General features: G+C 69.8%; 55 protein-coding genes (1 of these 55 running past the window's edge). 28 read left to right on the top strand and 27 right to left on the bottom strand.

Annotated features, from left to right (window positions below):
* Positions 1-83: 83 nt before the first annotated feature.
* The 3 genes from N5095_RS18650 to N5095_RS18660 form a co-directional block, all read right to left on the bottom strand.
* Complete coding sequence (locus N5095_RS18650; protein ID WP_267624680.1) at positions 84-1,703, bottom strand: GMC family oxidoreductase; 1,620 nt, start codon at positions 1,701-1,703, stop codon at positions 84-86.
* The gene (locus tag N5095_RS18655) at positions 1,696-2,289 is read right to left on the bottom strand and encodes a gluconate 2-dehydrogenase subunit 3 family protein (protein ID WP_267624681.1); all 594 of its coding nucleotides are present in this window, start codon (positions 2,287-2,289) and stop codon (positions 1,696-1,698) included. The genes N5095_RS18650 and N5095_RS18655 overlap by 8 nt, the downstream gene beginning before the upstream one ends.
* A gap of 231 nt (positions 2,290-2,520) precedes the next feature.
* Positions 2,521-2,844 (bottom strand): hypothetical protein, encoded by a 324-nt coding sequence (locus N5095_RS18660; protein ID WP_267624682.1) that lies wholly within the window; start codon positions 2,842-2,844, stop codon positions 2,521-2,523.
* A 122-nt stretch (positions 2,845-2,966) separates the two neighbouring features.
* Here N5095_RS18660 and N5095_RS18665 point away from each other — a divergent pair, with 122 nt between their 5' ends.
* The 3 genes from N5095_RS18665 to N5095_RS18675 all read left to right on the top strand — a co-directional run bounded on the left by N5095_RS18665 (position 2,967) and on the right by N5095_RS18675 (position 5,029).
* Complete coding sequence (locus N5095_RS18665; RefSeq protein ID WP_267624683.1) at positions 2,967-3,698, top strand: fumarylacetoacetate hydrolase family protein; 732 nt, start codon at positions 2,967-2,969, stop codon at positions 3,696-3,698.
* 103 nt (positions 3,699-3,801) lie between these two features.
* The gene (locus N5095_RS18670) at positions 3,802-4,521 is read left to right on the top strand and encodes a metal-dependent hydrolase (RefSeq protein ID WP_267624684.1); all 720 of its coding nucleotides are present in this window, start codon (positions 3,802-3,804) and stop codon (positions 4,519-4,521) included.
* Positions 4,522-4,636: 115 nt separating this feature from the next.
* Positions 4,637-5,029, top strand: a complete 393-nt coding sequence (locus N5095_RS18675; protein ID WP_267624685.1) for an OsmC family protein — start codon at positions 4,637-4,639, stop codon at positions 5,027-5,029.
* A gap of 86 nt (positions 5,030-5,115) precedes the next feature.
* On the opposite strand, the gene N5095_RS18680 is transcribed toward N5095_RS18675, so the two are convergent.
* Entirely contained in the window at positions 5,116-5,250 is a 135-nt protein-coding gene (locus N5095_RS18680) for a hypothetical protein (protein WP_267624686.1), read from the bottom strand.
* 124 nt (positions 5,251-5,374) lie between these two features.
* Between N5095_RS18680 and N5095_RS18685 the strand changes: the two genes are divergently transcribed.
* Positions 5,375-6,229: an alpha/beta fold hydrolase gene (locus N5095_RS18685; protein WP_267624687.1), complete on the top strand. Its 855-nt coding sequence runs from the start codon at positions 5,375-5,377 to the stop codon at positions 6,227-6,229.
* A gap of 255 nt (positions 6,230-6,484) precedes the next feature.
* On the opposite strand, the gene N5095_RS18690 is transcribed toward N5095_RS18685, so the two are convergent.
* The 7 genes from N5095_RS18690 to N5095_RS18720 form a co-directional block, all read right to left on the bottom strand.
* Positions 6,485-7,084 carry a DJ-1/PfpI family protein gene (locus tag N5095_RS18690; RefSeq protein WP_267624688.1) on the bottom strand — a complete coding sequence of 200 codons (600 nt, stop codon included), beginning with the start codon at positions 7,082-7,084 and terminating at the stop codon, positions 6,485-6,487.
* A 76-nt stretch (positions 7,085-7,160) separates the two neighbouring features.
* On the bottom strand, positions 7,161-8,096 hold the full coding sequence (locus N5095_RS18695) for an alkaline phosphatase family protein (RefSeq protein WP_267624689.1): 936 nt from the start codon (positions 8,094-8,096) through the stop codon (positions 7,161-7,163).
* The gene (locus N5095_RS18700; RefSeq protein WP_267624690.1) at positions 8,093-9,001 is read right to left on the bottom strand and encodes an alkaline phosphatase family protein; all 909 of its coding nucleotides are present in this window, start codon (positions 8,999-9,001) and stop codon (positions 8,093-8,095) included. The genes N5095_RS18695 and N5095_RS18700 overlap by 4 nt, the downstream gene beginning before the upstream one ends.
* Positions 8,998-10,101: a sulfatase-like hydrolase/transferase gene (locus tag N5095_RS18705; RefSeq protein WP_267624691.1), complete on the bottom strand. Its 1,104-nt coding sequence runs from the start codon at positions 10,099-10,101 to the stop codon at positions 8,998-9,000. Before N5095_RS18705 ends, N5095_RS18700 begins: the two co-directional genes overlap by 4 nt.
* A 13-nt stretch (positions 10,102-10,114) precedes the next feature.
* Positions 10,115-11,530, bottom strand: a complete 1,416-nt coding sequence (locus N5095_RS18710; protein ID WP_267624692.1) for a sulfatase-like hydrolase/transferase — start codon at positions 11,528-11,530, stop codon at positions 10,115-10,117.
* Between the two features lie 88 nt (positions 11,531-11,618).
* Complete coding sequence (locus N5095_RS18715; protein ID WP_267624693.1) at positions 11,619-12,842, bottom strand: glycosyltransferase; 1,224 nt, start codon at positions 12,840-12,842, stop codon at positions 11,619-11,621.
* Between the two features lie 60 nt (positions 12,843-12,902).
* Complete coding sequence (locus N5095_RS18720; RefSeq protein ID WP_267624694.1) at positions 12,903-14,048, bottom strand: glycosyltransferase; 1,146 nt, start codon at positions 14,046-14,048, stop codon at positions 12,903-12,905.
* A 184-nt stretch (positions 14,049-14,232) separates the two neighbouring features.
* Between N5095_RS18720 and aglJ the strand changes: the two genes are divergently transcribed.
* On the top strand, positions 14,233-15,348 hold the full coding sequence (gene aglJ / locus N5095_RS18725) for an S-layer glycoprotein N-glycosyltransferase AglJ (protein ID WP_267624695.1): 1,116 nt from the start codon (positions 14,233-14,235) through the stop codon (positions 15,346-15,348).
* A gap of 103 nt (positions 15,349-15,451) precedes the next feature.
* Here the strand turns inward: aglJ and moaC are convergent, their stop codons facing one another.
* Together moaC and uvsE are read right to left on the bottom strand one after the other, a co-directional pair.
* Positions 15,452-15,967, bottom strand: coding sequence for a cyclic pyranopterin monophosphate synthase MoaC (gene moaC / locus N5095_RS18730; protein ID WP_267624696.1), 516 nt, complete (start codon positions 15,965-15,967; stop codon positions 15,452-15,454).
* Positions 15,968-15,993: 26 nt separating this feature from the next.
* A complete protein-coding gene (gene uvsE / locus N5095_RS18735; protein ID WP_267624697.1) occupies positions 15,994-16,932 on the bottom strand; it encodes a UV DNA damage repair endonuclease UvsE in 939 nt (312 codons plus the stop codon).
* 103 nt (positions 16,933-17,035) lie between these two features.
* On the opposite strand from uvsE, the gene N5095_RS18740 reads away from it, so the two are divergent.
* On the top strand, positions 17,036-17,968 hold the full coding sequence (locus N5095_RS18740) for a hypothetical protein (RefSeq protein ID WP_267624698.1): 933 nt from the start codon (positions 17,036-17,038) through the stop codon (positions 17,966-17,968).
* 32 nt (positions 17,969-18,000) lie between these two features.
* Here the strand turns inward: N5095_RS18740 and N5095_RS18745 are convergent, their stop codons facing one another.
* Positions 18,001-19,455 (bottom strand): NAD(P)H-hydrate dehydratase, encoded by a 1,455-nt coding sequence (locus N5095_RS18745; RefSeq protein WP_267624699.1) that lies wholly within the window; start codon positions 19,453-19,455, stop codon positions 18,001-18,003.
* Between the two features lie 223 nt (positions 19,456-19,678).
* Here N5095_RS18745 and N5095_RS18750 point away from each other — a divergent pair, with 223 nt between their 5' ends.
* The 10 genes from N5095_RS18750 to N5095_RS18795 all read left to right on the top strand — a co-directional run bounded on the left by N5095_RS18750 (position 19,679) and on the right by N5095_RS18795 (position 30,382).
* Complete coding sequence (locus N5095_RS18750) at positions 19,679-20,125, top strand: DUF6653 family protein (protein ID WP_267624700.1); 447 nt, start codon at positions 19,679-19,681, stop codon at positions 20,123-20,125.
* A gap of 132 nt (positions 20,126-20,257) precedes the next feature.
* On the top strand, positions 20,258-21,616 hold the full coding sequence (locus tag N5095_RS18755; RefSeq protein WP_390203721.1) for a hemolysin family protein: 1,359 nt from the start codon (positions 20,258-20,260) through the stop codon (positions 21,614-21,616).
* 102 nt (positions 21,617-21,718) lie between these two features.
* The gene (locus tag N5095_RS18760) at positions 21,719-22,906 is read left to right on the top strand and encodes an MFS transporter (RefSeq protein ID WP_267624701.1); all 1,188 of its coding nucleotides are present in this window, start codon (positions 21,719-21,721) and stop codon (positions 22,904-22,906) included.
* A gap of 86 nt (positions 22,907-22,992) precedes the next feature.
* On the top strand, positions 22,993-23,643 hold the full coding sequence (locus N5095_RS18765; RefSeq protein ID WP_267624702.1) for an ArsR/SmtB family transcription factor: 651 nt from the start codon (positions 22,993-22,995) through the stop codon (positions 23,641-23,643).
* A gap of 42 nt (positions 23,644-23,685) precedes the next feature.
* On the top strand, positions 23,686-25,338 hold the full coding sequence (locus N5095_RS18770) for a S8 family serine peptidase (protein ID WP_267624703.1): 1,653 nt from the start codon (positions 23,686-23,688) through the stop codon (positions 25,336-25,338).
* A 165-nt stretch (positions 25,339-25,503) separates the two neighbouring features.
* The gene (locus N5095_RS18775) at positions 25,504-26,001 is read left to right on the top strand and encodes an Lrp/AsnC family transcriptional regulator (protein ID WP_267624704.1); all 498 of its coding nucleotides are present in this window, start codon (positions 25,504-25,506) and stop codon (positions 25,999-26,001) included.
* 147 nt (positions 26,002-26,148) lie between these two features.
* Positions 26,149-26,928 carry a HalOD1 output domain-containing protein gene (locus N5095_RS18780; RefSeq protein ID WP_267624705.1) on the top strand — a complete coding sequence of 260 codons (780 nt, stop codon included), beginning with the start codon at positions 26,149-26,151 and terminating at the stop codon, positions 26,926-26,928.
* 52 nt (positions 26,929-26,980) lie between these two features.
* Positions 26,981-27,172 (top strand): hypothetical protein, encoded by a 192-nt coding sequence (locus N5095_RS18785; RefSeq protein ID WP_267624706.1) that lies wholly within the window; start codon positions 26,981-26,983, stop codon positions 27,170-27,172.
* Between the two features lie 179 nt (positions 27,173-27,351).
* A complete protein-coding gene (locus N5095_RS18790) occupies positions 27,352-27,885 on the top strand; it encodes a hypothetical protein (RefSeq protein WP_267624707.1) in 534 nt (177 codons plus the stop codon).
* A 61-nt stretch (positions 27,886-27,946) separates the two neighbouring features.
* Positions 27,947-30,382: an ATP-dependent DNA helicase gene (locus tag N5095_RS18795; protein ID WP_267624708.1), complete on the top strand. Its 2,436-nt coding sequence runs from the start codon at positions 27,947-27,949 to the stop codon at positions 30,380-30,382.
* A 32-nt stretch (positions 30,383-30,414) separates the two neighbouring features.
* Here the strand turns inward: N5095_RS18795 and N5095_RS18800 are convergent, their stop codons facing one another.
* Positions 30,415-31,212 carry a thermonuclease family protein gene (locus N5095_RS18800; protein WP_267624709.1) on the bottom strand — a complete coding sequence of 266 codons (798 nt, stop codon included), beginning with the start codon at positions 31,210-31,212 and terminating at the stop codon, positions 30,415-30,417.
* On the opposite strand from N5095_RS18800, the gene N5095_RS22415 reads away from it, so the two are divergent.
* The gene (locus N5095_RS22415; RefSeq protein WP_267624710.1) at positions 31,193-31,489 is read left to right on the top strand and encodes a hypothetical protein; all 297 of its coding nucleotides are present in this window, start codon (positions 31,193-31,195) and stop codon (positions 31,487-31,489) included. The two genes, N5095_RS18800 and N5095_RS22415, sit on opposite strands and share 20 nt — an antisense overlap.
* A 193-nt stretch (positions 31,490-31,682) precedes the next feature.
* On the opposite strand, the gene rocF is transcribed toward N5095_RS22415, so the two are convergent.
* Entirely contained in the window at positions 31,683-32,594 is a 912-nt protein-coding gene (gene rocF / locus N5095_RS18810; protein WP_267624711.1) for an arginase, read from the bottom strand.
* A gap of 165 nt (positions 32,595-32,759) precedes the next feature.
* Between rocF and N5095_RS18815 the strand changes: the two genes are divergently transcribed.
* A complete protein-coding gene (locus tag N5095_RS18815; RefSeq protein ID WP_267624712.1) occupies positions 32,760-34,136 on the top strand; it encodes a TIGR00341 family protein in 1,377 nt (458 codons plus the stop codon).
* On the opposite strand, the gene N5095_RS18820 is transcribed toward N5095_RS18815, so the two are convergent.
* Complete coding sequence (locus N5095_RS18820) at positions 34,127-35,044, bottom strand: NAD-dependent epimerase/dehydratase family protein (protein WP_267624713.1); 918 nt, start codon at positions 35,042-35,044, stop codon at positions 34,127-34,129. The genes N5095_RS18815 and N5095_RS18820 overlap by 10 nt on opposite strands.
* Before the next feature lie 153 nt (positions 35,045-35,197).
* On the opposite strand from N5095_RS18820, the gene N5095_RS18825 reads away from it, so the two are divergent.
* The 3 genes from N5095_RS18825 (at position 35,198) to N5095_RS18835 (ending at position 39,242) form a co-directional block, all read left to right on the top strand.
* Positions 35,198-35,731 (top strand): Rrf2 family transcriptional regulator, encoded by a 534-nt coding sequence (locus tag N5095_RS18825; protein ID WP_267624714.1) that lies wholly within the window; start codon positions 35,198-35,200, stop codon positions 35,729-35,731.
* 155 nt (positions 35,732-35,886) lie between these two features.
* A complete protein-coding gene (locus N5095_RS18830; protein ID WP_267624715.1) occupies positions 35,887-37,437 on the top strand; it encodes a flippase activity-associated protein Agl23 in 1,551 nt (516 codons plus the stop codon).
* A 164-nt stretch (positions 37,438-37,601) separates the two neighbouring features.
* On the top strand, positions 37,602-39,242 hold the full coding sequence (locus N5095_RS18835) for a PGF-pre-PGF domain-containing protein (RefSeq protein WP_267624716.1): 1,641 nt from the start codon (positions 37,602-37,604) through the stop codon (positions 39,240-39,242).
* A gap of 286 nt (positions 39,243-39,528) precedes the next feature.
* On the opposite strand, the gene N5095_RS18840 is transcribed toward N5095_RS18835, so the two are convergent.
* Both N5095_RS18840 and N5095_RS18845 read right to left on the bottom strand, forming a co-directional pair.
* Entirely contained in the window at positions 39,529-41,256 is a 1,728-nt protein-coding gene (locus N5095_RS18840; protein ID WP_267624717.1) for a sensor histidine kinase, read from the bottom strand.
* A gap of 76 nt (positions 41,257-41,332) precedes the next feature.
* Positions 41,333-42,514 (bottom strand): NAD(P)/FAD-dependent oxidoreductase, encoded by a 1,182-nt coding sequence (locus N5095_RS18845; RefSeq protein ID WP_267624718.1) that lies wholly within the window; start codon positions 42,512-42,514, stop codon positions 41,333-41,335.
* Between the two features lie 148 nt (positions 42,515-42,662).
* Here N5095_RS18845 and N5095_RS18850 point away from each other — a divergent pair, with 148 nt between their 5' ends.
* Complete coding sequence (locus N5095_RS18850; RefSeq protein ID WP_267624719.1) at positions 42,663-43,955, top strand: DUF8130 domain-containing protein; 1,293 nt, start codon at positions 42,663-42,665, stop codon at positions 43,953-43,955.
* A gap of 16 nt (positions 43,956-43,971) precedes the next feature.
* Here the strand turns inward: N5095_RS18850 and N5095_RS18855 are convergent, their stop codons facing one another.
* Positions 43,972-44,814, bottom strand: coding sequence for a nucleoside phosphorylase (locus tag N5095_RS18855; RefSeq protein WP_267624720.1), 843 nt, complete (start codon positions 44,812-44,814; stop codon positions 43,972-43,974).
* Positions 44,815-45,024: 210 nt separating this feature from the next.
* Between N5095_RS18855 and N5095_RS18860 the strand changes: the two genes are divergently transcribed.
* Positions 45,025-46,902 carry an L-aspartate oxidase gene (locus N5095_RS18860; protein WP_267624721.1) on the top strand — a complete coding sequence of 626 codons (1,878 nt, stop codon included), beginning with the start codon at positions 45,025-45,027 and terminating at the stop codon, positions 46,900-46,902.
* Positions 46,903-46,926: 24 nt separating this feature from the next.
* Here the strand turns inward: N5095_RS18860 and cdd are convergent, their stop codons facing one another.
* On the bottom strand, positions 46,927-47,349 hold the full coding sequence (gene cdd, locus N5095_RS18865; RefSeq protein WP_267624722.1) for a cytidine deaminase: 423 nt from the start codon (positions 47,347-47,349) through the stop codon (positions 46,927-46,929).
* A gap of 114 nt (positions 47,350-47,463) precedes the next feature.
* Here cdd and N5095_RS18870 point away from each other — a divergent pair, with 114 nt between their 5' ends.
* Both N5095_RS18870 and N5095_RS18875 read left to right on the top strand, forming a co-directional pair.
* A complete protein-coding gene (locus tag N5095_RS18870; RefSeq protein ID WP_267624723.1) occupies positions 47,464-47,790 on the top strand; it encodes a hypothetical protein in 327 nt (108 codons plus the stop codon).
* 57 nt (positions 47,791-47,847) lie between these two features.
* Positions 47,848-48,084, top strand: a complete 237-nt coding sequence (locus tag N5095_RS18875) for a DUF8142 family protein (protein ID WP_267624724.1) — start codon at positions 47,848-47,850, stop codon at positions 48,082-48,084.
* Positions 48,085-48,109: 25 nt separating this feature from the next.
* Here N5095_RS18875 and N5095_RS18880 read toward each other — a convergent pair whose 3' ends face one another.
* Together N5095_RS18880 and N5095_RS18885 are read right to left on the bottom strand one after the other, a co-directional pair.
* The gene (locus tag N5095_RS18880) at positions 48,110-48,715 is read right to left on the bottom strand and encodes a GNAT family N-acetyltransferase (RefSeq protein WP_267624725.1); all 606 of its coding nucleotides are present in this window, start codon (positions 48,713-48,715) and stop codon (positions 48,110-48,112) included.
* An 84-nt stretch (positions 48,716-48,799) separates the two neighbouring features.
* Positions 48,800-49,396: a hypothetical protein gene (locus N5095_RS18885; protein WP_267624727.1), complete on the bottom strand. Its 597-nt coding sequence runs from the start codon at positions 49,394-49,396 to the stop codon at positions 48,800-48,802.
* 123 nt (positions 49,397-49,519) lie between these two features.
* Between N5095_RS18885 and N5095_RS18890 the strand changes: the two genes are divergently transcribed.
* Both N5095_RS18890 and N5095_RS18895 read left to right on the top strand, forming a co-directional pair.
* Positions 49,520-49,855, top strand: coding sequence for a DUF5789 family protein (locus N5095_RS18890; protein WP_267624728.1), 336 nt, complete (start codon positions 49,520-49,522; stop codon positions 49,853-49,855).
* Positions 49,856-49,975: 120 nt separating this feature from the next.
* Complete coding sequence (locus tag N5095_RS18895) at positions 49,976-51,982, top strand: AMP-binding protein (RefSeq protein ID WP_267624729.1); 2,007 nt, start codon at positions 49,976-49,978, stop codon at positions 51,980-51,982.
* A gap of 35 nt (positions 51,983-52,017) precedes the next feature.
* On the opposite strand, the gene N5095_RS18900 is transcribed toward N5095_RS18895, so the two are convergent.
* The 4 genes from N5095_RS18900 to N5095_RS18915 all read right to left on the bottom strand — a co-directional run bounded on the left by N5095_RS18900 (position 52,018) and on the right by N5095_RS18915 (position 54,458).
* Positions 52,018-52,584, bottom strand: a complete 567-nt coding sequence (locus tag N5095_RS18900) for a GNAT family N-acetyltransferase (RefSeq protein ID WP_267624730.1) — start codon at positions 52,582-52,584, stop codon at positions 52,018-52,020.
* Positions 52,585-52,641: 57 nt separating this feature from the next.
* On the bottom strand, positions 52,642-53,256 hold the full coding sequence (locus N5095_RS18905) for a GNAT family N-acetyltransferase (RefSeq protein ID WP_267624731.1): 615 nt from the start codon (positions 53,254-53,256) through the stop codon (positions 52,642-52,644).
* A 96-nt stretch (positions 53,257-53,352) separates the two neighbouring features.
* Positions 53,353-54,084 (bottom strand): acyl-CoA synthetase family protein, encoded by a 732-nt coding sequence (locus N5095_RS18910; protein WP_267624732.1) that lies wholly within the window; start codon positions 54,082-54,084, stop codon positions 53,353-53,355.
* A gap of 53 nt (positions 54,085-54,137) precedes the next feature.
* Complete coding sequence (locus N5095_RS18915; RefSeq protein WP_267624733.1) at positions 54,138-54,458, bottom strand: cupin domain-containing protein; 321 nt, start codon at positions 54,456-54,458, stop codon at positions 54,138-54,140.
* Positions 54,459-54,544: 86 nt separating this feature from the next.
* Between N5095_RS18915 and N5095_RS18920 the strand changes: the two genes are divergently transcribed.
* Positions 54,545-55,418: the 5' portion of a DUF2332 domain-containing protein gene (locus N5095_RS18920; RefSeq protein ID WP_267624734.1), read on the top strand. Its footprint extends 224 nt past the window's final position; 874 of the gene's 1,098 nt are visible here — the first part of the coding sequence; it begins with the start codon at positions 54,545-54,547; the stop codon falls past the right edge of the window.

A 55,418-nucleotide genomic window follows, 5' to 3' on the forward strand; every position in this document is an offset into this window, starting at 1 on the left:
CCTGAAACCGCTGAAAACTGGCTCCAAGCGTTCGCTGCCTGGTTCAATTCTCCAAACTAAACACGACCGTGTGGGAAGCCCCCTCACTCGGACAGCTCGGCGTCGAGTGCGTCCGCGGCCCGGAGCGACAGCGCTCCGATGGTCAGTGTCGGATTCATCGCGCCGCCGGTCGGAAAGACGCCGCTGCCGACGAGCCAGCAGTTCTCGAGGTCGTGGCTCCGACAGTCGGGGTCGACGACGCTCGCGGACGGGTCCGTCCCCATCCGCGTCGTCCCCATGTGGTGGAACGCCGGGCCGGTGTTCCCGGGGCCGACCGCCCACTCCACGTCGACGCCGAGTTCCTCCAGAACCGCGCGCTGGACCTCGTTGGCGCGTTCGAGCGCCTGCTTCGTCCGGTCGCCGACCGACCAGTGCACTTCGGGGACTGGATTGCCGTGGTCGTCCGTCGTCGACCTGTCGAGGCCGACGTAGTTCTCCTCGCGGGGGAGCTGTTCGACCAGCGCGCCCATGGCGATGTGAGTGCCGTAGGCGTCCTTCAGCCGGCCGAGTAGCTCGTCGCCCCAGGTGTCGGCCCGGACAGCCTCCATCACCGGGGAGGGGCCGGCGTAGTTGAGGAACTCCATTTTCATCCCCTCGACGGGGGTCTCGTCGTCGTAGAACTGGTGGGTCTCGCTGGTGTTGAAGCCGACGTGTTTCTGACGGGTCGGGGCGTCGTAGCGCCCGCCCATCCCGGCGTAGCAGTGGTCCATGAAGAACCGACCCACGAGACCGGAGGAGTTGGCGAGGCCGTCGGGGTACTGTGGCGACTCGGAGAGCAACAACAGTCGAGGCGTCTCCACCCCGCCGGCGGCGACGACGAACTGCTCGGCACGCTGTCGGTGCTCCGTTCCGTCCGGCGTGGCGTAGACCGCGGCCTCGACGCGCTCGCCCGAGTCGTCGTGTTCGAGACGCTGGACCGGCGCGCGGTCGACGACGCGGGCGCCCGCCGCCTCCGCCTTCCCGACGTGAGACTCGGCGGTGTACTTCGCACCGGAGGGACAGACGGGCTTGCAGGTGCCATACCCCACGCAGGGCGAGCGACCGTCGTACGGCTCGGAGTTGCGGGCGTTCGGTACGGAGTGCATGTCGATTCCCAGCCGCTCGCAGGCCTCGGCGAAGATGGAGTCCGAGTGTGACGGCGGGAACGCCGGGAGCGGGTGGGGCTCCTCCCGCGGCGGCGCGTACGGGTTGTCCGAAGCGCCGGCGACGCCGAAGGCGCGCTCGGCCGCGGCGTAGTAGGGGCGGAGGTCGTCGTAGTCGATGGGCCAGTCGACGCCGACGCCGTGCCGCGACTGCATCTCGAAGTCGCGCTCGTGCAGCCGCATCACCATCCCCTGCCAGTGGAGACTGGTGCCGCCGACCCCCTTCACGCGGGCGGCGTTCAGCGGGTACGCCTGCTCACCCGTCGAGGCGAAGGCGTCGCGCTCGCCGCCCATCCCCCAGACGCTCCCCGTCCCCCGGATGTGGCGCTCCATGCGCTCCTCGCGGTCGTCCATCGAGAAGCGCGGGCCGGCTTCGAGCACCACCACGTCGCGGCCCCGGTCGGCGAGCCGGTGAGCGAGCAGCGCACCCGCCGGGCCGCTCCCGACGACACACACGTCTGCGTCCGGGGACGGCGTCCGGTCGACGCCGGCGGCTCCGGCGGTCCCGCTCTCGCTACCCATTCTCTCCCGACTCCGACATCGTCGCCTGCCGGTAGCTCGCCGTCCCGCCCGGGTGGCCGACCGGATTCTCGATGCCGACCAACTTCCCGCCCGTCGGCGAGGCGTAGAGGGCGAACAGCAGCTCTTCCACCACGTAGTGTCGGACCCGGTCGGTGAGCGTTCCGTCCGGGTCACCCTCGGCGCCGTCGACGCCGAGATTCCGCAACAGCCGGTCCCGGACGACCGGGTCGAGCGCGGCGAACCCGTCGCCGTGCCAGTCTCGGGCCGTGGCGTCGAGCGCCGCGGCGGTCTGCACCAGCCCGGTTCGGTAGACCTCGCGGTCCTCGACTCGGCCCACGACGTACGCCTCGACGAACTCCCGGTGACCCGTCACCGACGAGGGGAAGACGACCTCCGCGGCGGCCGTCATCGTCGCGAGCGTCCCCTCGTCGGGGCGGACGGCCACGGCGTCGTCCGTATCACCCCCCGCACTTCCGTCGCTCTCCTCACTGTGCTCCAGTCGGTCGGCCGTCGGTGCCGTACACCCCGCTGTCGACCCACCCAACGCGGCGAGCGCCGCGAGCGCATCCCGCCGAGTCAGCTCCATGGCCACGAATTAGGCCGACCTAAACTTAGGCGTTGTCGTTCGGTTTGCGGACGATTCGGGCGAGGGGACGGAATTCGGGGGTTTCGGGGTTCCTACCGGGGTCGGCCGACCGGTTCCGACGACGAACGGCTGTACGCGGTGACGTGGCGCGAGGGTGCGCCGTGGCCCCTCGGCGTGGTGGTCGCCGACAGCGGGGCCGTACTCTCGGGCCCCGGCGACGCCGTCCCCCGGTCAGGGGTTGTGGTCGGTGACCTCGATGATTTCTGCACCCTCGACGAACTCCTGTTCGCCGTCGATGACTATCTGAACCGTCACACCGGGCAGGTCGCGGGGCTCCTCCACGTCGGTCGGGACCGACAGGGAAGAGACGTTCTCGAAACTCCGGCTGCGTCGCTGGACGACCCGGTCGCCGAACGAGACCCGCTCCCACTCGCCCTCGGGACCGAGTTCGTCCTTGTCGAAGTACTCTTCGGTGTTCTGGGTGGTCTCGTCCTCGCCGTCGCGGACGGTCTCCTTGGCGTCGGTATCGCGGTACTGGTGTAGGTACACGAGCATGGGTGTTCGGCTACGGCGTGTCGGTTGGTAACGGTTGTTGCCGACGAGGTGGGAAAGCGGACGACGCGCTACCCCTCGCCGCATCGCCAAGAGCTAAGGCCGCCGCATCGGACCGTGTACACGTGTACCACGTTCGATTCCGCGACCCGGCAGGAGCCGTCCGACGAGGGGAGTGGACCGACGGGACCGTTCGATTCGCTGGGGTCGAGTACGGCCTCGACGAGGTCGACGTCCTCGCACCCGTCGAACCGTCGAAGATAGTCTGCATCGGGCGCAACTACGCCGACCACGCGGCCGAGCACGGCGCCGACGTGCCCGACCGTCCGATGCTGTTCCTCAAGGGGCCGAACACGGTCGCGAGCCACGGCGACACCGTCACACTACCGGCCGGGAAGGAGCAACTGGACTGGGAGGCGGAACTGGGAGTCGTCATCGGCGAGCAGTGCAAGGACGTCGACGCCGACGACGCGATGGACGTCGTCGCGGGGTTCACCTGCGTCAACGACCTCTCGAACCGCGACGACCAGCGCGAGGAGCAGAACTGGGTGCGCGGGAAGGCGTTCGACGGCGCCGCCCCGATGGGGCCGGTCGTCGCCGACCCGGAACACGTCCCCTCGGACGCCGCGGTCCGGCTCCGGGTGAACGGCGAGACGAAACAGGACGGCTCCCGCGACCAGATGGTGTTCGGCGTCGAGGAGCTCATCGCCGAGATTACGACCTACCTGACGCTCGAACCCGGCGACGTCATCGCGACGGGCACTCCGGAGGGCGTCGGCGGCCTCGCCGACGGCGACCGCGTCGAGGTCGACGTCGAGGGGATTCCGACGCTCGAACACGAGGTCCGGATTCCGTAGCGTCGAACGCGAGGTCCGGACTCGGTCGTGCCGTCACCGACTCCCGGTGGCGACTTCCCGGAGGCCAAGCTTCAGGTGTGTGACGCCTGTACTGGCGGGCGCAATGGAACTCACCTGGCACGGCCACTCGACCTGGCACGTCACCGTCGGCGACACCGACCTCCTCATCGACCCGTTCTTCGACAACCCGAAGACGTCGCTCTCGGCCGACGACGTGGACGACCCCGACTACCTCCTGCTCACCCACGGTCACGCCGACCACATCGGCGACGCGGGGGAGTTCGACGCCACGGTCGTCGCGACCCCCGAGGTCGCCTCCTTCGTCGAGGACGAGATGGGCCTCGACGAGGCGGTCGGCGGGATGGGGATGAACCTCGGCGGCACCGTCGAGTGCGGCGACGCCTACGTCACGATGCACCGCGCCGACCACACCAACGGCGCCAACACCGACTACGAGTACGACCTCGGCGCGCCCGCCGGCTTCGTCATCTCCGATACGAAGCCCACGCAGGCCTCCGACGAGGAGTCGACGACGTTCTACCACGCCGGCGACACCGGCCTGATGACGGAGATGCGCGAGGTAATCGGCCCGTACCTCGAACCGGACGCCGCCGCGCTCCCCATCGGCGACCACTTCACGATGGGGCCGTGGCAGGCCGCCATCGCCGTCGACTGGCTGAACGTCGACCACGCGTTCCCGATGCACTACGACACGTTCCCGCCCATCGAGCAGGACCCGCAGGACTTCGCGAAGGAGGTCGACGCCGCGGGCGCCGGCGCCGAGGTCCACGTCCTCGACGGCGACGAGACGTTCGAACTCTGAACCGGACCGGGCCTCCGGGGGGCTACCCGGCACTCACCCGCCGCTTTCGACGACGGCAACGCCGTGGGCGGTAACAACGTTTAGGGCGCCAGCCGCCTTTGCAGCCGAACGCACTATGAGCGACATCGAGACGTCCACCGTCAGCGAGGAAGGGTACGCGAGCACCAGCCAGGTCGGCGACTTCGAACTGACCATCGACGCGACGAACGAGGAGGGGCCGACGCCCCAGCAGGTCCTCGTCGCGGACTACGCCGCCTGCTACCTGCCGGCGTTCCGCGTCGCGGCCAACAAGTCCGGCGTCGACGACCTCGGCAAGGTCCAGATCGACGCCGACGCCGACATGGACGACAACGACGACGTGCAGGCCATCCGCTTCACCATCCACACCGAGACCGAAATCGACGACGGGGACGAACTCGTCTCGAAGGCCGACGACATCTGCCACGTCCACGACTCGCTGCGCAGCGAGCTTCACGCCGAAGTCGACGTCAACGGCGGCGCGTTCTGAGAAGGGACCGCTCCGACGCCGGAGCCGGCACGCGACCGACCCCGATTTTCTTCGTCAGCCACGACCCACGACGGCCCCGAGCGGCGCTACTCGGGTCGGCGGTACCGACGGTACGTCATCGCCGTCCCGTTCATGATGACGACGTCCCGCTCCTCGGGGTCGTAGCTCGGCACCGCGGCGCGCTCGTCGCGGAAGACGTACTGCGTGTCACGTTCTTCCATACCACAGCTTGCGGTGGAGGGTACATAAAAGCCTCAGTCAGACACATGATACTATTGCGTACTGTCCCGGCGTCTGTCCACTCGACCGGCTGACCTTATCCTCTCGGCGAGCGTCGATACGCCCATGGCGACCGTGCGGACGAACGGAGTCGAGACGTACTACGAACGACGCGGCGAGGGGCCGCCGGTCGTGTTCGTCCACGGCGCGGTCGTCGACCACCATCAGTGGGAGCCGCAGGCCGAGGCCCTCGCCGACGAGTACACCACCTACGTCTACGACGTTCGGGGTCACGGGCGAACCGGCGGCTCCGACGAGGACAGCTACTCTATCGACCTGTTCGCGGCCGACCTCGACGCGTTCTGCACCGCGCTCGACATCGAGCGACCGGTCCTCTGTGGCACCTCGATGGGTGGGTGCATCGCGCAGGTGTACGCCGCCCGCCACCCCGACCGAGTGGCCGGCCTCGTCCTCGCCGACACCTTCACCCCGACGCTTCACGACTGGCGCGAGCGGGTGATGCGGTCGCTTGCGCTCCGGGCGACCGTCTATCCGGTCCGACTCCTCGGTTACGAGCGCACCGAGCGGTGGATGGTCCGGGCGTACGAACGCGTCTCGAAGGGGTCCAGCGGGGACTACGAGCAGGTCGAACGCATCCGGGAGCGGGGACCGAAGATGTCGACCGACGAGTTCGCCAAGGTGGTCCGAGCCGTCGGCCGGTTCCACGAGACGCGACTCGACCTCTCGGCGATTTCGGCGCCGACACTGGTGCTGTACGGCGAGAACGAACCCGGCGTCGCTCGACGCCACGTCAGGGCGTTCAGGGCGGCCATCGCGGACGTGACGGTCCGGGTGGTTCCCGGCGGCGGTCACGCCTCCAACATGGACGCCCCCGAGTTCGTCACCCGGGAACTCCGGACGTTCCTCGACCGGGTCGTGGCGGGAGATGCCGTCGACGCCGCGGGTAGCGGAAGCACGTAATCGTCCACACCGCCGCATCAGCGATTCGCGGGCGGACGGACTCGCCCGCGTCGTTGCGCTTCGAGGCTACATCTCCGCGTCAGCGGTTCGCGGGCAGACGGACTCGCCCGCGTCGTCGCGCTTCGAGGCTACATCTCCGCGGCGGCGCGTCGCGGCGCCCGAAGGCGCCGCGTGCGCGGTCGCTCCGGGCTAGTCGTCTCCCACACCACCGCGTCAGCGAGACGAGCACGCCTGAACGCGTGCTCGTCGTGGCGCTCAGTCGTCGCCGACCGCCACCTCTGGCTCCCCGTGCTCGACGGTCGTCCCGAGCACGTCGAGGAACGCCGAAATCCACTCGGCGTTGTCGCTCCAGTCGCGGGCGGTGACGAGGTTGCGGTCGGTGGTGACACCGTCGACCCACGAACAGCCGGCGGCCTCGACCTCGGCGCGGACCGCCGGATACGAACTCATCTCGTACCCCTCCAGCACGTCGGCCGCGGCCAGAATCTGTGGGCCGTGGCAGGTCGTCGCCACCGGCTTCTCGGCCTTGAAGAAGTGCCGAACCACGTCGAGCACCTCGTCGTAGGTGCGGAGGTACTCGGGGGCGCGCCCGCCGGGGACGACGAGGCCGTCGTAGTCGGCGGGGTCGACCTCGTCGAAGGTGGCGTTCAGCGTGAAGTCGTGGCCGCGCTCCTCGAGGTAGGTCTGGTCGCCGCGGAAGTCGTGGACCGCGGTCTTCACCGAGTCGCCCTCGGACTTCTCGGGACAGACGGCGTGGACCTCGTGACCCACCGCCTGTAGGGCCTGGAACGGAACCATAATCTCCGCGTCCTCGCCGAAGTCGCCGACGACCATCAGAAGCTTCTTTCCGGGCATAGCGGGTGAGAGGTGTTCCTGTCGCGTCGTAAACGTTTTTCAGGTAAATAGAACGGTCGTCCGCGACCGGGTCCCCTCAGAGGTAGCCGAGCGCGGAGAGCTTGTCCTCGACACCCTCCTCGGTCCCGCCGCGCTCGGGGCGCTCCAGTTCGGGCTCGTACTCGCCGTCGTCCCTCGCGCTAGTCTCGTACCACGGCACGTTCCTGAGGACCGGAATCGGCACCTTCGGGTGGCCGTAGACCCCCCACTCCCCCGCCGCGTTGCCGTGGTCGGCGGTGATGACGACCCGGTCGGCGTCGAGGCTCCGGAGGAGCAGTGCCACGTCGTCGAGCACGTACTCGAGGTTTCGGGCGTAACTTCGCCAGACGCGCTCGAAACTGAGCTCCCCCCGTCGGAGCTTCTCCCACGGGTCCTCCCATCCCTTCCCCTCTCCGAGCGTCTCTGCGTTCATCCCGCCGGTCAGCGGGTCCGGGACGGACGGGAAGTGTGGCTGCATGTAGTGGACTATCATCCGGTCGGGACCGAACTCGCGGTGGGTCGCGACGGCGCGGTCGGTGAGCGCCCGTGCCGGAATCGTCCCCCGTTCGTCGTCCCACCCGTACCGCCACACCTCGTCGAGCACGTGCAGGTCCGCCTCGCTCAACACGCGCTGGCTGAACGGGTTGCCGGTGACGTACGCCGTCTCACGCGCCGCCTCGCGGTGGTCCTCGTCGAAGGTTCGGGACAGCCACTCGATGGAGGAACTCCCCACCGAGACGAGTTCACCCGGCCGGTCGAGGAACGGGTAGCCACCGAGGGCCGCGACCTGCCGCAGCAGGTCGACCCGGCAGGCGTCCAGGACGAGCAGCACGTCCCACTCCCTGTCGAAGACGTTCTCCCCGCCGGGGTAGAACGGACTCAGGCGACGGAACCCGCCCAGGTACAGTTCGTACGCGCTCTCCCGACTCGCCGCGGCGACGCCCTCCTCGCGGAACCGCGTTCGCGTCTCGTCGACCCAGTCTCGGAGCGTCATTCGACGTACCCCAGGTCTCGCAGCTGTTCCATCGGCATCTCGACCCGGTCGTCCTCGTCGGGAGCGACGCCGCGGACGTGGCGGTCGACCCAGTCGGCCACGTCGTACACGTCGTCCGGGACGTCCTCGGTCGTCGCGCTGGCGTACGCCCGCCACGAGTGGCTCCCGGGTTTCTCGCCGGCGTCCGCGTCGAAAAACGCCGTCCGCATCCCGTGGTCCGAGAGGAGCAACAGGTCGTCGTCGGGGCCCAGTGCGGCCGCGACCTCGTCGACGAAACCGCCGACGCGCTCGTACACCTCGCGCAGTGCCGCCTCGTCGTCGGCATAGGCGTGGCCCGCGGCGTCGAGCGTGTGGACGTGGACGCCGGCGACGCTCACCTCGTGGTGCAGCATCTCCCGGGCCCAGCCGAACTGCTCGGCACAGAGACCGAGCAGGTCGCGCTCGAACTCGCGGCGGGAGATGTCCTTCGAGACGGCGACCATCAGGTCCCACGCTCGCTGGAGGTCCGCACCGTCGCCGACGCCCGGCCAGTTGCGCACGACGCCGCCCTCGCGGTCGAACACCGTCTTCCGGTCGGTGCGACCGACGCGTTCGCGTTCGCCGGTCGCTCTGCCGACGAGGTCTCCGAGTTGTCCGCGGCGGTTCTCGGGGAGCTTCGCCGAGAACTTCGAGGCGAACTCGAGGAGGGGGTTGTCCCACTCGCTCGTCCCCGACCCGGTGACGCCGTGTTCTTCCGGGTCGAGACCCGTGGCGACCGTGGCCCACACCTCCGGCGTGAACGGCTGGTCGCGGGCGTGAGCGAACGTCTGCACCTCGGTCGACGACGCCAACCGGAACGAGTCGAGGTCGAAGTGCTCGACCAGCCCCGCGTCGAGTGCGTCGAGTGCCAGAATCACCAGCGTCATGCGTACCCGAGGTCCTCCAGGTCCTCCATCAGTGCGTCGTCGAGGTCGACGCGTCCCGGCTCGAACCGCTCGTACTCGCGTTCGAGCGAGGGGTCCTCGGCCGACTCGTCGCTCCACAGCGTCCGCGTCCCCTCGGAGTTGACGATGTGATCGGCGTTGACGGCGGCCTTCTCGTCGCCGTACGTGGCGAACGCCACGTCCCGGTCGAGGGTGCCTTGGCCGTGTTCCTCCCCGCGGAGGACCGTCGGGACGTCGACGAGGGAGACCACGTCGCCGAGGTCGGGCGCGTTCCGCGTGCCGAAGGGGACGTTCAGGAGCTCCTCACGCATCACCCCCGGATGCCCCCACAGGTCGTCCTCGCCGAGCAGTTCGCCGTGGTCGGCACAGAACACGACACGTGCGTCGTCCGGGACGAACTCCCACAGCGGGGCGAGCTTCTCGTCGAGTTCCTCGACCTCGCGACGGTACAGCTCCCGGGTGAGCTCCTTCTCCGCCTCCGTCCCGCCGCCGCCGACGACGCGGCGGCTGACGGCCTGTGCCTCGGCGCGGCTCACGGGCGAGTCGTCCGGGTCGTAGGGGTGGTGTGGCTCCATCAGGTGGAGCCAGCCGAACCAGTCGTCCTCGTCCTCGACGTGCGTTCGGAACTCCTCGACGACGGCCTCGGCGCGTCGGAAGGATTTCGGCACCGAGCCGAACCGGGACTGGAGCTGCTGGTACTGGTTCCACCCCCACACGGCGGCCTTGTACGGGAGGGTCCCCTGCGTGAGGAAAATCGCCCCTTTGTCCTTCAGGGACTCGCCGCCGCCCTTCGGCGAGTGGAAGCGGTCGAACCCCTCGTCGTAGCCGTACTCGGCCGAGAGGAGGTGGTTCGTCGTGATGCCGACGGCCGGGCGGTCCATGTGGTTCGCGAGCGACGACCCCGGGTGGAGACCGGTGCCGTCGGGGTACTCCCCGCCGATGGTCGCCGGGAAGCTGCCCATCGTGGCGGTGCAAGCCGAGAACGCGCGGTCGTGGGTGGTGTCGAGGTACGACTCCGTCCTCGGCATGTGTTTCAGGTAATCGTATCGGAGCGAGTCGATGGTGACGAGTAGTCGTTTCATGCGTAGTCCAGTGTTACAGGTAACCGAGTTCCTTCAGGCGCTGCTGTGCGGCGTCGTCGATGTCGTCCGACGAGTCCCCGTCGCGCCCCGCCGTGAGGAGCGCGACCCAGTCGTCGAAGTCGACGCCCCACACGTCCGCCGGGGCGTCCTCGTCGACCGCCGCCTGCCAGGACGGGCCGTTCCCAACGTCCCAGACCCGCACGTCGCCGAGCGAGTCCCGGACGTACTTGCGGCGCTCGTGGCCGTCGTACACCGCGTGCTGGGCACGACGCCAGTAGTCCGCACGCTCGTCCGGAACGGACGCGGTGCTCGGGCCGGCAATCTCGGCCTCCGCGTGGTCGCGCGTGAACCCCGCGAGGGTGTCGCCGTCGCGGACGGCCTCGACGATTCCGCGCAGGTCGGCGTGGCTCGCGAGCCCCGGGACGGTCACGTCGTCGGCCTCGCGGGGGTCGATGACGTCGAAGGGGACGTGGAGCAGCGCCTCGGAGAGGCTCGACGTGTGGTGAATCATCCCCTCGTCGGCGGCGAAGCCGAGGTTCTCGCCGTGGTCGGCGGTGACGACGAACACCGTGTCGCGGCTCGTCTCGCGCTGAATCTCGTGGACCATCCCCGCGACGAGCCGGTCGAGGTACTCGACGCCCGCGCCGTACAGTTCGCGGATGGCGCGAACCTCCGACTCGTACCCCTCGCCGCCGGCCGCGATGACGTCCCAGACGTCGAAGTCGTGGTCGGTGAACGTCTTCGGCACCGAGTACAGCGAGTCGTCGAGGCCGCGGAAGGGGAGATGGGGGGAGTGTGCCTCCATCAGGTTCGCGAAGGCGAACACCGGCCGGTCCCGGTCGTCGGCGAGTTCGCGCTGTAACTCGCGGGCGATGGACTGGCCGCCGAAGTCGAGGGGTTTCGCGACCGGCAGCTTCTGGAACAGGTCGTCGGCTTTGAGCACCGCCCCGTTCAGCAGCGACTTCCAGGGGTTCTCGTGGGCCATCGCCTTCCGGAGGAACTCGCGGTGGGCCGCCAACCCGTCCTTCTCGGTACCGTCGATGTGCTCCTGGACGTCCATCCCCTCCGGGAACCACTTCGACCGGGAGATGGCGGTGAACGAGTCGAACAGCGTGTCGAAGCCGAACACCGGGCCCGCGTACACGTTCGCGGAGACGCCGACCCGCCGGTAGTCGGGGATGGCGTCGAACCAGGTCTCCGACTCGGGGACGGCCATCCGACGGTTCCACGAGTGGACGCCGTGCTCGCGGGGGAGTTCGCCGGTGAACATCGACGCGTGGCTCGGGACGCTCCACGAGGAGAGCGCACGCATCCCCTCGAACCGGGCCGTGGCGAGCGAGCGGAGTCGGTCCGCGTACTCGTCGTAGTAGTCCTTCCGCACCGTGTCCAGACAGAGGAGTACGATGTTCGGCGACGGCATGCTCGTCATACGCTCACCCCAGGTGTCGTCGGCCGGTCGCATAACGGTTCCCCACCCGTTCGACCGTCACACTCGCCGCATCGCGAGGTAACGCGGGTCACCCGCTCGGCTCCGGCGACGACGCGGGAGCGTCGGTCGCGGTCGCGGCCTCGTCTGTCGCGTCGTCCGCGGTGACCTCCCGAACGACCCGCCGCAACCCCGCCGCGAAGTGCTCGTAGGCGTACGGCTCGGCGCGCGCCTGGATGGCGTCGGCGTCGAAGTCCGCGGCGTCGAAGTCGCGGACCGTAGCGCGGACCGACTCGACGGTCGGGTCGAACAACAGTCCGGTGACCCCCTCCTCCACCTGGTAGCGCGTGAACCCCTCGTCCACGCCGAGAAGCGGCTTCCCGGCCGTCAGCGCCTCGGCGCCGACGAGGCCGAAGTCCTCCTGTTTCGGCGCGTAGACGACCGCCGTCGCGTTGGCGACCAGCGACTCGATGTCGTCGACGAAGCCGCGAATCTCGACGTTGTCGGCGGCGGCGGCGAGGCGCTCCAGTTTCTCGCGCTGCTCGCCGTCGCCGGCGACGACGAGTCGCTCGTCCAGCCCGGCGAACGCCTCCACGAGCAGGTCGATGCGCTTCTCGGGGGCGAGTCGCGACCACGTGACGAAGTAGCCGTCGTCGCCCTCGTTCCGCCAGTCGCCGGATATCGGCGGGTAGACGACCGTCGCGTCCTCGTCGTAGTAGCGACGGATGCGCGCGGCGATGAGTTCGCTGTTGGCGACGAACCGGTCGACGTAGTCGTTCGCCTCCTTGTCGAGGGCGCGCCACGCCTTCGCGTAGGCCCGGAGCGCGAAGCCGAGACCGGGGTAGTCGAGCCCGCCGATGCGGTCCCGGTAGAGGTCGTACAGCCAGCGCGGAGGGCTGTGTGGGTAGTGGACGACCTTCTGGTCCACCTCGGGGACGTACGACTTCGAGAGCGGGGCGCTCTCGAATATCACGTCGTAGTCGGACAGCGCCGGGTGGGCGTCGGTCATGTCGAGCGCGACGTTGAGCGTCTCGAGCGGGTTCATCCCCTCGTTCTTCCACTCGAGGAGCGCGCTCGTCGGCCCGGTGACGTACTTCGACTGCCGGATGGGGATGACGCGCACGTCGGACGGGATGTCGGTCCCGCGGGCGACGTACATCGTGTAGATGGGCGCGTCGAGGACGCGTGCGGCCTCGATGGCGAACTTCTCGCCGCCGCCGATTCCGGGGAACCGGTCGTGGAGGATGGCGATCGAGGTGGAGGACAGCGGCGGGTCGTCGCCCTCCGTCGACACGTCGGCGGGTTCGTCGGGCATTAGCGAGCCGTGTGCCCCCTGTACAAAAAAGCGTCCCGAAGTCGCCGACCGAACTGTCGGCTACTTGTACGCTTCTCGGAGCTCCTCGTCGACCTCCCAGATGGGGCCGCCCTCGCCGCGGAGGAGCTTCACGCTGGCCCAGAACAGCGACACCTGCGTGTCGAAGAGGGCGTACGCGGGCTGGAGGCTCCCGAGTCGGTCGCGCGAACCCAGCGCGACGAACCCGCCGAGGCCGAGGAGGAACGCCAGTCCGAGCGGCGGGAACGTCGTCAGGAAGCCGACCGTGAGCGAGCCGAGACCGAGCGCGAGCAGCCACGGCGAGAGCACCATGAACGCCCAGTTGAACGGGAGCACCACGAGCCCGTACAGGCCGAGCGACCGGTCGAAGACGGCGTCGCGGTGCTGGAAGAGGAGTCGGACGAGCCCCATCGCGCGGCGGTCCTTCTGGGAGCGGCGCTTCGAGAAGTCCGAGAAGGACGCCTCCTTGAACCGGATGGCGGGGTCGTAGACGACGCGGGCGCCACCCTTGCGAATCTTGAGCGCGAGTTCCGTGTCGTCGGCGATGGACTCGGGGTCGATGGGGACGACGCGGTCGTTCTCGAAGGCGGAGAAGGGGCCGTGGAAGATGAGCGTCGAGTCGAGGTGGGATTCGAGGGTCTGGACCATCCCCTGCATCCCGCGGTAGTCGGTCTCCACCTCGCTGCCGCCGAGCACCTCGGCGTTGCGTCCGGTGACGGCACCGACCTCGGGGTCGGCGAGGTTGGCGGCCGCCTCGCGCAACGCGTCCGGTGCGATGCGGGAGTCACAGTCGGTCTTGACGACCATCTCGTTCTCGGCGGCGGCGTAGGCGTCGTTGAGCGCGGCGGCGAGCCCGCGGCGTTCGCCCTCGCGGATGAGCGTGAGGGAGGGCGCGTCGCGGTCGGCGAAGAACGACTCGACGAGGTCCGGGGTGGCGTCGTCGCTCGAGTCGACGACGACGACCTCGACCTTCGCCATCGGGTAGTCGAGCGCGAGGAGGTCCTCGAGTTTGCTCTCGACGATGGACGCCTCGTTGTAGGTCGGCAAGACGATGCTGACGGTCGGTTCGTCGCGACGCTTGTCGGCGGGGGAGCCTTCGGGGGTCCAGAGGGCGTAGAGGCCGTAAAACAGCCCGAAGGGGACGCCCGCGAGGATGCAGGCGACGATGCCGACGAAGAGGAGGCTCATGCTCCGGGGTTCTCGGATGGGCGCCAAAGGTGGTTCGGTAGGAGACGCGACGAGTCGGTCAGTCACGGGCGGGTTCGCCGGCAGGTGCGTCGGCCGACGGCGCCGAGCGTCCGTCTGCCGGCGGAAATCGGGCACCGACGGCGAGCGGAAGCGCTTTTATATCTCGCCGAACCACGGACTCACAATGGACCGCGCCGACGTCTGTGTCCTCCTCCCCGCCTACAACGAGGCCGAGACCATCGCCGAGGTGGTGGACGGCTACCGGGACGCGGGGTTCACCGACATCCTCGTCATCGACGGCGACTCCGACGACGACACCCGCGCCATCGCGGCCGACCACGGCGCCGAGGTGGTCGTCCAGTCCGGCATCGGGAAGGGACAGGCCGTCCGCGAGGCCGTCTCGCAGTTCGTCGAGGCGCCGTACGTCCTCCTCGCGGACGCCGACGCGACCTACCGCCCGGAGGACGCCGAGGCGATGCTCGAGCCGCTGGAAGACGGGTACGAGCACGTCATCGGCGACCGCTTCGCCGACATGCGGCCCGGCGCGATGACGTTCCTCAACCGGGTCGGCAACCGCATCGTCAACCGGGCGTTCTACTTCATCCACCGCTACGACTACCGGGACATCCTCTCTGGCTACCGCGCGTTCACCCGCCGCTCCTTCGAGCGGATGACGCTCACCGCCGACGGGTTCGGCATCGAGACCGAGATGTCCGTCGAGTGCGCCAAGAAGAACATCCCGACGACGGTCGTCCCGATCACCTACAAGCCCCGCCCGAACGGCTCCAACACGAACCTCCGTCCGTTCCGCGACGGCGGCATCATCTTCCTCGAGCTGTACCGCCGCGCGAAGACCAACAACCCCCTCTTCTACTTCGGGAGCGCCGGCGTCATCTCCTCGCTGGTCGGCCTCCTGCTCGCCGCCTACGTCGGCTACGAGTGGTTCATCGCCTTCCCCCGGCGGAGCCACGAGGTGCTCGCCGTCGCCGCCGCAATGGCCCTCATCTTCGGCGTCCAGCTACTCATCTTCGGCGTGCTCTCGGACATGATAGCCTCCTTCCACCGCGAGCTGCTGAGCCGCATCAACGAGGTCGCCGACGCCGCCGGCGTCGAGGACCGCGGCCCCCGAAAGCTCCGACGGACCGGCCGACTCGACGTCGACGCGGGGACGGACGACGGGCCGAGGACCGCCCGTGGCACGGACGACGCCCCCGACGCCGACGACTCGCGCGAAGGCCCCGAACACCGGAGCAGACCGGAGGCCCCCGTCGCGACCGACGACGGTCCGAACGGCGACTGAGTGGGGCGACACCGGGCGGTGACCGTCTCTCGACTCCCCGCTACTCCCTCCGACCGCCGCTCTCGACGCCCTCGTACCCACCCACTCGGCCCGACGGTTCCGCTCACTCCACCCGTCGCTTCTCCTTCTCGACCACGCGGACGTTCCCGATTCGCGTGTTCGGGTACCCTCCCTCGCCGTCCTTCTCGACGGCCTTGACCATGTCCCAGACGACGCCGAGCCCCGTCGTCACGCCCTGAATCGCCTCCATCTCGCAGCCGGTCTTCCCGGTCGTCTCGACCACGACGGTGAGCGTTACCCGCTCGTCTGCGAGGTCGAAGTCGGTGTCGACGTTCGTGATGGGAATCTGGTGGCACATCGGCACCGTCTCCCAGGTGTGCTTGACCGCTTGAATCGCCCCGACGCGGGCGGTCGCGAGGACGTCCCCTTTGCCGACTTCGTCGTCTCGGATGGCGGCGACGGTCGACGACTGGAGTCGAATCTCGCCGCGGGCGACCGCCCGGCGGGCCGAGTCGGGCTTGTCGCCCACGTCGACCATCTGCACCTCGCCGGCGGCGTCGGTGTGGGTGAGGTCGGCGGCGCCGGTCGCGTTCCCCTCGGCCTCGGAGTCCTCGGTCATGGGTGAGTCTCCGCGGGCCGGCGTCTTCACTCTGGTCGTCCCGGCTCCCTCGCGCCGGCGGCTTCGGACTCCCGAAGCGCCAGCACCGCCCGCTCCTTGGCACCGGCTTCGAGCATCACGTCCGACTCGCGGGCGAGCCAGTCGGGCACGCTGGCCACGTACTCGGAGTGGGCCCCTGGCTTCGCGTCCGGGTCGTCGTGCAGGCGCGCCGGCTCGGAGTAGTGGGTGGCCGGTCGGACGCCGTCCGGCCACGTCCCGGCCGCGAGGGCGAACGCCTCCCGGTGACTCAACCCTCGGCTGGCGAACGTGTGGTGGTGGTAGTCGAACACGATGGGGACGCCGAGGGGGTCGCCGACCGCCTCGACGAGTTCCGGCACCGACCAGAGGCTCTCCGAATCGTCGTTCTCGACGGTCAGACGCTCACGGGCGGCCGGCGAGAGGCGCTCGACGGCGGCGCGGAACCGTTCACCCGTGGCCGACTTGTCGCCGTAGTGGGCGCCGATGTGGACGTTGATGCCGTAGTACGGCGACCGGTCGAGCCCCAGCAAATCGAGCCACGCGCCGTGGTTCTCCAGGTCGCGGAGGGAGTTCTCGACGGTGTCTTCGGACTCGCTCGCCAGTTTGACCCAGTGGCTCGGGTGGAAGGTCAGGCGCATCCCGTGCTCTCGGACGAACGCGCCGCAGTCCTCGGCCACCTCGCGGATTTCCTCGTAGTCGGGCAACTGCTCGAGGTCGTACTGTGAGTGCCACGGGACGAGGTCGGAGGTGCACCGGTAGAAGTCGATTCCGTGCTCGCGGTTCCACTCCAGAATCTCGCGGAGGTCCCTGAAATTCTGCAGCGTCAGTTCGGAGGCGTAGGGGAGGCCGCGCTCCTCCCACGTCCGCTCTCGCATCCCGCGGTTACAGCGAAGCGGCGGGTCGCGCTCGCGGAGCGTGCGGTTCATACAGACGTAACCGAGGGCCATTCGTGTCGGGGGAGGGGCCGGCCGCGGTTAGCCCGCACGGTCGCGGAACCCGGGACGTCGGTGTCACAAGAGCCTTCTCGGAGCCCCGACGAGGGGTGAGACGATGTCGCTCTCGACCCGCCTCCGGTTCGGGGTCGCCGCCGGCGTTCTCGCGCTCCTGGCGGCGACCGTCGCCCCGTTCCGTCTCACGCTCCAGGCGGACCTCGGCGGCCCGTTCGGAGCGGTCCCGCCGGCCGCGGTCGACCTGCTCTGCTTCCTTCTCGCCCCGGTGGCGGCGGCGCTCGTCGGCGCGAGACTGGGAGCGACCGGCGACCGCGTCCATCCGCCGGCCGTTACGGCTACGACGGTAGCGGCGGCGCTCGTCGGCGCCGCCCTCGGCACTCCGGTCGGACTCGCGGTGAGCTACCCCGTCGTGACCCTCGGACTTGTCGGTCCGGAGGTGGCGTGGTTGGCGGTCTCGCGCCCGACGGGGGGGTGGTACCTCCTCGCCGTCCTCTCGGTCGCGGTCGCCGTATCGGTCGGTATCGCCGCCGGTGCCGCAGTGGCCGCGCTCCGGGACGACCCGCCGACCGGACGGGACGGGCGGGACGGGGAAGACGACGGAGTCGGCGAACAGACGTCGAGCCGCGGGGTCGCCGTCACCGCCGCACTGGTGGGCCTCCTCGGGGCGGTCGCCGGGTTCGCGGTGCTCATGGAACCGGTGACGCTCCTCTTCACCGTCGGGTTGGTCGCCCAGTCGCCGGTGACGTACGGCCTGCTCGCGGAGGTCGTCGCCCCGCTCGCGGCGGTGGGTGTGGCTGTCGCCATCGGGAGCGCCCCGTCCGGCCGTCGGGCACTCGCGACGACAGCCGTCGCCGCCGCTGTCGGCGTGGCGGCCGGGGCCGCCGTCGCCGCCACGTTCGCCGTCGGCGTCGGCGACGTCGCCGCCCCGTTCGTCGGCACCATGCTGGAGCGGGCGGCGCTCGACGGGGTCGCGGCGGCGACGCTTCTGACGCTCGGGACGGTCGCCGGCGGCGGACTCTCCCGGGGCGGATAGCCGGAAGCAGAGCGACCTTCGCGAGTCCGTCGCTACCGCGTGTCATCGGCGAGGTCCGTATCGCGTCGCATCGCGTACGGCACCTCCTCGACCATGTCGCTGGCGACGAACCCGTTGCCGCGCTTCTCGTAGGCGAGGTCGCCCGCGCGACCGTTCACCCACGTCGCGGCGACGGCCGCGGTGAAGGGGTCGAGCGTCGCCCGAAACGAGGCGGTGATGCCCGTGAGGATGTCGCCGGTCCCGCCGACGGTCATCCCCGAATTGCCGACGCGGTTGACGACCACGCGGTCGCCGTCGCTCACGATGTCCTCCGGCCCCTTCGCGACGACGACGTGGCCCAACTCCTCGGCGAACCCCCGTACGTCCTCCGCGCGCTGGTCGCGCTCGTCGGCGGCGTCACAGCCCATCTCCTCCAGTTCGTGGCCGTTGGGCGTACAGACGAGGTCGGCGTCGGTGTCCACGTCCGGGATGGCGTGGAGCGCGTCGGCGTCGACGACGGCGTTGCCGTCGAACTGCTCGAAGAACTGCCGCACGGCCGCCAGCGTCTCCTCGTCCGTGCCGAGGCCGGGGCCGATGGCGACGGCGTGTTTCCCCTCCGCCAGGTCGAGCAGTTCGTCGACGTGTTCGGGTTTCAGGTGGTCGCCCGGCAGACCGCGGACCATCAGGTCCTCGCCGTAGGTCTGGAGGACGGTCTTCACCGACTCCGGCGTCGCGGTGTTCACGAGGTCCGCGCCGGCGCGAAACGCCGCTTCCGTCGACAGGGCGGGCGCGCCCGTGAACGGCCCGCCGCCGACGACGAGCACGTCCCCGTTCTGGCCCTTGTGGCTGTTCGGGTCGCGCGAGAGAAGCGAGAGGTAGCCCGGCCCGGTGAACCGTTCGGCGGCCTCCGGGATGCCGATGTCCGCCACGCGCACGTCGGCGTCGAGGGCCGAGAGGCCGGGCTTCTCGTCGTGGAACGTCACCACGTGGTCGGCGTCGACGGCGTTCCCTGCGGCCTCGCCGGTGTCGGCGTCGACGCCCGAGGGCACGTCGACGGCGACGACGGTCGCGTCGAGTTCGTTGATGCTCCCGGCCGCGGTCGCCTCCGGCTCACGCAGGTCGCCCGTGATGCCCGTCCCGAGCATCGCGTCGACGACCACGTCGGGGTCGCCGAGGTCGAGGTCACGGGAGTCCCGGACCGCCTCGGCGTCGATGTCGGTCTCTTTCAGGGCCGCCCAGTTCTCGCGGGCGATGTCCGTCGTAATCGACTCCTCGCGGCCGAGCAGGAGGACGCGCACGTCGTACCCTTCGAGGAACCGCGCGGCGGCGAAGGCGTCGCCGCCGTTGTTCCCCCGGCCGCAGACGAGCGTCACCGAGGACCCGGACTCCGCCACGTCGCGCACGACCCGGGCGACGGCGTTCCCGCTCGACTCCATCAGTTGTTTTCGGGGGACGCCGAGCGCCTCGGCGTTCTCGTCGACGACGCCCATCATCTTCGCCGAAATCATACGCGGGGGTTCGGCGGCCGGAAGAGTAAATCGTGGGGCCGGTTTCCGTAGTGACCGTCACGGACGGTGCCGATTTCCCCATCAGTTCCGAGGATGCCCCCGGAAGCCGGCCCTTTCCGAAGTCCCACCCTGCGACTTGTTGGTAGCCATCGTTCGGCCCCCGGTCGGGGTGTCGTTGGGGCCGGACCCGTCTTTTTGCCCGCGGCGGTCCTAGCTCCCGACAATGTCTAGCAAGAACCCGCTCCCCGAGGCGCTGTGGAACCGACACGCCAACCCCTGGAGCGGCTGGTCCCGGCTCCTCGCCGGACCGGCCATCCTCTACGCCGTCTACAGGCGCGACCCCCGACTCGTCGCGCTGGCGGTCGTCTGGACCGCGGTGAACCCCGTCCTCTTCCCCGAGCGCGAGGTCGACGCCGACGACTGGATGACCCGCGGTGTCAGGGCCGAGCAGGCGTGGCTCGACGGGGAGTTCGACGCCTCGGACCTCGTCTGGCTGAACTACGCGTCGGCGCCGGTGTGGTGTTACGCGCTGTACGCCGCCTACCGGGGCCGGGCGCGGTCGGCGGGGCTGTTCGGCGTCCTCGGGATTGCGACGAAGCTCCTGTTCGTCGACCGGCTGGCCCGACGCCACGCCGAGACGACCGCCGCGACGCCCGACACTCGGACCTGACAGGAGTCCGGCCGTCCAGCAGTTCGGCGGCTCGAAGCAGGTATCAACCGGGAACGACGTAGTAGAGGTGTGTACAGTGCCAGTGTCGCGTCGGCGCATCTCTCCCCCGCCCTCCCCTTGCAGTCCGAGCCGCTGATTTCGGCGGCCGGGCTGTTGTTCGCGCTCTTTCTCGTCTTCCTCAACGGGTTCTTCGTCGCCTCCGAGTTCGCGCTCGTGCGAATCCGACCGGCCCGCGTGAGCGCGCTCGTCGAGAGCGGTCGGCGGTCGGCGAAACTCGTCCAGACGGAGGTGCGAAACCTCGACGACTACCTCGCGGTGTGCCAACTGGGCATCACCCTCTCCTCGCTGGGGCTGGGATGGGTCGGCGAGCCGGCGGTCGCGGCTCTCATCGACCCGGTGCTCGGCGCCGTCCTCCCGGAGAGCCTCGTTCACCTCGTCGCCCTCGTACTCGGCTTCGGCTTCATCACGTTTCTCCACGTCGTCTTCGGCGAGTTGGCCCCGAAGACGGTCGCCATCCAGGAGGCAGAACGCATCGCCCTGCTGGTCGCGGCTCCGATGCGCTTTTTCTACATCCTGTTCAAGCCGGGCATCGTCGTGTTCAACGGGACGGCGAACTACTTCACCCGACTCGCGGGGATTTCGCCCGCCTCCGAGTCCGAAGAGAGCCACACCGAAGAGGAGATACGGCTCATCCTCGCGCGCTCACAGGAGGAAGGTCACGTCGACGTCGACGAGGTGGAGATGATAGAGGGCGTCTTCGAGCTGGGCGACACCGCCGTCCGCGAGATAATGATTCCGCGCCCCGACGTTGTGACGCTAGCGGCGGACGCGTCGCTCGCGGAGGTTCGCTCGCTCGCCGCCCACGAGAGCTACACGCGGTATCCGGTGCTCGACCGCGAGGGCAACGGCGGCGAACGGGTCGTCGGCTTCGTCCACGTGAAGGACCTGTTTCGCCTCGCGGAGCTCGGCGCCGCCGACGCCGAGGGGCTCACCGCCGCCGACGTCGCCCGCGAGGTGCTCGTCGTTCCCGAGAGCTACCGCGTCGACGGCCTCCTCTCCGACTTCCGGAAGCGCGAGGCGCCTATCGCCGTCGTCATCGACGAGTGGGGCGCCTTCGAGGGGATGGTGACCATCGAAGACACCCTCGAGGAGATAGTCGGCGACATCCGCGACGAGTTCGACCGCGAGGAGACCGAACCGGGCGTCGAACGCGTCGGCGACGGCGTCTACCTCGTCGACGGCAGTCTCGACCTCGGGACCGTGAACGAACGGGTCGGCTCCGCCTTCGAGAGCGCGGAGTTCGAGACCGTCGGCGGGCTCGTGTTGAGCCACCTCGGCCGACCCCCGGAGGTCGGGGACGCCTTCGACCTCGACGGCTACCGGCTCCGCGTGGACGCCGTCGACGGGGCGCGGGTCGAGACCGTCACCGTCAGCGAGGCCGGGAGCGAGCCACACGAGGCCGAAACCGGGGCCGGACCGGAACCCGAGTAGGTCGGACTCGAGTCGGTCGGACTGGCGTGGCTCGGGGTCCAGTCGGGAGCCTCCCCCGCCGCATTCCCAAGGCTTGACCCCGCCGCCCGAGAACGACGGTCAGTGACCCGGCGCCTGTTCGGCACGCTCTGCGGGCTGGTGTTTCTCGTGAACCTCGGCCGCGTCGTGTTCGCCCCCCTCGTCGAGACCCTGCAGGCCGAGTTCGGCGTCGGCCCGGCGGCCGTCGGCCTCCTCACTACCCTCGTCTGGTTCGGCACCGCCCTCCCCCGAATCCCGGTGGGTGTCCTGCTCTCGCGAGTCCCGCGTCACCACGTCGTCCTCGGGACGGGCGTCCTGCTCGCCGCGGGGTCGGCGGCGGCCGCGACGGCGCCGACGCTCCCCGTGTTGCAGGCGGCGGCGTTCGTCATCGGGCTGTCGACGGGGGCGTACTTCGTCGCGGCCGTCCCCCTCGTCGGCGAACTGTACCCCGACGCGGTCGGTCGGGCCGTCGGGATTCACGGGACGGCCGCCCAGGTCGCCGCCGTCGCCGCGCCGACGCTCGTCGTGACCGTCTTCGCCGACGACTGGCGGGGCGTGTTCTGGCTTCTCGGGGCCGGAGCGCTCCTCGGAACGGCAGTCCTGTTCGTCCTCACCGTCCGTTCGGACGGGTCGGCGCCGGCGGCGACCGGGCCGGACCGGGACTTCGTCGGCGCCCTGCGCTACTGGCGCGAAATCGCTCTGGGCGTCGTGCTCGTCAGCGCGCTGGGGTTCGTCTGGCAGGGCGTGTTCAACTTCTACGTCTCCTACCTGCTGACAAAGGGGGTCTCGTCGGCGACCGCCGGAGGGTTACTCACGGCGCTGTTCGCGGCCGGCGTCCCCGCGTTCTGGGCCAGCGGTCGGCTCGCCGACCGTCTGCCGCACGTCCCGTACGTGCTCGCGATCCACGCCGGCTTCGTCTGCTGTCTGTTCGCGTTGACGCTGGCGACGACGCCGGTCGCTCTGCTCGTGGTGTCGCTCGCGTTCGGACTCGTCGCACACGGCCTCTTCCCGGCGCTCGACGCGTACCTGCTCGGGGCGCTCCCGAGCGGGAACCGCTCCGGCGCGTACGCCCTCTACAGCGGCCTCGCGTTGCTCCTCGAAGCGAACGGGAGCGGCGCGGTCGGGCTGTTGCGCGGGGCCGGCATCCCCTTCGACACCGTCTTCCGAAGCTTCGGCGTCGGACTGGCCGTCCTCCTCGTCGCGCTGGTGGGGCTTTATATTGCAGGACGCCTCCCGAGAACCAAACGCGAAAGTCCGAGATACTCGGAGTAGAGGGCCTCTAAGAGAAGTCTGACGGTTCGAAAACTATGAACGGATTTTCCCAAAGGATTTACTTACGGGACACAGAATAACCGAGTATGTCAGGGCTGCTACCGTCTGACACAGAACCCGCGCGGACGGAGTCCGCCGGCGACGAGGGGGTGAGCGGCAGTGCCGCTGCGGCCCCCGACGCCGACGGCGACCTCCGCGTGCTCTGGCTCGACGACGAGGAGTCCGAGCGGCTCATCTCCTCCCTGTCGTCGGACACAGCCCGGTCCGTCCTCACCGCGCTCCACGAGCGCCCCGCCACCGCGTCCGAGCTCTCCGAGGAGGTCGACACGTCGCTCCAGAACGTGCGACACCACGTCAACAACCTCACCGACGCCGGACTCGTTCGGGTCGCCGACACGCGCTACTCCGTGAAGGGACGTGAGATGAACGTGTACGCGCCCAGCGACGACCCGATGGTCGTCTGCGTCGGCCGCGAGGACGACCGCGGCGACTTCCTCGACTCGCTGAAGCGCCTCGTCGGCGTCGCGGCGGTCGTCGGGCTGTTCGCCGCGCTCGTGCAGTCGGCGTTCGGCGCCGGCGTCGTCGACCTCGGCGGGCCGGCGACGAGCCCGCGAATCCCCGACGCGGTCGGCGGCGCCGAGCCGGTGCTCGGACTGCTCCCGCCCGGTGTGGCCTTCCTCGCCGGCGGGTTGCTCGCACTGGCGGCCGTCGCGGCGCTCGAGTACCGCCGGAGCTAGACGAGTGCGCGGCGACCTCGCCCGTCACGCGGGAGGCCGCGGATGAGCGAGCGACGCGTCGTCCTCCACCTGCTGGTCGGTCTCCTGGTCGTCGCCTCCTTCGCGATGCCCGGCATCACCGGCCAGGCGGTGCCCGTCGACCGGAGCCACGGCCTCGACGCCGAACGGTTCTCCCTGCTCCGGAGCAACGAGCCGACGGCGGCCAGTGGCTCCGCCGCGACGACCCCCGCCGACCGGGAGCTGACGGAGCTGTCCGAGGCCGCGCGTCTCAGGGCGGGACTGCGCACTATCCGCGCCGACGAGGTGCACAGCCGCGGCATCACCGGCGAGGGGGTCCGCGTCGGGGTCATCGGAAGCGCGTTCGACCCCAGCCACGACGCCGTCGCCGACGGCGTCGCCGCCCACCGGAACCTGGGTCGGACGACGGCGGCTGCCGACCGCGTCCACGACACCGCCGTCGCCGAGGTGGTCACGCGGACCGCGCCCGACTCGGAGCTGTACCTGGCGGGTATCGGGGCGAACCCGACGCCCGAGGAGTACGCCGACGCCATCGACTGGCTGCTCGACAACGACGTGGACGTCGTCGTCGACTCGGGGAGCTACTTCCCAAGCGGCGACAGCCGGACGGGGCGCATCAGCGCCGCGGCCGAGCGCGCGTCCGAGCAGGGGGTCGTCTTCGTCACCTCCGCCGGCAACTACGCCGACCGGCACTGGACCGGCGAGCACGAGGGTGCGGGCTGGGTCGAGTTCCGCGAGGGGGCCGAGGCGAACGCGCTCGCCGAGGGCCGGGACACCGGCGGTCGCGTCTCCCTCCGACTGTCGTGGACCGGTGACGCGGACTACGACCTCTACCTGTACCGGGTGTCGGGTGACCGCAAACGCGTCGTCGCGAAGTCGACGATTCGGCAGTCCGCGGACGGCGGGGAGCCGAACGTCGAGTCGGTCGACGTACGGCTCCCGACGGGCCGCTACTACGCCGCGATTTACGCCCACGACGCCGGGGCGGGTGGCTCCGGCGGCTCGGACGACGCGAACCGTCTCCAGCTGTTCTCCGCCCGCCAGCCGCTGAACTACACCACGCCGACCGAGAGCATGGTCGCCCCGGCGACGAGCGAGGACGTCATCGCCGTCGGCGCCTACGACTCGAAGAGCGGGCTGATTCGAGAGTACAGCTCCCGGGGCGGCGGAGCGAGCGACGCGGACGTGGACGTGGACGCCCCGGACGGGTACGAGACGAGTGTCGCCGGCGAGTTCCGCGGCACGTCGGCGGCGGCTCCTTACGTCGCCGGCACCGCCGCGCTGATGGAGTCGAACGGGAACGACCTCGCGCCGGCGCGCGTGGAGCGCATCCTCGAGGAGACCGCCCACGCCGAGAACGGCGTCCGTCGGCTGGACTCGATGGCGGCCGTCGAGGCGGCCGCCGGCCGGTCGACCGCGGTCCGTGACGCCGGTGGGGCCGCCGCGCTCGCCTCGGAGAACGGGTCGGCCGGCGTCGATGGGGCCCGGGAGACCGGCCGGTCCGGCGAACCCGGTGTGGACAACGGGACCGACGGGGTGAACACGACCACCGGGTGGGCGGGCGTCGACCGGCCGCCGGAAGGCGCCGACGACGGGAGCGACGACAACCGGACCGCGGCGGTGGCGTCCACCGGCGCTCGGGCGTCTTCGGTGGGGGCCGCCGACCCCGTTCCGTAGCCACGCCACGGCCGAACGGGTCGAGGCGCCTCCCAACTCCGGGCAGTTTCGGGAGTCCCGGGAGCCCCGATACCCTCCGGAACGCGTCGCGGTGGGGGCTCACGTCGCGGTGGAGCCTCGTGTCGGCCCGCGGATTTTTACGCTCCGCAGTGACAGTTCTCCACGATGGAACCCGAGGCGCTCGATTCGACGGACAGAGCCATCTTACATCTGCTTCAGCAGGACGCTCGTAACTACACGAACGCCGACATCGCGGACGACGTCGGCGTCTCGGCGACCACCGTCAGGAACCGCATCCGCGACATGGAGGAGTCGGGCATCATCAACGGGTACGCGCCGAACATCGACTACGACGAGGCGGGCTTCGACCTCCACGTCCTCTATCAGTGTGAGACCCCCGACGAGACGGAGGACGCCGCCGAAGCGGTCATCGAGATGGACGGCGTCGTCCACGTCCGGAAGATGCTCACGGGTCGGCTGGACCTGCTCGTCGAGGCCGTCGGCACGGGCGTCGACGACGTCGAACGTATCACGCGGGAGTTGGAGGAGATGGACGTCGACATCGCGGACTCGAACATCGCGAGCCAGGAGTTCTGGCAACCGTTCGACCACTTCGGCGCGGAGTACGTCGAGGAGTCCGGCGACACGACCCGCCCCGATTGAGCCTCGCGGCAGTTCGCGGCCCGCAGAGTTCGCTCCCCGAAGCTCGACCCGTATTTCGGCGTGGAATCGGACGCGGCATTTATATACTCCGTGCGAATCATAAAATCCCCGACACATTTTTGAGTGCGTATCGGCTACGGAGTGGCGATGACAGAGTTCTCCCAGAGCGACCTCGACGCGGACGAGCGGGTCGTCGACGCCGTCAGGACGCACGTCGCGGCACGCGAGGGGGTCCCGCCGAACGAACTCGTCTCGCCGTCGGCGGTCGTCGACGAGGCGTTCGTCGAACGGACCTTCCGGGGCTGTGAGGGCGCGGCGGTGAACGGACACGTCACGTTCGACTACGACGGGTACACGGTGACCGTCTCGACCGAGGGCCGGGTGACCATCGAGCCGCGGCCGGCGGTGGCGGCGGCCGACGACGAGGTGACCGCCGAGATGGTCCACGACCTGTTCACACGGAGCGGTCGGTGTGCCTTCGCCGCCCGGGAGGTCGCCTCGGTGTTCGATATCGGCGTCGACAGCGCCGTCGCGCGGCTCCGCGAACTCGGGACCGCGGGCGAGCTCGTCCACGTCACCGACGAGGCGGGCGCCGACGGGGTGTGGCGCGAGGAGCGCGAGCCGGTCGTGTTCGGCGAGGACGGCGGGTCGGTCGTCGCACTCGACACGAAGACGGCGAGCGTCGCCGAGGGTCCCGACCGGCCCACGGCGCTCCGGGAGTTGGCCGACCGGCTCGACGACGCGAGCGGGATGGCCGAGTTCGCGGACGACGCTCCGGGCACGGCGACGCCTCAACGGACGGCAGACCCCGAGGGGACGGCCGGAACGGTCGGCTCTTCGGCCGGCGGCGACGCCGGCGCCGACTCCCCGGTCCGGTCCGGGGCGACGGCGCAGACGGACGACCGGACGTCGGGCGACGACGACTGACGCGGTCGCGCCGCGAGCGACCCGTGTCGCGAGCACGCCCCACCGCGGCAGAGTGACGACGACCGAGCGCCACGACGGCCGGCGTCTCGTCGCCGGTCGTCTCGCTGACGCGGGGGTGGAGACGATTCCGACCATCGAGCGCCACGACGGGCGCGGGTTTATCCGCGCCCACATCGCTGACGCGGGGGTTGGGACCACCGAGCGCCACGACGCCGAGCCGGTTCATCGGCTCGGTACTCGCTGAGGCGGGGGTGGGGCGACCGAGCACCATGTGAGCGGGGTCAGCGAGAGCCCCGTCCTCACGTCGCCCCGCGACGCGCCGAGACGGGAGGACGACAGACGGTCGAGGCCGCGCACGACCTCGGGTGTCGGCGCGAGTTTATGTTCTCAACACGCGTCCCTACCCCGCAGAGGAACTCGTTCATGGAAGCGGACTTCCCCGTCGCCCGACGGGACGTTCTTCGGGCGGCCGGCGTCGCCGCGGTTGGGACGCTGGTCGGACTCGCGGGCTGTATCGACCTCGACGGACTGCTGAGTATCCCTGCGGTCACGTTCGTCAACGACACGTACGGCTACTCGCTCCGGTATCCGGAGGCGTGGACGGTCGACGGCGCCGACCCCGCGACCGTCGTGTTCGCTTCCGAGGCCGTCGACACATCACTCGTGGTGAACGCGTCCGCGGCCGACGGGTCGTCGCTGGCCGGGCGGGTGGCCGTCGCACGCGAGTCGCTCGTCACCGGCGGGAGCCGACTGCTGACCGACGAGGCGACCTCGCTCGCGTCCGGCCAGGCGGCCCACGTCCTCGATTGGGAGAGCGAGACCGGCGAACAGTACGCGGCCCTCCTGACCGGGCGGGACGAGGTCTCGTTCCTCCTGTGGTACGTCCGCGGGTCGGACCCGTCGCTCGACGACGAGGCCGTCTGGCGGACGGTCAGTCGGTCGTTCGCGTTCTCCTGAGCCGGGGCCGAGCGACGGACCGAGTCCTTTTACCCGATGAGGCGTCAGAAACCCACAGTACATGGGCAGTCGCCAGCGGTCCCCGAGCGAGGACGACGAGGCCGAGACGACGGACCAGGCGGCGTGGGAGGCGGTGTTCGGTCACGACGAGCCGTACCCGGAGCAGCGCGACGGCATCGACGCCGCCGTCGACGCCGCTCGCGACGAGGGGTTCGCCGTCGTCGAGGGGGCCTGCGGGACGGGCAAGACGATGCTCGCACTCACCGCCGGTATCCACCTCGTGCGCGACCCCGACTCCGCCTTCGAGCGCGTGGTGGTGCTGACGAGCGTCAAACAGCAGCTCAGACAGTTCGAGGACGACCTCCGGACCATCAACCAGAGGCTCCCCGAGGAGTGGAATCCGATTTCGGCGCTGACGCTCGTGGGGAAAGCCGACGTGTGTCCCTACGCCCGCGAGAACGCCGGCGGCGTCGACACGCGCAACGTCTACGAGCGCTGTGAAGGGTTGCGCGAGCGCACCCGCAACCTCGTCGGCGAGGACGGGCCGACGACGGCCGGCGCGCTCGTCGACCAGTCGAAGCGCGCACAGACCGGGCTGGCGGACTCTGGCGCGGACGGCGGGAGGGCTGGCGTCTCCTACCTCGAGACCGCCGGCGAACCCACCCCCTACCTGCCCCAGACCGGCGAGTACGGTGACGGGCGCGGGACGACCGAGTACTGTCCGTTCTACGCGCAGTTCCTCGAGGACCTGCCCGAGGACGGCGACCCCGTCGAGGCCGTCCCGTTCGACCTGACCGACCGCGGCCTGCTCGACACCGAGGACCTCGTCTCGCTCGCGGCGGGCCACGGCTCCTGTCCCCATTCAGTAATGGGCGCCGTCCTGCCGCACGTTGAGGTCGTCGTCGGCAACTACTACCACGCGTTCGACCCGGTGACGGCGGCGACGTTCACCGGCGAACTGCTCTCCGAGGAGACGTTCGTCGTCTGCGACGAGGCCCACATGCTCGAACCCCGTGTCAGGGACCTCGTCAGCGACGCCGTCGCCGACCGGAGCCTGCGCGACGCCGAGAACGAACTCACCAGGGTCGTACAGGCCGTGGAGTTCGACGACGGTCCCGGCGGCGAGGGGTCGCGACCGGGAGAGTCCGCGAGCGTCGCCGGGCAGTCCTCCGACGCCGACCTCGTCCGCGCCGAACTCGAAGACAGCGACGTGACGTTCACCGAGGTGAAGCAGGTGCGGGCCTTCCTCCGGGACCTCCGCGAGGAGTTGGACCGCCGCGTGAAAGGCCACCTCGACCGCGAACGACCGGATTGGCGGGCGGACCTGACGAGTCTCGACGACGGCGAGATTCCGTTGCGCGACCCGGAGGTACCCGCCGAAGACGAGGTGACGGCGTGGGCGAAGGACACCGACCACAACGGTATCTGGGCGCGCGCCGAGAGCGTCGGCGCCGTCGTCGCCCGCATCCTCGACGAACTCGAGGGGGAGGACCGCCAGCGCACCGTCCCGGGCGTCGGCGCCACGGTCGGCAAGTGGTTCGCGCTCGACCACGAGACGTACTTTCGGGAGATAGAGCTGGAGCGGACGTGGGACGAGACCGAACCCCCAGACTCCTGGCGCCGGGCGTACAACGCGCGTCTCGCGCTTCACAACTGCGTGCCGAGCGACGCCATCGGCGACCGTCTCGGGGAGTTCGGCGGGGGCGTGCTGATGAGCGCCACGCTCGAACCGGTCGACGTGTTCCGCGAGGTGACGGGGCTCGACCACCTCGAAGCGTCGGGGCGACCGGTCGTCGAGCGAACGTACGGACTCAACTTTCCGCCCGAGAACAGGGAGAGCTTCGCGGTCGACGCACCGAAGTTCACCTACGGCAACCGCGGTGCCCCGAACGAAGACACCGAGGCGCGGCGGGTCCACGCCGACTGTGCGGCCGCCATCGCCGGCCGACCGGGGAACGTCCTCGTGGGGATGCCGAGCTACGGCGAGGCGGAGTGGATGGCCGGCGTCCTCCGCGACCGACTCGACAAACCCGTCCTGCTCGACGAGTCCAGCGACGACGCGGCGACGGAGACGCTCAAAGCGGACTTCTTCGGCGGCGCGGACAAGGTGCTCGTGACGAGCATCCGCGGGACGCTCACGGAGGGCGTCGACTACCGCGGGGACCGCCTCTCGGCCGCGGTCGTCTGTGGCGTCCCCATCATCAACACCGCCAGCCCGCGCACCAAGGCGCTGGTGACGGCCTACGACCGCACGTTCGGCTCGGGGTTCGAGACCGCCCTAACCGTTCCCGCCGTCCGGAAGGCCCGGCAGGCCGTCGGCCGCGTGATTCGGGGCCCGGAGGAGGTCGGCGTCCGTGCGTTCGTCGACGCCCGCTACGCGCGGGAGTCGTGGAACGCCGTCAGGGAGTACCTCCCGGAGTACGAGCGGGAGGAGTTCACGCCGGTCAGCCCGGATATGCTGTCCTTCGGGTTGGACCGCTTCTGGGGTTCGGTCTGAACCCGAGAGCCCAGGAGAGAAGCGCGACGGGGTTACGCCGAACTGTTCTCCGAGCCGTACCCCCAGACGCCGCGGTCGGCGGCCTGTGCGTCGGCTTCGGCCGAGGTGAACGCCGTCCGCTGTGAGAACTCGCGGTCGGTCACGCGAGCGAACCCACCTTCGACTAGCTGCTCGTTGTACGACTGCCCGTCGTGGGTGAGGTAGACCAGCAGTCGCCCGTTCGGACCCGTGCGGTCGGCCTCGGAGCCGGTCTCGATGGTCACGGTCCGACCGTCGAGCGTCGAGCGGGCCCGGTCGCTGGACTCGTACCCCCAGTCGCGGAGCCAGTTCTTCCCCTCACGGGAGTCCGGGACGCCCTCGAACTCGTCCGGTCGGTTGTCGCTCCGGGTCTCCGGCGTGTCGACGCCGAGCAGACGCACGTCCTCGGTGTGACCGTCCGGGAAGCGCACCTCGAGCGTGTCACCGTCGACGACCTCGACGACGGTGACCTGCCAGGACTCGGTCCGGGCGGGTCGGTCGGTAGTCGTCGTGGTCGTCGTGGTCGTCGCGGTCGTCGCGGTCGTCGTAGTCGCCGTGGTGGTCGTGGTCGCCGTGGTAGTCGTTGCCGTCGTCGTCGTCTCGGCAGGCGTCGTCGTCTCGGCGGGCGTCGTCGAACCGACGGCCGTGGTCGTCGTGCCTCCGGAGGACGCGGTCGTCGAGGCGTTCGGGTCACCGCCGTCGGTGATGGTCGTCCCCTCGGTGGTCGTTTCCGTCGGGGTCCGCGTCGCCGTCGTGGCGTTCGACTCGGAATCGACCGAGTCGTCGCTCGAGGTGTTCGACTCGGTCGACACAGTCGACTCACTCGACCCGCCCGTATCCGTCGCGTTCGGGGACGCAACCGACCCGTTCGCCGACGAGTCGTTCGTCGTCGCGTTCGTGCCTCCCGACTCGGTCGTCGTCGACGCGTTCACCGCGGACGACTCGGTCGGCGAGAGAGTCTCGTTCGAGACGCTGTCGTTCCCGACGCTCTGGCTCGCCCCGCCACACCCGGCGAGGAGGACGAGGAGGGCCGCCGCGACGGAGAACCATCGCTTGTCTTTGCTGTCCATGACGGTCACGGATTCGTGAACGTCCCGGATAAGCGAGGTCGGTCGTTGCGACCGAAACGGTCGCCGTTGGTCGCGAAACAGTCGCTTACGGCCCGCGTAAGGCGTGAGAACGGTGACCGGGTCGCCTTCGCGGACCCGTTCGGGACTCCCCGAGACCGTCCGGAGGCCGGCTTCCGGGAACTACCGCCGGCGGCGGGTCCCGGTCGCGGTCGCTACCGCAGGATGCGCTTGCCGAAGGCGCTCGCGGCGAGTTCGGCGGCGAGTTCGGCCGTCTCGTTGTGTTCGTCGAGGATGGGGTTCACCTCGACCACGTCGACGGACCGGACGGCGTCGGAGTCGGCGATGGTCTCGAGCGCGGAGTGGGCCTCGCGGTAGGTGGCGCCGCCGCGGACCGGCGTCCCGACGCCCGGTGCGGTCTTCGGGTCGAGCCAGTCGAGGTCGAGGCTGACGTGAACCCCGTCGGTGCCGTCGGTGGCGACCGAGAGGGCCTCCTCGACGACGGTCGTGACGCCGTGTTCGTCGAGGTCGGACATGGTGTAGGCCGTCACGTCGCTGTCGCGGATGGCGGCCCGTTCGGCCTCGTCGAGGGCTCGCAGGCCGACGATGGCGACGTTCTCCTCGCGCAGGCCCTCCGCGTTCGCCCAGTCGACGCCCTCGAAGTCGCCGACGCCGAGCGCCGCGGCGAGGGGCATCCCGTGGACGTTCCCGCTGGGTGAGGTGGACGGCGTGTTGTAGTCGCCGTGGGCGTCCAGCCAGACGACGCCGACGTCGGCGTCGCGCGCCGAGCCGACCATCGACCCGATGGCGATAGAGTGGTCGCCCCCCAGCGTGAGCGGCGTCTCGCCGGCTTCGAGCGTGTCGGCGACGGTCTCGGTCAGGTCGCGCGTCGTCTCCTCGACCTCCCGGAAGAACTTCGCCTTCCCCGCCATCGGCTGGGTGGCGTCCGGGTCCCGCTCCTCGGCTCGGGGGATGGAGAGGTCGCCGGTGTCGACCGCCTCCACGCCGGCCTCGTTCAGTTCGCGTGCCAGTCCGCCGTAGCGGATGGCGGAGGGCCCCATGTCGACCCCGCGTCGGTCTGCGCCCAGGTCCATCGGCACCCCGATGATACGGACCGTTCGTGACATACTCGACCCTCCCACCGGCCCCACTTATCGGTAGGTGGTCGGCGAGCGTCGCGCGCCGGACGCCGACCCGGTCGGGTCCCCCCGGCCGGCGAGTGGGCGAGTCGGCGGGGACGGCGCCGCAGAACCCGGAACCCCTTTCCGCACGCCGGGCGCGTCCACGAGCGGATGCGGCTCATCAAGGTGCTCGTCCCGGACGGGAAGCTGTCGACCGTTCTGGACGTCCTCGACCGCGAGAACGTCGATTTCGTCGTGACCGAAGGGGTCTCGCACGACCGCGACGCCCCGGGTGACGGCGACGACTCGACCACGCTCGTCGAGTTCCCGCTGCCGACGCAGGCCGTCGGCTACGTCCTCGGAGAGATTCGGGACGCCGGGCTGGACGACTCCGAGTACACGGTCGTGACCAGCGTCGAGACGGCGAAAACTCGACACCTCCAGGAGCTTGAGAACCGGTTCGTCGCCGGGGTCGAGGAGGACGACAGCGTCGCCCAGGAGGAGATTCGGGCGAAGGCCCTCGGCATGCACCGCGGGGCGCTCACCTACTACGCGCTGACGGTGTTCTCGGCCATCGTCGCCGCCGCGGGGCTCCTGCTGGACTCGCCGGCCGTCGTCGTCGGCGCGATGGTCATCGCCCCGCAGGTCGGCTCCGCACTCATCGCGAGCGTCGGCGTCGCGCTCGACGACCGCCGGATGGTCTCGCTCGGCGTCCGCGACCAACTGCTCGGGTTCGCCGCCGCCATCGTCGCCTCGCTCCTCTTCGGGCTGGGACTGAAGTCGGGGTTCTTCATCGCGCCGTCGCTCAACGTCTCCGCCGTGGGACAGATAAACCAGCGTATCTCCCCGGGACTGCTCTCGGTCTCCGTCGCCTTCTGTGCCGGCGCCGCGGGCGCCTTCGGGCTGGCGACCGCGCTCCCGGTCTCGCTCGTGGGCGTGATGATCGCGGCCGCGCTCATCCCCGCCGCCGCGGCCGTCGGTATCGGCATCGCGTGGGGGCTCCCGGGCGTCGCCGCCGGCGCCTTCATCCTCCTCGTCGTCAACGCGGTCGCCGTCAACCTCGCCGGCTTCGTCGTCCTCTGGTATCTCGGCTACCGCCCGGACGACTGGGGCGGAGACGACCTCCCGACCCTGCTCTCCTCGTACCGCGTCTCGGTCACCACCGTCGCGCTCCTCCTCGTCCTCTTCGCCGGCTTCGGCGGCCTCCTCGTCGACCAGATAGCCTTCGACAACGAGGTGAACGGCGCGATCGACGACGTGCTCGAAGAGGAGCGGTACGCCGAACTCGAGCTTCGCGGGGTCGACGTCGAGCTCGGTCTGGTCTCGCGGTTCGACCAGCAGCCGGAGGTGACGGTGACGGTCGCGCGCCCGGTCGACGAGTCCTTCCCGGCGCTCGCGGACCGGCTCGACCGGGCGATCGACGACCGGGTCGAGGACGACGTGCTCGTGTCCGTCGAGTACCGCGACCGCCAGCGCTCCGAACCGACGAACGGCGACGGGCAGAACAGCATCGGCGGTCGCGCGGTGACCGGTCCCGCCTACTTGTAGGGCGTACAGACCATCCGAATCCCCTCCTCGAAGCTGATTTCGGGCTCCCAGCCGGTCGCCCGCTTCATCTTCGAGGGGTCGGCCTTCGTATCGTGGACGAACAGCGCCTCGGGGATGGGGTTCTCGACGTGTTCGGGTTCGATGTCGGTGCCGAGTTCCTCGTTGAGCATGTCGACGACCTCGTTCGCGCTGTAACTCTCGCCGGTCCCGAGGTTGTAGACGCCGGTGAGTTCGTGGTCGGCGGCGAGTTCGATGCCGCGGACGATGTCGGAGACGTGCGTGAAGTCGCGGGTGTGGCTCCCGTCGCCGTAGATGACGGGCGATTCGTCGTTGGCGAGGTCGTCGGCGAACTGCGCGATGATGTTGGCGAACTCGCCTTTGTGGCCCTCGCCGCCCTTCATCCCCTGATAGACGGAGAAGAACCGGAGGCCGGCGACGTTCATGTCGTGGGCGTTGGCGTAGTACTCTCCGTAGCGCTCGCGGGCGAGCTTCGAGGCTTCGTACCCCGTACGGGCCTCGACGCGTTCGTCCTCCGAGCAGGGGTCGGTGCGGGAGCCGTAGATGGAGGACGTGGTCGCGTAGACGACGGTCTCACAGCCGTTCTCGCGAACCTGTTCGACGGTGTTGACGAACCCCTCGACGTTGACGCGGGCGCCGCGCTGGGGGTCGTCCTCGTGCATGTTCAGCGAGGAGAGGGCGGCGAGGTGGAACAGGACGTCCACGTCGGCCGGCAGGTCGTCGTCGAGGACGCTCCCCTGCACGAACTCGACGTCGTCGGAGAGGTTCTCGGGCGTTCCGAGGTAGAGGTCGTCGACCGCGACGACCTCGTTGTCCTCGGCGAGGTGGTTCGCGAGGTTCGAGCCGATGAACCCGGCACCGCCGGTGACGAGTACGCGTTTGCCTTCCATACCGATACTCCCACCGGTGAGCGGCAAATGTCTGTCGCACCGAGTGAGAACATGTCGACGTGCTACTGTGCAAAACGTTCACGTGCCCCCGGATATCCGCCGGAAGAGCGGTATTCCCCCGGTTTTAAGACCATCAATCCCGAATGTTCCGCCATGTCTTCCATCGAGCTCACACCGAGCCAAAAAAAGATTCTCCGGGCGCTCACGGACTTGTACCGTGAGAGCGAGAGCGCAGTGAAGGGCGAGGACATCGCCGAGGAGGTCGACCGCAACCCGGGCACCATCCGCAACCAGATGCAGAGCCTGAAGGCGCTCCAGTTGGTCGAGGGCGTCCCCGGGCCGAAGGGCGGGTACAAACCGACGGCGAACGCCTACGAGGCGCTCGACATCCAGGAGATGGACGAGCCCGCGACGGTGCCGCTGTTCCACAACGGCGAGCGCGTCGAGGAGGCGAACGTCGAGGAGATCGACCTCTCCAGCGTCCACCACCCCGAGAAGTGCCGCGCCGAGATTCACGTCCAAGGCTCCGTCCGCGACTTCCACGAGGGCGACAGCGTCACCGTCGGCCCGACGCCGCTCTCGAAACTCGTCGTCGAGGGGACCCTCGACGGGAAGGACGACACGAGCAACATCCTCATCCTCCGAATCGACTCGATGGAAGCGCCGTCCGAGCCGCCCGAGCACTGATTCGGGAGCCGGAGACGACGCGACACCGGGCCGAACGCGGGTTCCGACGCCGCTCCTGGGTCGGCCGGAGCCACCGTGCAGACACTGCCCTCCGCGACACGGGCACGAGACGCGCCGAGTAGCGACCGGCACCCGGTCTCCGAGACCTCGCACACATGGAATCCGACACCCTCCGTCACCGACTCCGTCGCGACTGGCTGTGGGGAGTGCTCCTCCTCGTAGCCGTCGTACTGCGTTTTCACGCCCTCGAGGCGCGGCCGGTGCACTGGGACGAGGGCGTCCACGCCTACTTCGCGTGGGAGTTCCTCACGACGGGACAGTTCACCTACGAACCCTGGCGCCACGGGCCGTTCCTCTACTACGCCGGGTCGGTGGCGATGGCCGTCTTCGGCGAGCGCGTCGTCGTCGGACGCGCCGTCGTCGCGGCGGTGTCGCTCGGCTCCGTCGTCGCCGCCTACGCGCTCCGGGACGAACTCCCGATGCCGACGGCCGCCGTCGCCGGCGCACTGCTCGCCGTCCACCCGTACGTCCTCGCGCCGGCGCGGTTCTTCCGTAACGACGCGATGACGGCGACGTTCACCCTGCTCGCCGTCGCGCTGTACGTCCACTACCGGAAGACACCGAGCCGCGGGCTCGCGGCCGGACTCGGCGCCGCGCTCGCCCTCGCGATCGCGACGAAGGAGGTGAGCTACTTCGTCCTCCCGGCGGCGTTCGCGCCGGTCGCGGTCGTCGCCCACTTCGAGGCGCGCTTCACGGACGCGTCGTGGCGCGCGGTGCTCTATCGCGCCCTCCCGCCGACGTACCTCCACTACACCGTCGGGGTCGCGGTCGCGGTGCTCGCCGTGCTGTACGGCGGCTGGCCACCGGACCCGCTCGCCGCCCCCGGAGCCATCGTCGACGGGTTCCAGTACTGGCGGTCGGTCGCGGCGGACGGAAACGGCGGGAAGCCGATGTACTACCTCGGCATGCTGACGGACCACACGCCGGTCCTGTTCGCTCTCGCGCTCGTCGGCTGTGCCGGAACCGTCCTCGACCGCGACGGGCCGAGCGTCAGGTGGCTGTTCCTCTCCTGGCTCGCCCTACCGGCGATGCTCATGTCGCTCGCGAGCGAGCAGGCCTGGTGGAGTTTCGTCCACCTGTTCACCCCGTTCGTCTTCCTCGTCGCGTTCGGCGTCGCCGACCTCCGGGACGCGCTGCAGTTCGCCGTCGGGACCGTGAGGGACCGACTCGCGGCGCGTCCCGGCCGGACACGGGGTGTCGCCCGACTCGACGGTCCCGGCGGTCTCGGCGCGGCGACCCGGCGCGTGCGTACGGGGGCGGGGCCGACCGCGCTCGGCGTCGTCCTCGCGGTCCTGTTGGTCACGTCGAGCGTCGCCGCGTTCGGGCTCCCGGGCGGCGTCGAGCGGATGGCACCGGGAGACGGGACCGACGCCGACGCGGAAACGTTCCGGTACGTGGCCGACGAGGCCGCTCGGCTCGACTGTCCCGTCCAACTCGGGAAGGGGGTCAACCCGTGGCCCGCTCCGTGGTGGCTCCGAGGGTTGTCGATTCACGGGAGCCAGGGGAAGCTCACCGCCGACTGGCAGTTCTCACAGGGGCCGGCGGTGCTCGTCACCGGGGAGGAAGTCACCCCGCCGAAGCGCCACGAGTTCCGCGTGGTGGAGCGCAACGGGTACTACGTGTACCTCCCGCGGTCGGGCTGCTGAGGGCGAGAGAAGGAGTCTCCGTCGTGACCGTCAGGGACCGACCCGGGGGAGCGCGAACGTCGAAATGCCGGACCCCGTGGCCGGCCGAAGGGTAGGCGCGGGACCCGCGCCGAGCGGAAATGTTCTCGCGACCTTTATTATCAGCAAGGATGAATTAGTCAGACATGGTAATGTTCTCGGGAACTGGGAGGTCCGGAGGGCGACGGCGGGCGGTGTTCGTCGTCGTGGCCGCGGTGCTCGTCAGCAGTAGCCTCGTGGGCGCGGCGGTGCCGACGGGGGTGTCGGACGAGCGTGCGGCCCTCTCCGGCGGAGTCGACGGTCCGACGTCGGCGAATCAGGGGACCGAGAACGCTTCCGCGGCGAAGAGAGGGCCGACGAAAGGAAACGGCGGGGAGAAGAACGGAGACGGAAAGAACGGAAACGCCGGAAAGAATCGTCAGGGGAGTGGTGATGCCGGAGACGAACAGGTGAGGGACGGAGACGGCGAAACCGGGGCGACCGAGGGCGTTGAGGGAGTGAATGCCGAAAAGAACGGCAACGGCAACACGAACGCCAAGAACGGCAACGCAAACGCCGAGAACGGCAACGCGAGCGAGAACGACAAGAGAGGGAACGAAGCCAGGGGCAGGGGGAAGGGGACCGCGGCCAGCGCCGGTTTCGGTCCCGAGAGCGACGGAAACGGGAACGGCGAGGGCGTCGACGAGCGGTCCGAGCGTGCGAAGGGCGGGGTGACCGACGAGGACGACTCTCGGAACCGCACCGAGCGCGGGAAGGCGGCGGTCTCTCGAACGGGGCGGACCGGCGGTCCGGGCGAGGGAGTAGGGGCCGACTTCCGCGTGCGGAACGTCTCGGCGGGTGAGACCGTCGTCCTGAACGTGTCGGGTCGCCCCGAACAGCCCCGTTCGAAGGCGCAGGCAGGCAACGACCGAGCGGCTGGGAGCGGGACGGCCGCGGACCGGGGCGTCGGCCGCGACGGAGTCGGTGACCGAGCGACGTCCGCGGGCGACGGTCCGGCCGTCTCCGTCGACAGCCTCGCACCCACCGTCACGCGCGACGGGGCGTACACGATGAACGTGACGAGCAGCGACACGAGTCCGTCGAACGCCCCCGATTTCGTCCCGGGTGACGGCGCCGAGTCGGTGGGACACATCCGGGTGAACCACTCGGTGCCGGACTCCGAAATCGAGAACGTCACCTTCCGCTTCCGGGTCAGCAAGGACCGACTCGACTCGATGGCGGTCGCGTCGGAGGACCTCACGCTGTACCGATACCACGACGCGGAGTGGAACGCCCTCGAGACCAGTGTGGTCGAGGTAACGGAGACTCACGTCCGCTATCGCGCGGAGTCACCCGGACTTTCCGACTTCGTTACGGGCGTGAAGCGGCCTGAGTTCGAGGTCGACGAGGGGAGTCTCGACGTCGAGGTGACGGACGAGGACGACCGGGTGACGGCGACGGCGCTCGTCTCGAACGTCGGCGGCGCCGACGGGACGTACACCGCCGAACTGGCGCTCGACGGCGAGGTCGTCGCGCGCGAACCGGTCACCGTCGCCGCGGGCGGCACCCGCCGAGTCGAACTCACGTACGAACCGAGCGACGCCGGCACGTTCGACGCCAGTCTGAGCGGGGTGCCGGCGGGTCGGGTCAGCGTCCAGCCCGCCTCCACCCCCACAGCCCGGAGGACACTGACGACCGTCGCGACGAACCTCTCGGCCACCGTGTTCCCGGGGCTCCAGTTCGGCGGCCTCTCGCTCGCGTTGGTCGGCATCGGACTCCACGCCATCCGCCGCCGCCGCGAGTTCTGAGCGGAAGCCCCGTCGGTCTCGGGAGGCCTCTCGATTCTTCGGGGACGAACGTTGCTGTACGGTACCGACAAACGCAGTGAGCGACCGCGCACCCCGTCAGAGACGGGAGCCGCCCACATCTCGCCACCGCACTCCTCGGTCGGTCCGCGCCGAAGCGCCGGCCGACTCCAGAACCGGCCGTCGGTCCACCCGCCGCCGTCGACTCGACGTTCGGTTCGTGTCGGCTCGAGGGCGTTCCTGCCGTCACGCGACACGAGCGAGCGGCGTCCAGACGCGTCGCGCCGGCTCAGGCGTCCGCGCCTGTCGCCGTAGCGGTGTCCACGTCGGCGAGGGGGAGGTGGACGACCACCGTCGTCCCGTCGTGTCGGTCCTCGAACGTCACCCGCCCGCCGGACTTCGTCACGACCCAGTAGACGAACCAGAGGCCGAGGCCGCTCCCGTGCCGGAGCGGGGTCTCCCGCCCCGCGTCGAGCACTTCCTTCTCGTGGTCGGGAATGCCCGGTCCGCCGTCGGCGATGGCGAGGGCGGCGTACCACTCCGCCGCGTCGCGTCCGTCGGTCGGCGAGGGAGCGTCGTCGATTTCGTCCGACGGGCCGTGGGCTTCGTAGCGGGACGCGCTCACCGTGACCGACGGGTTCGGCTCGGAGTTGTGTTCGACCGCGTTCGTACAGAGCTGTTCGAGCGCCTCGGGGAGCGCCGGGTTGGCGAGGACCTCGACGCCGGGTGACACCGACGAGGTGGCTACGGCGTCCGGGTGCGCCCCTCGGACGGCGTCGAGCGCCTCGTCCACCGCCGAGCCGAGGTTCAACTCGACCGGGTCGCGGTCGTCGCTCACCACGCTTTCGATTCGCCGAGCGGTCTTGCTCATCTCGCCGATGTGTTTCCCCCGCTCCTCGATGATGTCCACTGCTTCCCGAAGCTCGGTGCTGTCACCGTCGTTCGCCGCGGCCTCGCGCACGACGTCCGCGTAGCCGACGACGAGTGAGACGTCCGTCCGAACGTTGTGTCTGAGCACGCGGTTGAGCACTTCGAGACGTTGGCGCTGTTCGCGAAGCGTCCGTTCGCGTTCCTCGATGCCCGTGGCGAGTTCGTTGAACCGGTCGCCGATCTCCTGCCACTCCTCTCCGGCCGACAGCGACAGTTCGCGGTCGTAGTTCCCGGCACCGACGGCCGTGAACCCGGCGAGCAGGCGCTCGGTCTGGTCGAGCGTCGTCCGGTACTCGAGCAGGCCGAACCCGAGCATCAGGACGAAGACGACGAGGAGGCCGAACCCCTGGACGAGCTGAAGGGTCGCGACGCGGGCGTCGAGCGCCGCTCTGTCGCGCGAGACCGTGACCGTCCACCCCGTCGAGTCGACGGTCGCGGTGCTCGTAATCGACTCGTCGAACCGGTGAACGGGTTCGTGAACCGTCGTGTTCGCGTCTCCGACGGCGACCGACTGCACTTCGCTCGTGAGGGGTCCGGCGGCGGTGAGAAGCGTCCGCTCGTTCACGTATATCGTCGCCGCGAGGGCACCCACGACCTCGGACCGGTCGTAGACGGGCGCACTGAACACGACGGCGTGTCGGTCCGTGCCGGAGACGGGGACCGGGTCGGCGACGTACGTCGTTCCGTTCAACGCCGCTCGAACGTACGCTCGGTCCCGGACGTCGCTCCCGATGGCGTCCCGCCTGGTCGCCTCGTCGACCGCACCCCGGTACCGTCGGACCGTACCGTCACGGTCGACGAGTTGAACGCTGAAGAACCGCGAACGGTCGAGAAACCCGGTGAGAAACGGCGTCGTTCGGTCGAACTCCCGCGCCTCCGGCTGTGACGCCATGTACCCGACGAAATCCCGTTGCTCGGCCACCGCGGCGTCGACCTGGTCGGCCGTCAGCGACGCCGTCCGGTCGACGTCCGCGCGCTCCTGGGCGACCATCTCCGACTCGTAGAGCTCGACGCCGCCGTAGACCGTCCCTCCGAGGACGAAGGTGATGAGAAACAGCGTGACGACCAGGCGGGTTCTGAGCCGCATCGATTGCCCGAAAGCGCGGCCCGCCGGTAGAAAACTCTTTCTCCCGAATTGATACGTCGGCCGGGGCGGGAGCCGTCTACAGGCTGTCCCAGGCCGTCATCGCGCGCTTGTAGCCGGCGACGTCCTTGATCCAGCGGGCGCCGATGGCCTTCTTCAGCGCCCGGGCACCGGGACCGCCGAACGTGTTGATGGGGACGCCCTGCACGTCGTGGGCGACGGCCTTCTCGCCGATGGAGATGACCGTCCCCTTGTCCTTGTGGCGCCACGTACGCAGGGGTGCGCCGCGGACGGCGCGCGCGAGGTTCTCGCCGGCGACCTCGGCGGCCTGCCAGGCGGCCTGCGCGGTCGGCGGGGCGATGTCGTCGTCGCCCTGGTCGATGAGCGCGGAGTCGCCGATGGCGAACACGCGGTCGTCGCTGGTGAGGAAGTCCGACTCGGCGAAGATGCGGTTCGAACGCTCGTCCTTGTCGACCTCGAACTCGGAGACCTCCTCCTGGCCGGTGATGCCGCCGGTCCACAGGAGCACGTCGTAGTCGAGCGTCTCCGGCTCCTCGTCCTCGCCGCCGCCGAGGTAGACGCGGTCCTCGTCGACCTTCGAGATGAAGTCGCCCGTGAGGATGTCCACGTCGGCCTCCTGGAGGCGCTTGCGGAGCGCGCCCTGCACCTCGGGGTCGTTGCCCGGGAACACCTCGTCGAGCCCCTCGACGAGCGTGATGTCGATGGGCGCGCGGTTGTCGTCACGGTAGCCCGCGATTTCGCCGCAGGACTGGATGCCGGAGAGGCCGGCGCCGCCGACGAGCACCTGTGCGGGCTCCTCGCGGGTCGCGTCGGCCGCGGCCTCCTTCACCGCCGAGTGGACCTCGCGGGCGTCGTCGAGACCCTTCAGCGTGAGCGAGTGCTCGGCTAGCCCCTCGATGCCGTAGAACGCCGTCGCCGTGCCGAGGGCGACGAGCAGGTAGTCGTAGTCGACCGTGCGCTCGTCGTCCAGCGTGACGGTCTGGTCGTCGGGGTCGACGTCGACGACGCGCCCGCGGACGAAGTCGGTCGACGGCTCCTTGATTTCGCTCACCGGGATGGCGATGTCCGATTCGACGGACGGCTCGCGAATGGCGCGGTGGACCTCGTGGAGCACGAGGTGGTAGTCCTGCTCGGAGACCCACGTCAGCTCGGCTTCGCCGTCGTCGATCTCGTCTTCGAACGCTTTCACCGCGCCGGCACCGGCGTACCCGGCACCGAGTACGACGACCTGTGAACTCATAACCGAGTGTCCGGAGCCCTCCGACAAAAACGGTTTGAAAGCGTCGTCTACGGCCGCCTCGGCGTGTGAAACGGTGTCGCGGTGAGTGGTACCACCCGAGGGCCGGAGCCACCACGAAACTTATGTCGACCTGTCGTCACTCGGTGGTATGCGCCGCCGCCACGCCCTCCAGGCGCTCGTCGCGAGCGCCGGCCTCACCGGCTTCGCCGGCTGTCTCAGCGGTTCGACGCCCGGCGCCGACCCGACCGAAACCGACGACGGCCCGCCCGCATCGGACGGACAGGACGCCCGAACCGACGGCGGCCCGTACTCGGTCGTCGGCGTCGAATCGCCCCAGTACGTCTTCCGCCTCAACGACATGGGCAACTCGCCCGGCGGTCCGGTGCCGACCCTCGACGACCTCGACGCGAGAGAGCGCAGAGTCGTCGACGCGGCCGCCTCCGACGGGTACGAGACGAGCGACCCGCCGACGTGGCTCGTCCGGTTCCTCGCCGGGACGCGGTTCGTCGAGCGAGACGGCGAGTTCCTGCGTCTGCACCACACTCTGCCCACCTACCGTATCGAGGCTGAGGCGGTTACCCGCGACGATGTTCCGGGCGCCGTCGCCGACACGGAGACCTACATGGAGGCGGTGACCTACGACGGCCGCCGCATGTCGGGGCTCCTCCGCATCGCACAGGACGAAGCGAACGGAGCCGCCCTCACCCACGTCTGGCCGTCGCTTCGGGAGCTCTTCGAGACCTACGACGCCGTCGAGTACCACGGCGAGGTCGTCGCCTTCGAGTTGACCGAGGAGGACCCCGGCCCCCCGTACCGCGTCACCGCCGAGCCGGCGTCGTTGTCGGCCGTCGCCGGAGGGTCGGTGTGGAACGTCGGCGAGGAACCGCCGGCCGTTCGCCGAGTCGTCCGTGCGGCCGGGGAGGCCCGCGGGACCTACGCGCTCGACGACCCGCCCGAGGGGTTGATGGAGCACCTCGACGCTCACGAGTACGCCTACCTCGACGGCCGGTTCTACTGGGTCGGCGTCGAGTCACGCGAGCGGCTCCCGCTCGCGATGGACGCGAGGTTCACGGATGAGGGTCGGCTCGAACTGGCCCTCCGGAACCGCGCCGACACCGTGCTCGAACTCATGGTCGGTGCGCCGCGACCGTTCGGGGTCGTGCACTGTCACCCCGAAGGCGACCCCGACGCGCGCCACCTGCTGTGGACCGACGCCTACGAGGAGAGTACCCACGTGAAAACCGAGAGGCGCTCGGTGACGATGGTTCAGGACATCGGTCTGGTGGTCGACCTCTCCCCGGGCGAATCGGTCACCGAGACGTACGAACTCCCCGACCTCTCCCCCGGTCGCTACGTCGTCGACGACACGGTCGCCGTCTCGTTCCCGGACGACCGGGAGGGTGGGACGTTCCCGTACCGGGTGACGTTCGAGGTGCGCTGAGGAGCTACGGGACCGCTCAGAGCGACAGGCCCGCGTGCCAGTGGTCCGCGCCGGCCTCCCGCTTTACCTCGTCCATCCGCGCGAGGTACTTCACCGCGAGGCTCGCCGTCTCGGCCGCCTTCGACTCGCCCTCGGTGCGGAACTCCCCCGTGACGCGGTTGGCGTACACCGAACAGACCGCGCCGGCTCGGAGCCCGTAGATGTTCGCGACGGTGAGGAGCGCCGAGGCTTCCATCTCGATGTTCTTCACGTTGGCCTCGCGGAGGTCGGAAACGAGGTCCTCGGAGCCGGCGGCCTCGAACCCCTCGAAACCCGGGCGGCCCTGCCCGGCGTAGAAGGAGTCGGCGCTCATCGTCAGGCCGACGTGGTAGTCGTGGCCCAGTTCCTCGGCGGCGGCGACGAGCGCGGAGACGACCTCCTCGCTCGCGACGGCGGGGTAGTCCTCGCGGACGTACTCGTCGCTCGTCCCCTCCTGTCGCACGGCGCCGCGGGTGATGACGAGGTCGCCCACGTCCATCCCCTCCTGGATGGCGCCACAGGAGCCGACGCGGATGAAGGTGTCCGCCCCGACGCGGGCGAGTTCCTCGACGGCGATGGCGGCCGAGGGGCTGCCGATGCCGGTCGACGTGACCGAGATGGGGGCGTCGTCGTAGGTCCCCGTCGCGGTGCGGTACTCGCGGTGGGACGCGACCTCCTCGCTGTCGTCCCAGAGGTCGACGACCTTGTCGACGCGCTCGGGGTTGCCCGGGAGCAGGACGCTGTCCGCGACCTCCCCCTCGGCGACCTCGATGTGGTACTGTCGCTCCGCGTTCGGGTCCTCGCTGTCGCCCGTCGAACTCGAACCGTCTCCGTCGCTCATACCGGGCGTCGTCGGGGCGTACACATAACCGTGGCCTTCGCCGGTCGCTTCGGGGCGTGTTGGCCGGAAACGCCGCGGGTGAGAGACTGGAAAAGCTAACGTACGGGTGCTAGCGGCCGCACGCACTTAAACCGGCGTGGGTGTGGCTCACACACGCGCACGCGCGCACGAGCCTCAAGTCCGGACGGGCCTCAGTATCTGGTGAAGCCAATGGTACCTACCGACCGGAACGCGGAGGCGGTGGACCGCGTAGCGGGCGCCGACCGTGATGCCGTCGGCGCCGCCGCCGACCACGACGTCGACATCGACGTCGACTACGAGGAGGTCTCGGTCCCCGTACTCGTCGTCGGCGCCGGTGCGGCGGGCGCGCGGGCCGCCATCGCCCTGCGTCAGAACGGCGTCGAGCCGCTAGTCATCGGCAAGCGGGACCACGGCGACGCCCACACGACGTGGGCCGCCGGCGGCGTGAACGCCGCCCTGGGCACGCACGACCCCGAGGACGACTGGACGATTCACGCCGCCGACACCTTCGACGAGGGCCACTTCGTCAACGACCCGACGGCGGTCGAACTCGTCGCCCGCGAGATGCCGGACCGCATTCGGGAGTTGGCCGACTGGGGGATGCCGTTCGACCGCACGCCGGAGGGCGACATCGACCAGCGATACTTCGGCGCACAGTCGTACCGCCGGACCTGCTTCGTCGGCGACCGCACCGGCGAGGCGATGCTCGACACGCTGGTCGCGAAGGCCCAGGAACTCGAGATTCCCTACCGCGACAACGTGATGGTGACCCGCCTGCTCTCGGACGGCGAGCGCGTCCACGGCGCCGTCGCGTACGACATGGAGGACGGGGGCTTCGTCCTCTTCCGTGCCGACGCCGTCGTCCTCGCCGCGGGCGGGTTCAGCGCCGTCTACGACCGGCACTCCTCCCGCGACGAGGAGAACAACGGCGACGGCCCCGCGCTGGCCTACGAGGCCGGTGCGACGCTGATGGACACCGAGTTCGTCCAGTTCCACCCGACCGGGATGGTCCAGGACCCGGACTGGGAGGACGACTGGGGCGGCCGCCTCGTCACCGAAGCCGTCCGCGGCGAGGGCGGGCGTCTGTTCAACGCCGACGGCGAACGCTTCATGGAGAAGTACTCGCCCGAGCAGATGGAACTCGACGCCCGAGACGTGGTCGCGCGCGCCATCGCCCGGGAGGTGCGCGAGGGCCGCGGCACCGAGAACGGCGGCGTCTTCCTCGACATCTCCCACCGCGAGCGGGAGTTCGTCGAGCGGCGCCTGCCGCGGATGTACGAGCGGTTCAAGTCGTTGGGCATCGACCTCGCCGAGGAGCCGGTGGAGGTCGCCCCCACGGCCCACTACACGATGGGCGGCGTCGACGTGGACTTCCGAACCGGCGAGACGGGCGTGGCGGGGCTGTACGCCGTCGGCGAGACCGTCGCCGGGGTCCACGGCGCGAACCGCCTCGGCGGCAACTCGCTCGCCGAGACCGTGGCCATCGGCAAGCTCGTCGGCGACCACGTCGCGGGCGCCGTCGCGTCGATGGGCGAAGGCGAGAGTCACGACGAGGAGGGCCACGGGGCGCTCCCCGACGGGCTCCGCGCGCTCGCCGAACGCGGGTTCCGCGCGCTCGCCGACCTCGAAGCGTCCGACGGCGACGTCGCGCCCGAGGAGCTCCACGCCGAACTCGGCCGGCTGATGGACGACTGCGCCGGCATCCTCCGCGACGAGGCGCGCCTCCACGAGGGGCTCGACCGGCTCCGTGAGCTTCGTGACCGGACGGGCGACCTCCAAGTCGACGGGGACCGCACGAGCCTCGACTTCGAGTACGCGGTCGACCTCGCGTTCTCGTTCACGATGGCCGAGGCGATTCTCCGCGGCGCGCTCGTCCGCGAGGAGTCGCGCGGTGCCCACTTCCGGTCGGACTTCCCCGAGCGGTCCGAGTCGTGGCGAAAGAACGTCCTCGTCCGCCGCGGTGACCTCGGGATGGCGCTTTCGACCCGGCCCGCCGGACTGCCGAGCGAGGCCGTACAGGAGGCCATCGACGAGGGCCACGAGCTGAGCTACCACCACCTGGAGTAGCCGACGCCGGCTCCGTCCGCCCAGCTACTCGTTCGTCCCCTCGCCCTCCTTCGCCGCGTTCAGCGTGTCCAGCGAGATGGTGTTCGGGATGAGTTCGTCGAGCGTGTACTCCGTCGTCTCCCCGTCGCCCTCGTCACAGACGACGACCATGTCGGCCTCGCCGAACTCGGCGAGGGTCTGTCTACACATCCCGCAGGGGGTGACGCCGTCCTTGACCGCTGAGGTGACGGCGATGCGTTCGAACTCGGTGTGGCCGTTTTTGACGGCCTCGGCGACGGCCACCTCCTCCGCGTGGAGACTGTTGCTGTAGTTCGCGTTCTCGATGTTGCAGCCGACGAACGTCTCGCCGTCGCTCGTCAGCAGGGCGGCGCCGACGCGATACTCGGAGTACGGGACGTAGGCGTCGTCGAGGACGCCGCGTGCGAGTGCTATCAGGTCGTCCGTCATGGCGGCGGCTACGGCGGGGGTCGGTTTATAGCTCGGCGTCGCGGTCGGCCCGCCGGGGACGGCCCGCCGCCGGCTTCGGAAAGAGTCTATACCGTCCGGTCCCGACCCCCGGACGTGAACGGACGAGAGTCGAGCGACGGGACCGGGGGTGAGGCCTCGGACGGATTCGACGCGGCCGACACCGGCGGAAGCCGTTACCGAGGGCGACGCGCGCTTCTGCTCGTCGGGCTGGCCGGCGTGTTGTCCGGCGGGGTCCTCGGCGCGTTCGCCGGGTCGAACAGCGCGGAGACGGTGCCGACGGTCGACCTCTTCGGGCTGGTGACCGTCCAGACGTCGGGGACGACGCTCGGGGTGTTCGGCGCGTTCGTCGGGCTGGCTATCGTCGCGCTCCTGTTCGGGCTGGTGGAGGTCGCGAGCCGGCTCGAAGACCGCGGCGTGTGAGCCGGGGCGAAACCGGGGAAGCGCACCCCTTTTGTCCGCGGCGACCCGACCGACTGTATGGACGGGACCACGGCCGAGGAGAGCACCCCGCCGCAACTCGAGAACGACCGGAACCGGAAGCAGGCGGTGCTGTACACCCTTCCATTCCTCGCCATCGGCCTCGGCTGTGTCGTGCTCCTGTTGCTGTGGGGGTTGGAGCCGCTGTGGGGGTTCGTCATCATCCTGCCCATCCTCTTCTGTTCGATGCTCACCTACATCGTGTTCAGCACCGACTTCCTCGAAGGTCGGACGTGAGCGGGTTCGTCCGGGTTCGAGCGATTCACCGACCGGTGTCGTACTTGTAGGTCGCCTGCTCCGGGTCGATGCCGAAGTCCTCCGCCGACTCCTCGGGTTCGTTCGCCCCCTCCGCCTGTGGTGTCGCGGTCTTGAACGCCTCGCGCAGGCGCTCCGGCATCTCGAACTCGTCGACCGGAAGTCGCATCCCGACGACCTCGCTCCCGTCGTCGGGGGCGCCGTCGCGTTTCTCCGAGAGCCGGTCGCGGATTCGTTCGGGGAGTTCGTCGCCGGTCACCGGCTCGAAGCCGAACTGTGCGAGGAAGTTCGGCGCCGGAGTGAGCGAGTAGACGACGGCGAACCCGTCGGCGGCGGCCTTGTCGACCAGTCGCTCGACGACGTGGGCGCCGACACCCTGCCCGCGCCACGCCGACAGGGTCCCGATGCCGGTGAGCTCACAGCAGTCGTCCGCTTCCTCGCCGTCACCGGCCTTGTGGATTCTGAGTCGTCCGAAGCCGGCCTTCTCGTCGTTCGTCTCGTCGACGGCGATGACGTAGTCCCGCGAGCGGAAGGCCACGTCGTCGAGCCCCATCGCCTCGATGTGGTCCAACAACCAGACCTCGTCGCGGTTCTTGGCGTCGCGGACGTACATGGCAGGAACTAGTCGTGGACGACGAAAAAGCGTTTCCCGCGCTCGAGGGGCGTCCCACTCTCGACGAGCCGGGTTGCCTCCGACTCAGTCTTCGCGGTGTTCGACGCCGACGTAGGCGGACTGTCCGGGCCACTCGGCACCCCGGAGGGAGGCGAGGACGACGCCGACGGCCCGGTGGTTGCCGTCGACGACGAACGGCGGCTCCTCGTCGGCGACGACGACCAGCCCCGGCATCGACTCCCCGTCGGCGACCGCCTCGGCGACGCCGAGGACGGTCTCGAGGTCCTTTTCGAACTCGGCCGCCACGGCGTCGGGGTCCTCGGGGTAGTCGACGCCCGCGGCGGTCTCGGCGTCGTGGACGGTCCGCGCCGCGCTCTCGATACGGTCGTCCTCGGCGACCTCGCGCCACCCCTCGTCGTCGTCGCCCTTGATGACCCGGGTGGCGGCGAGTTCGTCCTCGCGGAGGTCGACGCGGTACCAGTCGAGGTCGCGGTCGTCGAACGTCGCCACCGCTATCGGCTTCCGGCGCAGGAGCGCCGCGAGGCGTTCCTCGGCCGTGAGCGAGCCGACCTCGAGGTCGGGGTCGTCCTCCTCTTCGAGCTCCTCGGCCAACCAGTGGGCGACCACCTCGTCTTCCGGAACCGATGCACCCTCCTCGCGTACCCGTTCGGCGAGCGTCACTGTGTCCCTCCGGTACGACACCCCCGTATACGAGGGCATCGGCCGCGCCGGGTCGAGCGGACGCCCGGCGACCCGCGACGGGGCACACGTTCATCCACTCGGCGAGCGTACTGTGACGGGCAGATGTCACAAGATACACCGGTTCACGACGGCGGCAGCGACGAGCGGGAACAGGGCGTGGAGTTCGGCGACCTCGCCGACGAGTTGGCGGCGGCCGACTACCCCCTCACCCTCGAGGAACTGCTGAGCGAGCACGGCGACGAGACGCTCGTCCTCGGCGACGAGACGACGACGCTCCGCGAGGTGCTCGAACCGCTCGGCGAGGACGAGTACGCGTCCGCCGAGGAGGTCAGGGAGGCCGTCATCGGCATGGTCGGCGACGAGGCGGTCGGCCGGAAGCGCTACAGCGACCGCGGCGGGGAGACGCCCGCCGAGGACGACGAGGACGAGTCGTTCTGAGCGTCTGCCGGCGGTCGGGTCGGATTCGCCGTCCGACTCGGAGTACTCCATCCGCCCCGCGAAACCAACACGGTCGTTCGTTCGGTAAGTTACTTCACATCGGCGACGGAACCGACTCGCATGGACACCGTCCCCGACACCGACGAAGTCGTCCACGTCCCGGACGACGAGTTCGTCGCGTCGACGAACATCGCGCAGTTCATGCGAGCGCACGGCATCGAGGACTACGAGGAGCTCATCGCCCGGACGACCGGCGACGTGCCGGGCGAAGCGGACTCGGGCGTCGACTGGTTCTGGGACACCCTCCCGGACTACCTCGGCATCGACTGGTACACCGAGTACGACACGGTCCGGGACGACAGCGACGGGCCGCAGTTCACCGACTGGTACCCCGGCGGCGAACTGAACATCGCACACAACGCCGTCGACCGCCACGCCGCCCGCGACTCCGGCACCCGAAACTCGGTCGCGACCATCTGGGAGGGCGAGGACGGCGAGGTCCGACAGGTCACCTACCACGAACTGAAACAGGAGGCGAACCGGGTCGCGAACTACCTCGAGTCCGTCGACGTGGACACCGGCGACACCGTCGCGCTGTACATGCCGATGGTGCCCGAGGTCGTCTCCATCCTCTACGGCTGTCTGAAGGTCGGCGCCATCGCCGTTCCGATCTTCTCCGGGTTCGGCGTCGACGCGGTAGCGACCCGCCTCGACGACGCCGACGCGTCAGTCGTGTTCACCGGCGACGGGTTCTACCGCCGGGGCTCCCCGGTGACGCTCAAGGAGACCCTCGACGACGCCATCGACGAGGTCGGCGGTGTCGAGCACACGGTCGTCGTCGACCGCCTCGGCGCGAGCGACCCCGAGAGCGACGTGGACATCGTCTGGACGCTCCGCGACGACTGGTGGCACAAGGTCGTCGACACACAGGACGACGAGTACGACACCAAGGCGCTCCCCTCCGACCAGGAGTCGATGCTGCTGTACTCCTCGGGCACGACCGGGAAGCCGAAGGGCATCGTTCACACCCACGCCGGCATCCAGCTCCAGACGGCAAAGGAGATATACTTCGGCTTCGACCACCGGCCCTCGGACCGGTTCTTCTGGGTCTCGGACATCGGCTGGATGATGGGGCCGTGGACGCTCGTCGGCAACCACACCTTCGGCGGGACGGTGTTCATGTACGAGGGCGCCCCCGACCACCCCGGTCCGGACCGCTTCTGGGAGATGATAGACCGCCACGACCTCACCGTCTTCGGCATCTCGCCGACCGCCATCCGCGCCCTGCGAAAACACGGTGACGGCCCACTGGAGGGCCACGACCTCTCCTCGCTCCGCCTCCTCGGCTCCACGGGCGAGCCGTGGGACCCCGAGTCCTGGATGTGGTTCTACGAGAAGGTCGGCGGCGGCGAGGCGCCCATCATGAACATCTCCGGGGGCACCGAAATCTGTGGCTGCTTCCTCATGCCGCTACCCATCCAGTCGCTCAAGCCGTGCTCGCTCGGCGGGCCGGGGCTCGGGATGGCCGTCGACGTCGTCGACTCGGCGGGCGAGTCCATCGCCGACACGGGCGAGCGCGGCTACCTCGTCGCCCGCGACTCCTGTCCGTCGATGACCAAGAGCCTCTGGGAGGGCGACGAGCGCTACCTGGAGGAGTACTGGTCGACGTGGGAGGACCTCTGGGACCACGGCGACTGGGCCCAGAAGGACGCGGACGGCTTCTGGTTCCTCCACGGCCGCGCCGACGACGCGCTCAACGTGGCCGGCCGGAAGGTCGGCCCCGCCGAGGTGGAAGGGGCGCTCATCGAACACCGCGCCGTGAACCAGGCCGCCGCCGTTGGCGTCCCCGACGAGACGACCGGGACCGCCGTCGTCGCCTACGTCGTGCTCGAAGACGGCGTCGAGGCGAGCGACGACCTCCGCGAGAAGCTCCGGAACGTCGTCGGCGACGAACTCGGCAAGCCGTTCCGCCCGCGGGAGGTGCTGTTCGTCGAGGAGTTCCCGAAGACGCAGTCGGGCAAGATTATCCGTCGGGCCATCTCCGCCATCTACCAGGGCGAGGAGCTCGGCGACATGAGCAGTATCGAGAACCCCGACTCGCTGGAGAAGGTCGAGCAGGCGTCGTAGCGTTCACCGCCGTCCCGACCCGCTCTCCTCGTCCGTCACTCCCGGGCCTCCCACTCCCGCCGGAGCAGGCCGTACTTCACGGCGTCGCGGTACTCCCCGTCGACGAACCGGACCTCGCGACCCCGGCCCTCGCGCTCGAAGCCGAGGGTCTCGATGAGCCCCTGTGAGGCCTCGTTGAAGTCGTAAGCGTCGGCGCCGAGGCTGTGGAGGTCGTAGGTCCGAAAGAGGTGGTCGAGAAAGAGCGTGGCCGCCTCCTTCCCGTACCCCTGGCCGTGGTGCTCGGGGACGAGCCACCACGCAAGCGAGGCGCGGTCCCAGCGGATGTGTCGAGCCATCACGGCGCCGATGGGTTCGACGTCGTCGTCCTCGTCGGGGTGGCCGACCGGGGCGTCGTCGTCTTCGAGACAGACGAGGAACTGGACGTTGTCGTCGTCGCCGTCGGTGATGTGCTCTTCCGTCTCGTGTTCGGTGTTCGGCGACACGGTGCCGAGGAGGTAGCGGATGTCGGGGTCGGTGCTGCCGCGCTGGAGGAAGCGGGCGTCCTCCTTCTCGGCGGTTCGAAGCGAGAGACGGTCGCCGCGTTCGACGATGGGACCGGGCATACGTCGAACGTCCACCGAGTGCCCATTAGACCTTTCCGGAAACGGGATTCAGTAGGATTACCGACTAACCAGGTCGGCCAGCGGTCCCGTCTCCGCCCACTCCCTCCTGAGCATGCCGTAGTGGCACACGTCGACGTACTCGCCGCGGACGAAGCGAGCCTCCCGGAAGCGACCCTCCTCCTCGAAGCCGAGTTTCCGAGCGACGCCGCGGGAGCCTTGGTTGAAGTCGAACGCGCGGATGTGCATCCGGTGGGTCGGGAACGACTCGAACACGTAGTCGGCGAAGCGAGCGATGCTCTCGGTGCCGTACCCCTCGCCCTGGTACTCGGGGACGAACCAGTAGACGAGTTCGGTGCGGTCCCAGCGGACGCCCTTGGCGGCGACCATCCCGATGGGTACGGGTCCGTCGTCGTCGGCCTCGCCGTCCCCCTCGGGTTCGTCCTCGTCCTCCCCGTCCGCGCCCTCGACGCAGACGAGCAGGCTGACGCCCTTGTCGTTCTCGACCCACTCTTCGATGTTCGACTCGGCCTGGTTCTCGTTCTCGGGCATGCTCGACCCGAGCGGGACGCGAATCTCGGGGTCGGCCGACGAGCGTTGCATGAACGCGGCGTCGTCGCGCTCGACCGTCCGAAGCGTGACACGGTCGCCGTGGAGGACGGCTGGTCCTGGCATGTGCCGAGGGTCACGCCGTCCCGCTATAACGGTTGTTCGACAGCGGTTCACAGTGACACGGCGGGGTACTCCTCCGTGCACCGGTCCCGAACCGCGCTATCCGTCGAACACGTCGGCTCCGACCACGACGACCGATTCCGGGACTCCCGCTGTCTCCTCGGTCGAACCGACTACGGCTACGTCCGCCGGTTCGGGGTCGTCGCCGGCGACGATGGTCCCACCGGCGAGGAGCGGCGCGACGAGACCGGCGACGACGGTCCCCGGACGCTCGAGTGTGCCGCGGACGGCTACCTGCGTCTCTGCGTCGAGGCCGAAGTCGCCGACGATGAACTCGGCCCTGTCGAGCGTCTCACGGTGGCTCAGGGTCGTCTCGTCGTCGCCGGCGACGAGCACGGGGTCGTCGGGACTCACGTCGTACGGCGGGATAGCGGGGTTCTCGCTCCACACGTCGGTCTCCCAGTGAATCGTCCCCGGCCGTTCGGGGCGGTCGCCGTAGACGAACAGTTTGCTCCCCGGTGTGAGTTCGTGGTCGTCCTCCGCGGCGGTCGGCACCAGCACCGCCCGGGCGTCGCTAGCCGGACGCGGGCCGAACCGTGTGACGGCGCCTATCGACGCCGCCCCGAGGAAGGTGAGAACGGGTGCCGGGTGGGCGACGGCCGCGACCTCGACGTGCCGGCCGGCGGCGACGCCGTAGTGACGGAGGACGTTGCCGGCCTTCCACGCCGTCGTACAGAGGTCGTGATAGGAGTACGACTCCGCGCCGTCGAGCCGGAAGGCGGGGCGGTCGCTCCGGCGCTCTCGGGCGACGAGCTCTCCGAGGACGTTCATGTCCCGAGTCGGGACGGAGCCGGCAAAAGAGCGCCGCTCCGGTCCCTCGGAGCTCAGGGTGCCCCGGCGACGACGAACCGCGCCGGCTGGTCGCCGACGTGGAGCTGTCGCAGCGCGTCCGGCGACACCCGAACCGCGTCACCCGGCGCGAGGTCGACCGTCTTACCGTCGACCGTCATCGTGGCCTTCCCCTCCAGCAGGAGGTACACCTCCTCGTGGTTCTTCTCGCGGTGGTGGTGCTCTTTTCCCTCCCAGCCGGGGTCGCACTCGACGACGGTGACCCCCAGCGACTCGCAGTCGAGGGCGTCGCGCATGAAGTACATCCCCTCGCCGACCTCGTCGACGTCGCGGTAGTTGACCTTCGTGTGGGCCATGTCACCGAGGTACGTGCTCGGGCGGGAAGTAACTTCGCGGCGTCACGTCGGGTGGAGTTATGGCCGCCCGGTGCGTCGGCGGCGTCGTGACCCCCGCACCGAACCCCGATGTCGGCTCCGACGCCGACCCGCATCCGTCCCTGGCGGCCGACTTCGAGCGCTTCGCCGACTGGTGTGTGGGCACCTCACCGCTGTACGAGCGCCTCTCTCGGGTCGTCGCCGCCGACGGGGACCTCCTCGCCGTCGCCGCCGCCGTGCCAGCGGGCAAGACGCCCCCGAATATGCTGTTCGCTGCCGTCCAGTTCCTTCTGCTCCGCGACGCGGACCACCGACTCGGCGAGTACTACCCGAGTGTCGCGGCCGACGCGGGGTCGGCCGCTCCGGTCGACGACGACCTCGCCGCCGCCTTCCGCGAGTTCGTCCTCGACCACGAGGCGGACCTGCGCGAAGTGTTCGACACCCACCGCACGCAGACCAACGCCGTCCGGCGCTGTGCGGCGCTGCTTCCCGCCTTCGAGTACGTCTCTCGACGGGTCGACCGCGAGCCGCTGGCGCTCGTCGAGGTCGGTCCGAGCGCCGGGCTCAACCTCGTCTGGGACCGCTATCGCTACGAGTACGGCGACGCCGGCGCGTTCGGCGACGCGGACGCGACGGCCACCGTCGACTCCCGGGTCCGCGGCGGGTCACCGCCGTTCCCGGACCCGCCGGAGGCGGTCCCCGAGGTGACCTCCCGCGTCGGCGTCGACCTCTCGCCGTTAGACGTGACCGACGCCGACGACGTCGCCTGGCTCCGCGCGCTCGTGTGGCCGGAGCACCGGGACCGCCACGCGCTCCTCCGAGACGCCGTCGAAGTCGCCGCCGCGGACCCGCCCGAGTTGGTCGCGGGCGACGCCCTCGACACCGTCCCGGAACTCGTCGCCGAGATTCCCGACGACACACCGGTCTGTCTGTTCGACACCA

The sequence above is a fragment of the Halobium salinum genome (genome assembly GCF_026586625.1).
GTDB lineage: Archaea > Halobacteriota > Halobacteria > Halobacteriales > Haloferacaceae > Halobium > Halobium salinum.

Excerpts from the sequence above, each read along its gene's own strand:
- N5095_RS18710 (WP_267624692.1), bottom strand. The coding sequence starts at position 11,530 with ATGACGAGCATGCCGTCGCCGAACATCGTACTCCTCTGTCTGGACACG.
- N5095_RS18675 (WP_267624685.1), top strand. The coding sequence starts at position 4,637 with ATGAGCGACATCGAGACGTCCACCGTCAGCGAGGAAGGGTACGCGAGC.
- N5095_RS18875 (WP_267624724.1), top strand. The coding sequence starts at position 47,848 with ATGGACGGGACCACGGCCGAGGAGAGCACCCCGCCGCAACTCGAGAAC.
- N5095_RS18770 (WP_267624703.1), top strand. The coding sequence starts at position 23,686 with ATGAGCGAGCGACGCGTCGTCCTCCACCTGCTGGTCGGTCTCCTGGTC.
- N5095_RS18835 (WP_267624716.1), top strand. The coding sequence starts at position 37,602 with ATGGTAATGTTCTCGGGAACTGGGAGGTCCGGAGGGCGACGGCGGGCG.
- N5095_RS18690 (WP_267624688.1), bottom strand. The coding sequence starts at position 7,084 with ATGCCCGGAAAGAAGCTTCTGATGGTCGTCGGCGACTTCGGCGAGGAC.
- N5095_RS18775 (WP_267624704.1), top strand. The coding sequence starts at position 25,504 with ATGGAACCCGAGGCGCTCGATTCGACGGACAGAGCCATCTTACATCTG.
- N5095_RS18850 (WP_267624719.1), top strand. The coding sequence starts at position 42,663 with ATGCGCCGCCGCCACGCCCTCCAGGCGCTCGTCGCGAGCGCCGGCCTC.
- moaC (WP_267624696.1), bottom strand. The coding sequence starts at position 15,967 with ATGACCGAGGACTCCGAGGCCGAGGGGAACGCGACCGGCGCCGCCGAC.
- N5095_RS18845 (WP_267624718.1), bottom strand. The coding sequence starts at position 42,514 with ATGAGTTCACAGGTCGTCGTACTCGGTGCCGGGTACGCCGGTGCCGGC.
- N5095_RS18650 (WP_267624680.1), bottom strand. The coding sequence starts at position 1,703 with ATGGGTAGCGAGAGCGGGACCGCCGGAGCCGCCGGCGTCGACCGGACG.
- N5095_RS18765 (WP_267624702.1), top strand. The coding sequence starts at position 22,993 with ATGTCAGGGCTGCTACCGTCTGACACAGAACCCGCGCGGACGGAGTCC.
- N5095_RS18880 (WP_267624725.1), bottom strand. The coding sequence starts at position 48,715 with ATGTACGTCCGCGACGCCAAGAACCGCGACGAGGTCTGGTTGTTGGAC.
- cdd (WP_267624722.1), bottom strand. The coding sequence starts at position 47,349 with ATGACGGACGACCTGATAGCACTCGCACGCGGCGTCCTCGACGACGCC.
- N5095_RS18855 (WP_267624720.1), bottom strand. The coding sequence starts at position 44,814 with ATGAGCGACGGAGACGGTTCGAGTTCGACGGGCGACAGCGAGGACCCG.
- N5095_RS18660 (WP_267624682.1), bottom strand. The coding sequence starts at position 2,844 with ATGCTCGTGTACCTACACCAGTACCGCGATACCGACGCCAAGGAGACC.
- N5095_RS18705 (WP_267624691.1), bottom strand. The coding sequence starts at position 10,101 with ATGAAACGACTACTCGTCACCATCGACTCGCTCCGATACGATTACCTG.
- N5095_RS18860 (WP_267624721.1), top strand. The coding sequence starts at position 45,025 with ATGGTACCTACCGACCGGAACGCGGAGGCGGTGGACCGCGTAGCGGGC.
- N5095_RS18695 (WP_267624689.1), bottom strand. The coding sequence starts at position 8,096 with ATGACGCTCCGAGACTGGGTCGACGAGACGCGAACGCGGTTCCGCGAG.
- N5095_RS18780 (WP_267624705.1), top strand. The coding sequence starts at position 26,149 with ATGACAGAGTTCTCCCAGAGCGACCTCGACGCGGACGAGCGGGTCGTC.
- N5095_RS18685 (WP_267624687.1), top strand. The coding sequence starts at position 5,375 with ATGGCGACCGTGCGGACGAACGGAGTCGAGACGTACTACGAACGACGC.
- N5095_RS18670 (WP_267624684.1), top strand. The coding sequence starts at position 3,802 with ATGGAACTCACCTGGCACGGCCACTCGACCTGGCACGTCACCGTCGGC.
- aglJ (WP_267624695.1), top strand. The coding sequence starts at position 14,233 with ATGGACCGCGCCGACGTCTGTGTCCTCCTCCCCGCCTACAACGAGGCC.
- N5095_RS18820 (WP_267624713.1), bottom strand. The coding sequence starts at position 35,044 with ATGGAAGGCAAACGCGTACTCGTCACCGGCGGTGCCGGGTTCATCGGC.
- N5095_RS18900 (WP_267624730.1), bottom strand. The coding sequence starts at position 52,584 with ATGCCCGGTCCCATCGTCGAACGCGGCGACCGTCTCTCGCTTCGAACC.
- N5095_RS18795 (WP_267624708.1), top strand. The coding sequence starts at position 27,947 with ATGGGCAGTCGCCAGCGGTCCCCGAGCGAGGACGACGAGGCCGAGACG.
- N5095_RS18905 (WP_267624731.1), bottom strand. The coding sequence starts at position 53,256 with ATGCCAGGACCAGCCGTCCTCCACGGCGACCGTGTCACGCTTCGGACG.
- uvsE (WP_267624697.1), bottom strand. The coding sequence starts at position 16,932 with ATGGCCCTCGGTTACGTCTGTATGAACCGCACGCTCCGCGAGCGCGAC.
- N5095_RS18790 (WP_267624707.1), top strand. The coding sequence starts at position 27,352 with ATGGAAGCGGACTTCCCCGTCGCCCGACGGGACGTTCTTCGGGCGGCC.
- N5095_RS18720 (WP_267624694.1), bottom strand. The coding sequence starts at position 14,048 with ATGAGCCTCCTCTTCGTCGGCATCGTCGCCTGCATCCTCGCGGGCGTC.
- N5095_RS18745 (WP_267624699.1), bottom strand. The coding sequence starts at position 19,455 with ATGATTTCGGCGAAGATGATGGGCGTCGTCGACGAGAACGCCGAGGCG.
- N5095_RS18750 (WP_267624700.1), top strand. The coding sequence starts at position 19,679 with ATGTCTAGCAAGAACCCGCTCCCCGAGGCGCTGTGGAACCGACACGCC.
- rocF (WP_267624711.1), bottom strand. The coding sequence starts at position 32,594 with ATGTCACGAACGGTCCGTATCATCGGGGTGCCGATGGACCTGGGCGCA.
- N5095_RS18910 (WP_267624732.1), bottom strand. The coding sequence starts at position 54,084 with ATGAACGTCCTCGGAGAGCTCGTCGCCCGAGAGCGCCGGAGCGACCGC.
- N5095_RS18840 (WP_267624717.1), bottom strand. The coding sequence starts at position 41,256 with ATGCGGCTCAGAACCCGCCTGGTCGTCACGCTGTTTCTCATCACCTTC.
- N5095_RS18715 (WP_267624693.1), bottom strand. The coding sequence starts at position 12,842 with ATGCCCGACGAACCCGCCGACGTGTCGACGGAGGGCGACGACCCGCCG.
- N5095_RS18890 (WP_267624728.1), top strand. The coding sequence starts at position 49,520 with ATGTCACAAGATACACCGGTTCACGACGGCGGCAGCGACGAGCGGGAA.
- N5095_RS18700 (WP_267624690.1), bottom strand. The coding sequence starts at position 9,001 with ATGACGCTGGTGATTCTGGCACTCGACGCACTCGACGCGGGGCTGGTC.
- N5095_RS18815 (WP_267624712.1), top strand. The coding sequence starts at position 32,760 with ATGCGGCTCATCAAGGTGCTCGTCCCGGACGGGAAGCTGTCGACCGTT.
- N5095_RS18915 (WP_267624733.1), bottom strand. The coding sequence starts at position 54,458 with ATGGCCCACACGAAGGTCAACTACCGCGACGTCGACGAGGTCGGCGAG.
- N5095_RS18655 (WP_267624681.1), bottom strand. The coding sequence starts at position 2,289 with ATGGAGCTGACTCGGCGGGATGCGCTCGCGGCGCTCGCCGCGTTGGGT.
- N5095_RS18680 (WP_267624686.1), bottom strand. The coding sequence starts at position 5,250 with ATGGAAGAACGTGACACGCAGTACGTCTTCCGCGACGAGCGCGCCGCG.
- N5095_RS18825 (WP_267624714.1), top strand. The coding sequence starts at position 35,198 with ATGTCTTCCATCGAGCTCACACCGAGCCAAAAAAAGATTCTCCGGGCG.
- N5095_RS18830 (WP_267624715.1), top strand. The coding sequence starts at position 35,887 with ATGGAATCCGACACCCTCCGTCACCGACTCCGTCGCGACTGGCTGTGG.
- N5095_RS18740 (WP_267624698.1), top strand. The coding sequence starts at position 17,036 with ATGTCGCTCTCGACCCGCCTCCGGTTCGGGGTCGCCGCCGGCGTTCTC.
- N5095_RS18895 (WP_267624729.1), top strand. The coding sequence starts at position 49,976 with ATGGACACCGTCCCCGACACCGACGAAGTCGTCCACGTCCCGGACGAC.